Source organism: Paenibacillus sp. LC231 (genome assembly GCF_001860525.1).
GTDB lineage: Bacteria > Bacillota > Bacilli > Paenibacillales > Paenibacillaceae > Paenibacillus_AQ.
The window spans coordinates 115,343-173,013 of the sequence record NZ_JFOM01000010.1 but is presented as its reverse complement, the minus strand read 5'-3'; the positions used below and the strand labels follow the sequence as shown (position 1 = coordinate 173,013).

The following is a 57,671-nucleotide window of genomic DNA, read 5'->3' as shown; positions in this document are numbered from 1 at the left end:
CGAGACGGTTCTCGTAACGTGCATTTGGAAGGTTATTATAAGGCCGAAAAGTACTTGGACGGCGGCAGGCTTGATAAAATACGCAGCAAAATTACGCCAGACTTGTCCAGAGGCAATTATAAGCAGGCTTTTGAAAAATATATCAAAACTGCTCATCGGTATATGGGCTTTGAGCCCGACGTGAACCCCGATAATATCCTGTTTAACATTTGGTTTCAGCTGGGAGCTGCCGCTGCCATCGGCGCGATCGCCGTGAGTGTCATGGCTTACCGTTCCGGCGGACGGGTGACGGTCGATCGTCGAACTTATGAGGATACCAGCACATCGAGGATACTGAACCAAGAGGACCGTTATATTAGAACAACGGTAACGAAGCAGAAGATCGAGCGCAACACGAGCAGCGGCTCGGGCGGCGGAGGCGGAGGCGGCGTCAGCAGTGGCGGTCATTCGCACAGCAGCAGCAGCGGGAAATTTTAAGGGAAGGGATGAATAACATCGATGGGATTTTTCAAGAACCAATTTTCTAACGTCGTGGAATGGGAAGAGTTTAGGGACGACATGATTTTCTGGAAATGGAGCAACCGGGAGATTAAAAAAGGGAGTAAGCTGGTCATCCGCTCCGGTCAGGACGCGATTTTTGTCAATAACGGCAAGATCGAGGGGATTTTTGAGGATGAAGGCGTATATAACATCGACTCGGATATCATTCCGTTCCTTTCTACTTTAAAGGGATTTAAATTCGGATTTAACAGCGGGATGCGCGTGGAAGTCCTGTTCGTAAACACGAAGGAATTCACCGTCAGATGGGGAACGCAGAATCCGATCCTCATTCCGACGCCACAGCTTCCGGGCGGTATGCCGATCCGTGCCAACGGTACGTTCAATTTTAAAGTGAATGATTATGTGACGCTGATCGACAAAATAGCCGGGATGAAAGAAAGCTACTTAGTTGAGGACGTTAAGATCCGGATCACTTCGGTGCTCGATCAATTGTTGATGAAATGGATCAGCCGCGAAGGCAAGGACATGTTCAATCTGCAGGCGAACGCCTCCGATATCGCGAGAGGGATTCAAGAAGACCTTGACATGGAAGTGATGGACAACGGGATCACGATCACCGGCTTCCAGGTGATGAGCTTCAATTATCCGAAGGAAATTCAGGATATGATCACCAAGACGGCTTCCCATGAAATGATCGGCAATCTGCAAAAATACCAGCAGGTGAGCATGACGGATGGGATCGCATCCGGCAAGGTGCAAGGCGGCGGTGCGGCTTCGGATATGGCCGGCATGATGATGGGGATGAACATGGCTAATGAAATGATGAAAAATATGAATCAGAACCAGAACCAGAACCAAAACAATTCGAATCAAAGCCAACAGCCTCCGGCTGCGAAGGAGCCATCCGCCCCGGCGGCTGCATCCCCTTCTGAAGGAAACAAAAAGCCCAACTTCTGCCCGAACTGCGGCGCAAAGAATGAGGGGGCGAACTTCTGTCCGAATTGTGGGCAGAAGCTGAGTTGAATCAAGCAGCATGAATAGATAAGATGCGCAAATTTGGGATTTGACATCAAATTGATGTCACGGTCACGGTTAAAATGATGCAAATGGTAGGTTTCTTCTATTGAATGTGAATGACCATCAGGACAGCACCCCTCGCTCAAAAAGCGGAGGGTGCTGTTCTGCTATGTGCGCAGTGAGTGGACCGTACTTCAAGGCTCAGTTTGTGAGTACGTTATGCGGGTTGACGGACAACAGGTCCCTCATTCCTTGGGTTGAAAGGTAGGTGCTGCAGCGCGAATCCGGAGAAATAGAACTTGACGGACAAATGAGAACTAGGCAAACGGAAAAGGGGTGCATTATGATAGGACATATTGGTCGTAAGAGAACTCCTAAAGACGAAGGGGGACAAGGGGATACTATGTTCAGATCTACATCCTGGCGCATTTTTGTGATAAGCGGCATCTTTTTTGCAATTACAATCATACCGTTCTCGTTGTTTCTAGCCAACCGATTTTCTCATTTCGCTTACTCCCAGGTGGGGACGTTCAATCAGGACCGCATCGACGAAATGGCAGAGCGGGTCGAGTACATCCTGGCTAAGTTAAAATGGTACAGTCTGACCATGTACGAAGACCGAACCGTGCAGAATTGGATGTATGCTTCCGCCGACAATCTGCTGCAAAATGCTAGCACAATGAGGGTGTTGACGAAATATCTATCTAATGAACCTTATATTGAAACCGCTTACTTATTTAGCTTCCGTAAACATGAGGTGATCGACTCCAAAGTCGGATTGCTTTCGTTCGAGGAATTTGCCGATCAGGCGATGCTGCAGCGGATTGAGCGTACGCCAGGGGCCTTCCTTCGTTATTTTGATCATCAGATAGGAAACCATTCGTATTTGGCGCTTCAGCTTCCTTCGGCTCCTGTGCAGAAAAACCGTGACGGGTATCTTGTCGTCCTGTTCGACAAGAAGGAGCTGCAGAAGCATTTGATTTCAGGCGACGAAAGGGCGGATACGCTGCTTTCGATCGTGGATGATCGAGGAAGATTGATTCTGGGCGAAGGGGATGGTCGGCTCGAGGAGACCATCGATAACATCCAGACGGGGCAGAAGCGGGGATCATTCGAGATGAACAGCGCCGGAGGGAAAGCGTTCGTCAACTATGCGCGGATGGGATCGCCGGAGTGGACCATTATATCTGTCACTGAAATGAAGCAATTTCGCGAAAAGGCCGGGGCGTTCAAAACAGTCATCATCGTCTGCTCGCTCCTGCTGCTCGTGGCGCTGCTCCTGATCGCCTATTGGAATTCGCGCCGTTTCGTCGGGCCATTCCGCCGGCTGGCGGATCAACTGCAGCGGAAGCTGGGCGTGAAGGGGGAGAACGATTACGGCGTTATCGAGCAGGGCGTCGTTATGCTTCGCGATCATTATCCGCTGATCAAGACCGAATATTTGCGGCAATGGCTGCTGCAGGGCAGGCTGAGCGATGGCGCCAGAGCGGCGATTGCGCGCGAATCATGCCTGCTTGACTATGAGTGGCTTCGGTTGGCTGTTATCAAGATCGATTCCTATTACGAGATATCCGAGAGGTATGATTTCTCCTCTCGCAAGCTGCTCAAGTATGCAATCGGCAATATCGCAGAGGAGCTGCTCGGCACAGCTGAACGGCCGATCGAGGTGGTCGATTTTGGGACCGACCATCTGGTCGTCCTGGTTGGCACGGCCAGTTCCCTCCCTGATCCCGAGTTGACCCAAGAGCTCAAGGAGCTCAGCCGTCAGGTCAGCCGTTACGTAAAGCTGGACGTGACGATCGCCGTAAGCGACGCGCGGCGCGTACATGACGATTTACGCAAAGTATACGACGATATGAACGAACTGACATTATTCAAGTTTGTCAGCGGTGATGACAAAATCTACGTCGAACAAGACTTTGAACGGTATGCCGATTTACAGGCGCCGATCGACTCCGCCGTGCATGAAAGCTTGATCCAGACGATTCGAAGCGGCAAAGAGGAGAAGGTGCTGGCCATGCTGGACGAGGTGTTCACGCGCTTGCAGACGATGAAATATACCGAGTGCCAATTCCAACTGAAGCTGCTTCTGTTTGCGATCGTCAAGTCGTTCAGCAAAGTGATGTCGATCCAGAGTGTTGAGGGGATTGAGCGCCACTTGAGGCAATTCGCCACGCTTACCGAGGTCCGCGAATGGCTGAAGGAAGAGACCGGGCGGATGATCCGGCAGCTTAGCGACCAAAAGGGATTCAATCGCAAGGAAAAGCTGATTGGAGAAATCATCGAGTACGTCCGTTATCACACCCATGACCCGATGCTGTCGGTAGACGATATCGCTGACCATATCGCTTTGTCGGCCAAATACGTCCGGCAGCTGTTTCACGAACACTATGGCATGCCTCTATCGAATTTCATTTTGAACGAGCGGCTCGGGAAGGTTAAGGAGCTGCTGGAGCAGACCAGCATGCAGATCACCGAAATTGCAGAGCAGTCCGGTTTTCAGACGAAAAGCCACTTTTTCACTGCATTTAAAAAAGCGACCGGTATGACGCCAAGCCAATACCGCGATAGCAAGGCGAGCGAGCGGATGGAGCGGACGCGGCAGATAGCCGGGAACTCTGCGAATTAGAAAGGTCAACGGGCGATTGAGAACCGGCCAGACCAATAACAACCGGCCGAACGCTTGCGAATCGGCCGAGCGAGAACCGAATCCGGCCAATGAGAACTAGGCAAGCAGCAGGCGTGAATGCTACGATGGCTCCGTTCGAATCCTGCAAGCCGCACAAGAAAGGAGGGACGCTCTTTGGAGCGACGTAGAAGGTTCGGCGGGTCGTTTGTGCACGAGCTGTCGCGGAACCGGTATTTATACTTGCTGGCGCTGCCCGGCATTGCGTTTCTGGTCGTATTTGCGTATATGCCCATGGCTGGGCATCTGCTCGCCTTCCAGGATTACCGGCTATCCGATGGAATATGGGGGAGCGAATGGGTCGGATTTAAAAACTTCGAGTTTTTCTTCAATGGGAAAGATTGGCTGCGGGTGACGCTGAATACCGTTTTCCTGAATGCACTGTTTCTCGTAACCGGTCTCGGCAGCGCGGTCGTGCTGGCTATCTTTCTGAATGAAATCCGTAACAGGCTGTTCAAGCGAATCACGCAATCGTTTATTTTTTTACCGTATTTCATTTCTTGGCTTGTCGTCAGCATGATGACGTTGACGCTATTCAGCACATCCGAGGGGCTCATTAACCGCGCGCTTGCCGCCCTTGGCTACGAAGGAGTGGACTGGTATTTGACGCCTGGCGTATGGCCGTATATCTTAACCGTCATTAGCGCCTGGAAGATTGCTGGCTATAATTCCATTATTTTTTTGGCCGTCATTACGGGCATCTCCTCAGAATATTACGAGAGCGCCCGAATAGAAGGCGCGAGCCGGATGCAGCAGATGCTCTACATAACGCTGCCGTTGATGCGGCCGACCGTGATGATATTGGCGCTGCTTGGCATTGGCCGTATTTTCTACGGTGATTTCGGCATGATTTACGCGATCATCGGAGATAACGGCATACTCTTTCCAACGACAGATGTCATCGATACGTATGCGTTTCGTGCGCTGAGGCAGCTGGGGAATTTCAGCATGTCCGCTGCCGTTGTCGTGTACCAGTCCTGCATGGGGCTTGTCACGATTCTGATCTTCAATGCGATCGCGCGCAAGGTGGACGCGGATTCAAGACTATTCTAAAAGGAAGGTTGGGCGAGTTGGCATGAGGCCGGATTCGGGCTTTTCGATCGCTGTTGTTCCCGAATCGTTATGATCGTATAAGCTCGTTAAGCGGATACGATTCGGGAACAAAGGCGACCACTTGCGTTTCTCCAGTTCCGAACCGGCCCTTTGCTTCAGTCCCAACCAGTTAAGGTGTGATCGAAGTGAGAGAACGGTTGTTTCTTGTTTTGATGTACGCGGTGCTGGGCGCTTTTGCGCTGTTTTGCTTCATTCCGTTCTGGATTGTGTTCATCAACTCGTTCGCCGATGAATCGCTTCTGCAGACGGCGGGGTACCAGTTGCTGCCGAGCAAATTCAGCCTCCATGCGTACAAATTTTTGCTTTCCGGCAAGCAGGTGTTTCTAAGCTACGGCATTACGATTATCGTGACGATCGCCGGCACGGCGCTGGGCGTCCTCTTGACAGCTGCCTATGCGTACACGCTAAGCCACCGGAAAGTGAAGTACCGCCATATTTTATCGTTTTTAACCTTCCTGACGATGTTGTTCGGCGCAGGACTTGTCGGCTTTTACATGCTGATCGCCAACTGGCTGCATCTGAAGGATTCGGTTTGGGCGCTCATTTTGCCCTATCTGCTTAATCCGTTCTATGCCTTCATTCTTGTCTCTTACTACCGGACGCTGCCGTATGAATTGAATGAAGCTGCGACTGTGGACGGCGCCAATGATCTCTATATTTTCTTTCGCATCATCTGGCCGATTGCGCTGCCTGTTATTGCCACGGTGAGCCTGTTTTACGCGCTGCAATATTGGAACGACTGGTACTTGTCATTGCTGTTTATCGACAATCACAAAATGCTGCCGTTGCAGATGATGATCCGCCAGCTTATGTCCAATTTGAATGTTATGGCTTATGTGAGCGGGAGCCAGACGCAGTACAACGTCGTCGTGCCGACCTATGGCATGCAGCTGGCGATCGTCTGCGTTACCATCGGCCCGATCGTGTTCGTCTATCCCTTCATCCAGCGCTTCTTTATTAAAGGTTTGACGCTTGGTTCGGTAAAAGGGTAGAACGACAAGCGGGAAGCGCGTTTGGCCGGTTCGAGCTTTCGAGCGCTGCGGTTTTCGAACCGGCTCATCCGCCTATTTTCTCTATTATTGATTCAGGGGGAAGGAACCATGAAAAGATTATTGTCCATCGCGCTTGTGTTATTGATCGCGCTCGTCGCGATTGCCGGTTGTTCGGGCAAGAACGAAGGGGAAGGGAAGGCGCCTGGGCCGTCGGGTCAAACCGGAGACAGCGCCGGCGGTGATGCCAAACTTGAAGAGGTGACCCTGAAAATCATGATTCCCGGCGATCGGCCGTCGGATATGGATTTGGTCATCGCCGAAGCAGAAAAGCGAATGAAGGATACGATCAACGTCAAACTCGACGTCGTCTTCGTACCCTGGTCCGATCTGGCGCAAAAGACACAGGTGACGCTTGCTTCCGGCGAAAACATCGATCTCATCTTCGATGCGCCATGGCTGCATATCAACCAAATGATCGCTAACGGATTCTATGAACCGCTGGACGACCTGTTGGCCCAGTACGGCCAAACGGTGCTCGAGAAACGGCCGCAGCAAATGTGGGATTACAACAAGTACGGCGGCAAAATTATGGCCGTTCCGCTTGGCGTCAGCTACATGTCCGGCAATTCCTACATGGTGCGCAAAGATATTCGCGAGAAGCTCGGCGTACCGCCGATTAAAACCTATGAAGATTTGATCGCTTTCGCCTACAAGGTGAAAGAGCAGGAGAAAGGCATCATCCCGATGACCGCAGGCTCCGGCACTTATACATTTGTCGCTCACCATGCGCTGAACGATTACGAAACCCATGTCAGACCGACCCACGCCCTGGGCAACAGCCTGATGCTCTATTACAAGAACAATGACGGCAAAGTTTACAATTTGCTGGAGGATCGGGAGCCGATCGAAACGTGGCTGGCGAACACGCACAAATGGTTTAAAGACGGACTGATCTTCAAGGACATTTTGACGACAAAGGATTTTCATCAGCCGATCTCGGCAGGCAAAGTTGCGATCGTCACGAACGGCGCGTTCGGCATCGGCGATTCCCTCAAGAACACGTTAAAGAACAATGTGCCGGACAGCGAGCTGGAGACGGTCACCTTCTTTAATCCGGAGAAGGGCGCGAACATCACCGACTTCAAACAGTGGAACTTTCTGGCCGTTCCGAAGGTAAGCAAGAATAAGGAGCGGGCGATTATGTTCCTGAACTGGGCGAATGAGAAGGAGAACTACGACCTGCTTTCTTACGGAATCGAAGGGAAGCATTGGGAAGCGGTAGGCGACGACAAAATGAAAACCCTGGATACATCCGGCTACTCTGCTTTCGGCTATGTTTGGCTGTGGAATCCCGTCGATGAGCGGAGTGATGTGAAGGGCGAAAATGAGGAGTTGAACGCTGTGCTTAAGGATGCCGACATGTTCACGACCGATATTTTGGCCGGCTTCGAATTTGACAGTACCCCGGTGCAAAACGAGGTCAGCCAGTACAATACAGTCGATGGGCAATACTACACGGCGCTGTTCAACGGGGTTATCGATCCGGACGAGACATTGAAGAAATTTGAAGCGGAAGCCGGCCCTGCCCTCAAAAAAATTCAGCAGGAACTGCAAAAGCAGATTGATGAGTTCCTGGCGGCAAAGGCGAAGTAGACCAGAATCACCTGAACACGGGTAAATCGAAGTTTGCTTATCCATGCCTAAGAATCGCCCGAAGTGCGGAGTGTTTGGCTGCGCTGTACTACTGCTGTTGCCCACTGGAAACTTCGTGCCGCTGGCGGCACTGGATGCGGCGGTGACGGCTTCCTCTTCCGGAGGAAGCCGATCTTATACGCTTTGCTGCTTGCTTATGGCGGAATTCGCGAAAGGGGGGATTAAAATCTAGCGTTCACCCGGAACAGAAATAAGGGTTTAAAGTTTTTGATATTTCTGTACTTGAGAATAAGAAAAAGGAGCTGGCCTTGATGAATTCCAATAAGAAATGGGTAACCGGATTAATGGCAGCCGTATTACTATTGGCTCCGCTCTCTGCGGTTCAGGCGAAGTCGCTTGTTCCGGATGTGACCGTCCTGCAGGCGGCAGGTGCAGACCAGATGGAAGCAGGAAAGGATACAGGTCATCCACAGGTCGAACTAGATCAACTGACGGATGCTGGTGAACCGGCAGCGGAACAGGCACCACAAGCAAAAGACGAAAATCAAGCGGCAGCATCTTCGGCTGTGCAGGAGACGCAATTCCGCAATCTCGCGGCGGGTCTTCCGTATGAATGGTCTGAAGCTCCGGAAGCTTCGCATCCCGATGACGGATACAAGCTTACGGACGGAAAATACGGCGCATTGGATATGAACGACCCGGCATGGGTAGGACATCTGCGCGGAAAGGCTCGCGAAGTCGTGTTCGATCTCGGTGAGGAAAAGTCAATTGGAAAGATCACGGCTAATTTCTTTCAAGATTTTCCTACGAATTCGATTCTCGTGCCGCTGTCGGTATCGATGTATGTCTCCGACGATAAGGAAAATTGGGGGCTGCTTTCCCATAACGCTACGCAGCTTCTGTGGGGAGAAGGACCGCCCAGACAGGAGACCTTTGAATGGGATGGCAGCCGGGATGGAATCAAAGGCGGGAATACGGAAGGCAAGCTGGCTTATGCCCGTTATGTGAAGGTGACCTTTTATATGCATCCTACACAGTGGGAATATATTGACGAAATCGAAATTATGGGTATGGACGGCAAGATTGAAGGGGCGGTAAAGGTTCCTGCCGAGCAGCCTCGTTTTTTGGAGCCGGGGGAAGCTACGGCCGGGATCCGGAATCTGAATCTGTTTTATAACGGACAATATGCGAATGGTTTGGGCGATTGGAATAAGGAACGGATTATCCCTAATATCAGTTATGTGAATAAAGACGGCGAGCCGGTCGATTGGCTTTATGACGGCGTTCTATATCTCGGGATTGCTTCGCCTGCCGGTCGCGATTTCGGTCAGGGACAAACGAACCTGGACGATTGGAAATGGTATTTGGATAAAACATTTGCAGCCACGGGCGATATGCAGCAGTTGAATGAGGCTGCCAAGGAAGTTGGGGCCAAGCTGAAACAGCCCGATCATCAAGTCAAGGTTGTGTTAATGATTCCGAATCCAGGGGAATCCTTAACTGATTTTGGCGACATTGACGGTAGCGGTTCCTTGAATTTCAACGACTCCGTCGTAGGCAAAGAAAAAGCGGCTGAAAACAGAGGAAAAGCGGTGCAGTGGTGGCTGGACCAGGCCCAGCAAAGATGGCAGGCTGCCGACTACTCGAATCTTGAGCTTGTCGGCATGTACTGGATGCCGGAACAAATCGACATATCCGAATCGGGACCGGACATCGCTCGCATGGTGTCGGATAAAGTGCACGCCATGAACATGAAGGTTTTCTGGATTCCCCACTCCTATGCTTACAAAATGTTTATGTGGAAAGACGTAGGGTTCGATGCCGCTGCGCTTCAGCCTAACTATTTCTTTGGCGGAATGGATTCCGACCGTCTGGACGATGCTACGGATACTGCAAAGCGGTACGGAATGGGGAACGAGGTTGAATTTGATGACGGAATGCTGACAGATCCCGTACTTCGTCAGCGTTTTGTCGAATACTTGGACAGCGGCGTCAGATCCGGTCTGATGCAAAATGGCTTCAGAGCTCACTATCAAGGCAATAATGCAGTATACAACTTAGGGGTAAGCAAGGATCCAAGTTTGCGTTTAATGTATGACTGGCTGTATCAGTATTTGAACGGAACGTACGCCATCGATAGCAGCCCGGCGCCGGAGACGATGGCGGAGGTTGTACAGCGTTATGTCGCATCGAACGAAATCAAGCCGGCTTTTGGTAATGATTTGACGTATCGATTGCAGACCATCAAACTTCTTCTGGACGATAACAAGCCGAAGGAAGCCGTGACGTATATGCAGGATCTTCTCGCGCACATTCACGACCCGGCCGTCCAAGCGCAAGGGTTGATTTCGGTCCCGGCCGCAACGGTGCTTGATTCCTACGCCCAAGTTCTCATTCAAACCTGGTCTGACGGAGGGGGACCCAGCAATCTGGTTCTTGGCCGAAGCTATACAATTTCACAGCAGCCTAACAGCAACTATCCCGATTCCGGGAACGAACTTACGGACGGCCGATTCGGCGGGACGGATTACCGCACCGAGCAGTGGCAGGCCCATGCGGGAAGCGACTACCCTGACGAACGAAGCCGCACCATCACGTTTGATTTGGGCGGCAACAAATCGATCGGGGCCATTAGAGCCCATTTTCTTCAGGACAAAGGACCCGGCATCTATTTCCCTCAGAACGTCACTTTTTCCGTTTCATCTGACGGCGAGTCCTGGAGCACGCTGGAAACCGTTACTCCGCCACCGGCACAGGATGCTGCCTCGGCCGAGTTCGTGGGTTGGAGCGGAATAACAGATGATGTGCCGGGGAAAGAGGGAGCCGATAAAGTGTCTGCCCGCTACGTTAAAGTCGAATTCCCGGTTAACGTCTGGGTCTTCCTTGATGAAATCGAAGTTCTCGGCGTTGACGGCCATGCGGGGGGTGGCACTACAATCGACGGCGCAAGAGCCATGGTGGATGCCGCTGCGAAGAAATTGATGATCGACGGTCTGGTCGTGAACGGCAGCCAGTCCCAAGTGAATTTGAAAATAGTCGATTCGAAAGGGAAAGTTCGCTACGAAGGCCAGACGACCAGTACAGAAACGGGAAGTTTCGAATTCATGATCAAGCTTACTGGAAATTTAAAGGGAACTTGCGACGCCTATCTGTCTATGGATGGAATGTCGGATCCTGTTAAGATTTCATTCGAGTACAATAAAAAGGACTGATGAGTTATTCCAGCACGAGCTCAGATTCCGATGGCATATGGCCTGATTTCCAAGATATTGATTTAGGATGAGGGCATTCCATGACCAAATTCTACCGTGCCACATTGATACAAGATAACTAATGTTTCATAAAAAATGCCATGGTCGCAGCGCGAGATTTCCACGTTGTGATCGTGGCTTTTACTTTGAATCGGTATTGATGAGCGCATGAGGAATACGTGACGCATCTCGATGTTAATGAACACGTCTCATATAGTGAAGTAGTTGCAGGCTATCTGAAAAATTCATACTGCGAAAGTCGAGATTAATGTAAACGCATACTTATTCATGGTATAATGCATCTAATAGATTAGGCGATCTTAGTGGTTTGGGGTTCTTATAATGCTGTAAATCTGGCCTGGGGGTGTTGCGAGGATGAGAAGGTATAGCATGTGGCGTCCAATTATGCTAATTGCGGTGGCGCTGCTTACGAACAGCTTGGTTACGAATTTGGCAGGTGTATTTGGCATGACGCCGGAGTCGGCAAGCAGTTTGGGTGTAGTCGCCATGATTATTGCCGGACTAATTACGTATAATCGCATGATGAAATCCCGTCGCAAATGAATAATCATTCATAGCATTCATCGAAATAATCAGCATGTTTGTAAGCACCTTGCCGAGGTGCTTTCTTTCATAAAGCGCTATTATTTTTTTTCAAATGGAAGGGTCTGATCACTTACACGCTTGGCGTATCACACCCGCTGTAACCCCTGTGTTATCTATAAAAACCGTGTTATCAACGCCACGCAATCAGCGGTTTCCTATCTCTACTAGATTTGGAATAAAACATGTCTTAAACGTTTCACCGCGGCACAGATGCAGTTTGACAGATTCACCCAAATTTATGTTGAAAAGGGTCTGTTTTATTAATATATTGTAAATAGCGCGAATCTAGTATTCGGGCATATATACCTAGGAGGGTTATCCTTAATGAAAAAAGGGGTCATATCTTTAATCAGTTTGGCGTTATCTGTCACAATGCTGGCAGGTTGCGGCGACAAACCAGCGTCGGAACCAAGCGGCGGCGCAGGCGGCGACGCACCTAAGGCAAACTTCAAGGTAGGGATGGTTACGGACGCAGGAACCATTGATGACAAGTCGTTTAACCAAGGAACATATGAAGGTATCGTGAAGGCCAACGAGGACTTCAAAATGGAGTATAAATACCTGAAGCCGGCCGGAACGACAGAAGCCGACTATTCAAAAGAGATCGGAAACCTGTATGATGCCGGATTTAAGTTCATTGTAACCCCAGGCTTCAAATTTGAAACAGCCGTGTTTAAAGCACAAGACAAGTATAAAGATGCTAAATTCGTTATTATTGATGGAACGCCTCATTCCGGGGAAGAGGGCGCAACACCGGTAGTTAAGGAAAATACCGTATCCATCTTCTTCGCTGAGCAAGAGTCCGGATTCCTAGCTGGCGTAGCGACTGCGCTTCATGTGAAGGATGGACAAGCTGGATTTATCGGCGGCATGGAAATCCCTCCTGTACAGAAGTTCAACTGGGGCTTCCAGCAGGGTGTAGCTTATGCCAACGAGAATCTCGGCACGAAACTGGTAATTAACAAAGAGAACGTTGTCTACCAAGGATCTTTTGACGATGTTGCAGCAGGCAGCCAATTGGCGGCTCAAATGTATGACCGCGGCGTAAACGTTATCTTCGCAGCAGCAGGCGGCGTGGGCGTTGGTGCGATTAACGAAGCGAAGACTCGCGTACAGAACGGATCTGAAGTATGGATCGTTGGCGTAGACGTTGACCAGTATCAAGATGGCGTTTATGAAGGCGACAAATCCGTTGTCCTGACTTCGGCCGTGAAGAAAATCGACCATGCCGCTTACGATATGATCAAAGCCGAAACCGAAGGCAAGTTCCCGGGCGGACAAACGCTTACGCTGGATGCCACAAATGACGGCGTCGGACTTCCTGAGAAGAACCCGAACTTGAGCGAGGACGTTCTGAAGCAAGTAGACGAGGTGTTTGGCAAGATCAAAGCCGGCGAAATTAAAGTAGCCGCAGAGCAAGGCGATTTGATTAAGTAATTCAAGACACCAAGGCTATCTACGGAGTGGATAGGCTTACTTGAAAAGCAGCGATACCGCATGAAAAAAGACGGATTCCCTCCGTCTTTTTTTAAGGTATTAGAATTTATAAGTTATTTCAGTGAAGCGTAAGCAATTCTGTAATCGCATTTATATGTTTTGGGGCCCCCGCAAAGGATTTGGAACAAGCATCGAAGCATAGGCTCCACTTTGTGGAGCTATTTTAGGTATCAGACCGTATCACCGGCGCAAGCGATTGCATTCTGATATTGAATGTGGAATTCGATCTATGTAACTGCGTTCTGGCTGTTTGGAAGTGAGTCGATCCGCGTTTTTTTAAAACAATTTATGCATAGGAAGATATTCAACACAAAAGAAGGAGAGGACCCAAAACCATGGACTATGTTGTCGAGATGGTGGGCATCCGCAAGGAATTTCCCGGGATCGTAGCCAATGACGATATTACGATTCGGCTGAAGAAGGGTGAGATTCATGCGCTGCTCGGTGAGAACGGGGCGGGCAAGTCCACCCTGATGAGTATCCTGTTTGGCATGTATCAGCCTGACCGTGGCGTAATCAAAGTCAACGGCAAGGACGTGCGGATCTCGAATCCGAATGTCGCGAACAAACTCGGAATCGGGATGGTGCATCAGCATTTTAAATTGGTTGAGCCGTTTACCGTGACCGAGAATATTATTCTGGGCAGCGAGACGCGCAAGTACTTCTTCGGCTTGGATGTGAGATCGGCTGCCAAACGGGTCGAGGAACTGTCCAAGCGATACGGCCTCAACGTAGACCCTTATGCCAAAATCGAGGATATCTCGGTCGGGATGCAGCAGAGAGTGGAAATCCTCAAAATGCTGTACCGCGACGCGGAAGTGCTCATATTCGACGAGCCGACCGCGGTGCTGACCCCTCAGGAAATCGAAGATTTGCAGGGCATTATGAAAAACCTGGTCAATGAAGGCAAATCGATCATTCTGATCACCCATAAATTGAAAGAAATTAAAGCGGTTGCGGACCGCTGCACCGTCATCCGCCGAGGCAAGACGATCGGCACCGTTGAAGTGGCAGACACGAGCCGCGAGGCTATGGCCGAAATGATGGTGGGCCGCAGCGTCTCCTTTAAAGTGGACAAGCAGGAGAGTCGCCCGGGCAACACCGTTCTCGAGATTAAATCACTTACGGTCAAGAACAGCAAGAAAGTCGATGCGCTCAAAGCCTTTAGCCTGGACCTGCATGCCGGGGAGATTGTGGGTATTGCAGGCGTGGATGGGAACGGTCAATCGGAACTGATCGAAGCCATTACCGGACTTCGCGAGGCCGAGAGCGGAACGGTGAGCTTGAATGGTAAAACGCTCAACGGTCTTTCTGTCCGTCAACGGAATGAAAGCGGAATCGGCCACATTCCGGAGGACCGTCAAAAGAGGGGACTCGTGCTGGACTATACCATTGAAGAGAATTTGATCCTCGAGGTGTACAACCGCCCACCGTATTCCAAGAACGGGCTGCTGCAGCCAGCAGCGATCCGCAAGCATGCGGAGCATATCATTCAGAGCTTTGATGTGCGATCCGGAACGGGCGGCCGGTCGATCGTGCGTTCGATGTCCGGCGGTAACCAGCAAAAAGCGATCATCGGCCGTGAGGTAGAGCGCGATCCGGATCTGCTTATTGCCGTTCAGCCGACCCGGGGCCTTGACGTAGGCTCGATTGAATATATTCACCGTCGTCTGATCGAACAGCGGGACAAGGGGAAAGCCGTTCTGCTGGTTTCCCTGGAGCTTGATGAAGTGCTGAATTTATCGGACCGCATTGCCGTTATCAATAACGGTGAACTGGTAGGTATCGTTAAAACCTCCGAAACGAACGAAAGAGAGCTCGGACTGATGATGGCCGGGTATCAAAAAGAGGAGGCACCACATGAATAACAGCGTAAAATCGTTGCTTGCCGTCCTGTTCGGACTTATTGCGGGGGCACTGCTTATGGCGCTGACCGGACATAATCCGGTAGAAGGGTATAAGTATCTTATCCAGGGTGGACTTAAGAACCCCGAGCGGATCGGAAATACGCTGGCGACGGCGACTCCGCTTATTTTGACCGGTTTGTCCGTGGCATTTGCCTTCCGTACCGGACTGTTTAATATCGGTGCCGCGGGCCAGATGCTGTTCGGTGGCTTTTGCGCAACGGCTGTCGGCCTCTCGCTGGACCTGCCGCGGGCGCTTCTCCTGTTGGTCATGGTGCTGGTCGGGTTTATCGGCGGTGCGCTATGGGCGGTTGTCCCAGGGTTCCTGAAGGCTAAATATAACGTACATGAGGTCGTATCCACGATCATGATGAACTGGACCGCCTACTGGACCGTTTATTATGTCATTCCGGGTTACTTCAAAGGGGCGAGTCTGGAGACGGAATCGCGTCAGCTTCCGCCGGAAGCCATGCTGCATCAGCAGTGGCTTAGTGACATGTTCCAAGGTTCTTATGTCAATCTGGGCTTTTTTATCGCGGTCATTGCTGTTCTGGTCGTCGCTTTCCTTATTAACAAAACAACGCTTGGATACGAATTGAAGGCGGTCGGATTCAACCGTCACGCTTCCGAATATGCGGGTATCGCTGTCAAACGCAGCATCGTACTGTCCATGTTCATCTCCGGCGGCCTCGCGGGCCTCGCGGGAGTTGCACAGTATGCGGGGAATGCCTCCAGCATGCAGATCGGCATTCTGCCGAGCCAGGGATTTGACGGGATTGCCGTAGCTCTGCTCGGAATTAACGCACCTATCGGTGTTTTGGTATCGGCACTGTTCTTCGGGATTCTCTACTCGGGCAGAGGGTTTATGAATGCCATGACGGAGATTCCGCCGGAAATCGCCGATTCGATTATCGCCATCATTATCTATTTTGCGGCAACCAGCATCTTGATCGAACGACTATACCGTAAATTGAAGCTGCGTCGCGCGGCTAATAAAAAGCAGGGGGAGTAAGGACATATGTGGACAACGATTGAACAGATTTTTCCGTATGCCATCGCTTACACGATCCCGCTTTTGATTACCGCCCTGGGTGCGCTGTTCAGTGAACGAAGCGGGGTCGTCAATATCGGCCTTGACGGCTTGATGATTGTCGGTTCTTTCATCGGAGCCTTTGTCATATTCAAAATGCAGGCCCAATGGCCCGGCCAATCGTGGGTATTATGGGTAGGACTGTTGGCAGCGGCCGCAGCGAGTGCGCTATTCTCGCTATTGCATGCCTTTGCCAGCATTAATCTCAGTGCCAACCAGATTATAAGCGGTACGGCGATCAATATGATCGCGGGTGCCCTGACGATATTCCTTGCCCGTAACATTACGGGCAGCGGCAAGATCAGCATTACGAATGGTTTTGCACCGTTTGATTTTCCGGGTCTGTCCAAGATTCCGATCATCGGGGATTTATTCTTCACGAAAACCTATGCCACGACGTGGTTGGTTCTGATCTTGCTTTTGGTAAGTGCATTTGTACTGTACAAAACGCCGTTCGGTCTGCGACTCCGGTCCTGCGGCGAGCATCCGCACGCGGCCGAAGCAGCAGGTATTAAGGTACAGTCCATGCGGTATGTCGGCGTCATGATCTCGGGTGCTTTTTCCGGACTCGGGGGAGCTGTCATTCTGTTGACGTATTCCGGCGAATTTACGGGGAACGTGGCAGGACTCGGGTTCCTGGCTCTGGCATCCTTGATCTTCGGACAATGGAAGCCGCTCGGCATCCTGCTGGCCACCTTGTTCTTCGGATTTGCCACGACGGTAGCCAACGTATCACAGGTCATTCCGTCTTTGGCGGTAATCCCGCCGGTCATTCTCAAGATTTTCCCTTATGTTGTTACACTGATCGCGCTCGTGATTTTCTCCAAATCCTCGAATGCGCCGAAAGCCGTAGGGGAGCCGTTCGATTCAGGTAAACGGTAACGTATTGCGCAAGTCGATGTAAGCCAAATAGAACCTCTGATATGCCTATCCAGCTTTGGGTTTAGGTCTATCGGAGGTTTTTTTACATCCAGCATACTTTAGGTTAGAACTCCCAAAACATATCTGGTATATATAGTAAATAAGGTAAGAAAATTTAATAGAATAGAGGAGTGAAAACCTGAATGCGCATTCGATTACATCGGTGCCAAAGACCGTTAAGTGTGCTTTTGGCTATCGTGATGCTTCTGAGTATCATCGTTCCTTTCAGCCCGGTGAAGGTGGCGGAGGCTTCTCCCCGGCATGACCAGGTTGTGATCAGCCAGGTGTACGGTGGCGGCGGGAATAGCGGAGCCGTTTATACGCATGATTTTATCGAATTGTTCAATCCGACCAGCAGTCCGATCGACTTGACAGGCTGGAAGGTACGTTATGCAAGCGCAACAGGCACTTTTAACGGCACGACCTCTTTAACTGGTATTATAGAGCCTTATGCTTATTATTTAATCCAGCAGCAGAGTAACGGCTCGGTAGGTGGTTCTTTGCCGACAGCTGATGCTGCAGGAACACTGAACTTAAGCGGCTCTAACGGAAAAGTTGATCTGGTAAACGCCGCAGGCGATCGTATTGACCTCATTGGCTATGGATCGGCCTCAGAATCTGAGACGAGCCCGACCGCAGTTTTATCCAACAGCACGGCTGCGATCCGCAAGGAATTGACCGTTGGTCAAAATGATCGCGGCCTCGACACGGATAACAATGTCGCTGATTTTACCGTTACCAAGCCGGAGCCTCGGAACAGCTCGAGCCCGAAGACACCGGTCACTCCTAGTACGGGTTTAGGGCCAGTAACCGCCAATCCGGAGCCTAATGCCTGGCCAGCCGGAACGGAGATCACGCTGAATCCTCCTACGGTGGGCGCTTCCGTTTATGCGGATGTGTATCTGTCCGGTGGGAACGGGTCCGGCTTTCAGCTTGTCAACGGCCCGATCACGCTTAACGAGCCTACGCGGGTGGATGCCTATGCAGTCCAGGATGGTTTACCGGATGGACCGGTCTCCTCGTTCCAATATGATATTTTAACGCAAACGTCCGTTGCTGATGCCCGCAGCAAGGCAAAAGGCGAGCATGTCTGGACGGAAGGCATCATTACGCATATCGAAGGCAGAGAAACCTACATTCAAGATGACACGGCCGGTATCGTGCTCTATGACTACCCGCTTAATGCCAGCGTTGGCGACCGGGTGAGCGTGGCCGGCGTGATGGAGATTTACAACAATCTTCAGGAGATCAAACCGCACGCCTTGCTGCCCCATGACGTAACGGGTGCAAATGCAGGAGTGCCGCAGGCTCTTCAAATCACCGGAGCTGATCTATCTGCAGCTTCGGGAGAGACTTATGAAGCGCGACTTGTCTACCTGGACGATGTTACCATCAAGTCCGAAAATAGACCTGGGGAATATACGGCCGAGCAAGGCGGTCATGAATTCATCATCTATTCCGGATTGTCCAAGCTGAAGACGGTGAAGACCTTCAGCCGCGTCACGGGTGTGGTGAAGCAGTTCGGCAACATCTATGAGTTAATTCCTTTAGGCGAGAATGCCTTAATCGAGGACATGTTCTCCGTGATCGCAAGTCCGGGTGCCGGACCGATAATCATTGGAGGGACGGTGACGCTGTCCAGCCCTACGCAAGGGGCAAGCATCTATTATACGCTCGACGGGTCAGTCCCGACGACAGCGAGTACACAGTACAGCTCGCCGATTCAAATAGACCGTGACACGACCATCAAAGCGATTGTTGTCTCGGGGGCGAATGAGAGCAAGGTATACGAATTTGCTTACAAGGCGACACAGCAACCGCGTATCGCGGATATCCAAGGCGAGGAACATACTTCGCCGTATACCGGACAGATAGTAACCGATATTGAAGGTGTTGTAACCCAATACGGTTACACGTTCTCTAACGGCAATATCAAGGGATTCTATATCCAGGATCCGAAGCCGGATTCCAATCCGGATACCTCGGATGCGGTTTTTGTGTATTCCACGGATCCAAACCGGCCTCAAATCGGAGATCTGGTGAGTGTAACCGGAAAAGTGGCCGAGTTTAACGAGGGAAGCTCCAGCAACCTGACCTCCACTCAAATCGAGCTGCAATCCATCAAGAATCAGGGTCAGGGTCAACAACTGCCGGACCCTGTTACCTTAGGTAAAGGCGGGCGCCCGATTCCTGCCGCCATTATCGATAATGACAGCATGGCAACGTTCGATCCAGAGGAGGATGCCATCGACTTCTACGAGTCCCTCGAGGGCATGCTGGTCAGACTTCCGCAGCCAACGATCATTAGTCCGTATTGGACAAGCGGCGGTACCTACAACATTGCGACCCGTGTTGAGAATGATATCGCGGATGTCATTACGCCAGCCGGCGGACTGGTCCTGAAAGAGGAAGGGAATTTCAATCCGCAGCGTCTCCTGATTGCTTACGGCAATCCGGGACAAGAAGTGGGCACCGGCGATACATTTGCCGATGATGTGATCGGCGTAATCGGTTATAACAGTGGCAATTTCAAGGTGATTCCGGCTAAAGGCGAATTGCCTGCAATCCACAGCAGCTCTTTTAAGCAAGAGGTATCCACGATCGACGTGAAAGACGAACAGCTCACAGTAGCGACGTATAATATCGAAAATTTCTATCCGGGCGTAAGTTCCGCCAAAATCAACAAGCTGGCGGAGTCGATCGTAAACAACATCAAGTCTCCGGATATTATTGGTCTTGTCGAAGTACAGGATAACAACGGGGAGCAGAACAACGGAACTACCGCGGCAGATCAAAGCTACCAGACCTTGATTAACGCCATCAAGGCAGCTGGCGGACCAACCTACAGCTTTACCGATATTGATCCGGTGAATAATAACGACGGGGGAGCGCCGGGAGCGAACATTCGGGTCGGATTCCTCTATAACACCGATCGTGTCCAGTTATCGGACAGTGTAAACGGCAAGAAGGGATCACCGATTGAATCGGTGGCTTATGATGGGGCAAAGGATCAGCTGACTCTGAATCCGGGCCGAATCGAACCGCTGAACCCTGCATTCAACGCATCGCGTAAGCCTTTGGCCGCGCAGTTCGAATTCCAAGGGGAAAAAGTGATCGTCATTGCGAATCATTTTAACTCGAAATCCGGAGACCAAGGACCTTTCGGCAATACCCAGCCTCCGGTTCTCTCCAGCGAAACGCAGCGCCATCAGATTGCAGCGGTTGTGAACAGATTCGCGAAAAGCATTGTGTCTGCTAACCCTGACGCTAACGTCGTTGTTCTGGGAGATTTGAATGATTTCCAATTTACCGAGACGGCGAACATTTTGAAAGGCAACGAATTGGATAATCTGATCGATACGCTTCCGCCCGAAGAGAGGTATACCTACACGTATGACGGAAACTCGCAGGTGCTGGATCATATTCTCGTCAGCAAGAATTTGACTCGCTCTACGCAAGCCGATGTCGTGCATCTGAACGCCGACTTCCCGGCTTCCAAGGGCCGCGTATCGGATCATGATCCGGTCGTCGCCCAGATTGACCTGAAGGAAGAAGCCGTGGACGGCTTCCCGCTGACCATTTTGCATATCAATGACACGCATGCCAATCTGGACACCGTGAGCTCGCCGGATAACATTGCGCGCCGGGTTACGGCAATCAAGGAAGCCAAAGCGAATGCGGTCAACCCTCTGCTCGTGGATGCAGGGGATGTATTCTCCGGCACGCTGTATTTCAATCAATATTTGGGACTCGCCGATCTGGAGTTCATGAATTTGGTTCAATATGATGCCATGACTTTCGGTAACCATGAGTTCGATAAAGGATCCGAGGTGCTGAACGATTTCATCGAGCATGCGGAATTCTCGTTTGTTTCCTCGAACGTGAATTTTTCGGCCGATGCTTTATTGACCCAGAAATTCAAGAATGAAGTGACCCGGGATGCCAAGGATGCAACCATCTATCCAGCCATCATCATGGAGGTAGACGGGGAGCAGGTTGGCCTCATCGGAATGACAACCGAAGACACGGCGAACATCGCTTCGCCTGGAGACGTAACATTTGAGAATGCGGTGCAAAAGGCAAAAGACACCGTAGCGATGCTGCAGAATGAAGGTATCAACAAAATCGTCGTACTGTCGCACCTCGGTTATGACGTGGATGTCAACCTTGCGAAGGAAGTCGAGGGCATCGACATCATCGTGGGCGGCCACAGTCATACCAAGCTGGATCAGGCGGTCGTGGACCGTTCGGACAGCGAACCGAAGCTGATCGTGCAGACAGGTGAAAAAGGTCAATTCTTAGGTCAGCTTGAGGTCGTATTTGACGACGAGGGTGTCCTGCAGGAGTGGAACAGTAACCTCATTTCGGTTGACGAGAAAGATAGCGCCGGCCAATATGTGATTCAGCCGGATCAAGAGGCGCTGCAAATTCTGAATACCAAATATAAGCCGGGTGTGGAGCAGTTAAAACAAACGGAGGTTGGTACGACAGAAGTGAAGTTGAACGGCGTTCGCGCCGATGTCCGCACGAAGGAAACGAATCTCGGCAATCTGATTGCCGATGGCATGCTGGATGCGGCGAAAGCCGCTGGAACGAATGCGGTCATCGCCCTGCAGAACGGCGGCGGCATCCGCGAATCCATTGAAGCAGGCAAAATCACGATGGGTGACGTCATGACGGTTCTTCCGTTTAACAATGATCTGGTAACGATCACGCTGACGGGCGCCGAGATTAAAGAAGCCATGGAGAACGGGGTTTCCAAGACGCCTGCTGCGGATGGCCGCTTCCCGCATATCGCGGGCATGAAGTTCTATTATGATTCGACCAAGCCTGTTGGATCACGCGTCCTGCGCATCGAGGTGAAGGGCAAGAACGGATATGAGCCGATCGACATGAACAAATCGTATGAGGTAGCGACGAACGCATTTACCGCTAAGGGCGGCGATTTCTATGCTTCGCTCGAGAAGGCCTATCTGGAAGGGCGCGTGAACCTGCTTTATAAGCCTGACTATGAAGTATTCTCGAATTACGTGAAAAAAGTAGGCACCATCACGGCCAAGACCTCCGCCGTCGAAGGACGGATTACGGACTTGAAGGGAGCGCCGCTTCCAGGTGGTCCGGGTGAGCCTGGGCCGGGCAACCCTGGAAATCCGGGCACGCCTGGGACTCCGGGGCCGACGACGCCTCCCGTAAACCCATCGAACCCTGGCACCACGCCGCCGGCAGAACCGGGCAAGGTAAAGGTTCCGGTTAAGGTGGAGAACGGCGCGGCTGCAGGCAGCGTGACCGGAGCGACCATGAAGGAAGCCCTGAAACAGCCTGTTGGCGGAAAAGTTACCGTAGAGGTAACAAGCACGCAGCCAATCTCTTCTTCATCCATAACCATCGATAATGAAGCACTACGGGCATGGATTGACCAGACAAACGCGCAGGTGCTGGTGGTAGCAACGCCTTACGGAAGCTATGAGCTTCCGAAGACGGAGATCGATCTTCAAGCGCTGGCAGCCCAAGCCGGCTCGGACATGAACAGCCTTCAATTGGTCATTCAGCTTGCTATCGATAATGATGCCCTTAAATCAGCGGCGTCCAAAGGATATAATGCAATACAAGCTGTGAGCTATACCGTGACGGTGAAGTCCGGTAATGGCAAGACTGCCACGTTGGACGCATTCCAATCGTATGTAAAGCGGTCCCTGAATGTCGACAAGTCGCATGCGTTGACGGATATCGCGGTCGTCCGAGTGGATGGAAACGGCGAATACACGCCAGTACCATTCAAGGTGAACGGCCAACGTATCGATATTTATAGCCGCACGAACAGCACGTACCTGGTGTTGCAGAACCCGGTAACGTTCCAGGACATCGCGTCCCACTGGTCCAAGGGTGAGGTTGAATCGCTTGCGGCCAAAATGATCGTAACCGGGCGCACGGAGCAGACCTTTGTTCCGAACGCACCGGTCACTCGGGCCGAGTTCGCAGCGCTTGTTGTCCGGGCACTGGGACTTTCTGCAGACGCTGCGTCAGGCAGCTTCCAGGATGTGGCTTCATCCGACTGGTACGCCGGAGCAATCCAGGCAGCAGTCGATGCCGATATCATTAACGGCTACACGGACGGCACCTTTAAGCCGAATCGGACGATCACGCGCGAAGAGATGGCCGTGATGGCCTACAACGCACTGGAGTATGCCGGATACAACCCCGTGGACGCGGCAAAAGCTCATTTTGCCGATGCGTCCTCGATCGGTGCTTGGTCTCAGGTGGCGGTGTATGAATTGGCGAAACTTGATATTCTGAACGGAGATCCGAAGCAGCGCTTCCACCCTAAATCGAATGCCACCCGCGGCGAAAGCGCCGCTGTGCTCCATCGTTTGATGCAGGATTTGACGTACGTGAAATAAACAGGTTCTATAGCGGCTGGATGCATATTGAACTAGCAATCTGCGTGAAATAGGCCGAAATATGATTAAGAGGGGGCTTACCTTTAGGGGGAGCCCTTTTTTTACTGTTAATAGTTTCTCTTGGTTGAAGGTATCAATCTTTCTGTAGGAAATTTAACTGCTTTGTATTGAATAAGGATTTTATTGTTTTTGTTATGGAGTTATAGCTTGCTATTAAAAAGTATGTCAGAGTTATGCTGTCATCTACTTGCAATGAACTGTTACCACGTATTTCTAATTAATTATTATTGGTTATTTTGTCGATAAGTAGATGAGGAGCAAACATCTTTGTAATTGAAAGATTTGAAATAAATAACACAGGCTAAAGTTATAGGACTAACAAGGCATTAAAAATCGAGTAGGGAAGTGAACAGTATGAAAGTTGTCATCTTGGCAGGCGGAAGAGGAACACGAATAAGTGAAGAGTCTCATCTTAAGCCTAAACCTATGATTGAAATCGGAGACGCACCAGTATTGTGGCATATCATGAAGACATACTCTCACTATGGATATCATGAATTCATTATTTGTCTTGGTTATAAAGGCTATATCATCAAGGAGTACTTCGCTAATTATTACCGACATATGTCCGAAGCGGTAACCTACGATTTTACTTCTGGCAATACTGTCGAGGTGCATCAGAACACGGTAGAACCATGGAAGGTTACTTTGGTAGAGACGGGTCTAAACACCATGACGGGTAGCCGTATTAAGCGAATTGAGCCTTATGTGGGTAACAATCCTTTTATGCTTACGTATGGGGATGGTTTGGCAGATATAAATATTGATCAGCTTGTTCGCTGCCATAAAGAAAGCAGTAAACTTGCGACCATTACAGCCGTGCAACCGGACGGCCGATTTGGGCGGCTGGAACTGGATGGCGATACGGTTACTGGATTTACTGAAAAGGTTAGAGGTGATGGGGGTTGGATTAATGGAGGGTTCATGGTGTGTGAACCCCAAGTATTCAACTATATCAAAGATAGGGATACAACGATCTTAGAACAGGAGCCTTTGCAAAATTTGGCACGAGATGGTGAGTTAAATGTCTACAGGCATGATAGTTTCTGGCAGCCAATGGATACTCTGCGTGAAAAGATTGTCCTTGATGGGCTTTGGGAAAGTCAAAAGGCACCTTGGAAAATATGGAATACCTAGTATAACCAAAAGTCGAAAATGAGTTGGAAATATTACTATTCTAGGAGTTTATTATGTTTAAACTGACTCTTTCAAAGGAAGATTTGCAAAATTATGTGTTTCATCAGGTGAGTCATTTTTTTCCGGATAATCGTTTGTCTCCCAAGGACACATTATTTAACCGGTCATTTAATCTAGCCTTGGAGCGCTCGGAGTTTTGTTTTCAACATATCGCTTTAAGGTCGTTTCATCATGAAGGAACTACCTATTTTTCACATCTCCATTCCGATCAATACACATTATTCCTGTGGTTTTTGTCTAATTCGACATGGAGGGAGTTTGAGACTGAGGAGATCGCGTCCAAATTCTTTTACTTAAATAAGGCGTTAAACGGTGTTGTATGTATGTATGATGCGGGAATGCCTGATATCTTTCTTGTTGTACATGGTGGTGGTGTAGTGTTAGGTAAGGCGGTTTATAGTGATTTTTTTGTATGTTATCAGGGATGCACCGTAGGCGCAATAAATGGTGTTTATCCTGTTATCGGCAAGGGGGTGGCCATGGCCCCGCAATCAGCAATCGTTGGTGACTGCTGTATCGGCGACCATGTGACGATCGGAAATCAAGCCTTATTACGTAACACCAACTTGAACAACGGATCATTATACTATCGTCATACAGATACTGGTCAGCATATAACACAGCAAACGGATAAACCCTGGGCACAGTCTTTTTTTAATGTACCCATTCTGCAAAATGGAGGAAGTTCATGAAATCAAAAACCATATTGATTAGCGGTGCTAATGGTTATATAGGGCTTCATATGGCCCAGTATTTAAGAACGCATCATTATAATGTTATGACTGCTACGAGAGATGGAGAAGGAGATCTTAGAATGGACTTCTCCAAACCGAATGAAGTGGCATCGTTGATTAGTAATGGAATCGATACAATGATCCATACGGTTTCACTAAACGAAATGCTTTATAAAACAGATCCTTACCGAGCTTTGTCTGAAAATGTAACTGGAATCCGAGCAGCTCTTGATTTCTGTAAAAATAATAATATTAAGAATTTTATATATTTTTCGAGTTTTCATGTTTTTGGTGTACAGGAAGGGAAATTGACAGAGAGCACTCCTGTCGCTCCAAGTAACGACTATGGATTGGCACATTATACAGCTGAACAAACTGTTAGGATGTACGATAGAACTAATCTGCTAAATGCATGGATAGTCAGGCCCTCTAATCTATTTGGAGTCCCCGTAAACCTTAATACATTTAAACGTTGGAATTTGATTCCGTTTTTATTTTGCAGGGAAGCTGTAGAGAATAACACGATAACGCTTTTGACTCCAGGGAGCCAACTTCGTAATTTTGTAGGTGTGTCGGATGTATGTAAGAAAGTGATGTGGATATTGGAACAAAGACCAAAAGAGCGGTTATTTCATGCTTACGGAAATGAGACGATGAGTGTTTTACAGTTCGCCTTATTAGTTCAAAAGGTCGCATTAGAGACTTTCGGAATGCCCGTACGAATCATTCGCCCCGAGGGAAACAACCAAGTTGCTGACTTTGACTTTACTAGTGTAAACGAACAAAAGGGCTTGGAACCAAATGATAAGGTGGAGACTTTTGTCATCGAACTATTCAAAGCCCTTCTCACCAGGTAACGAAAGGATTGATTAACATCATCTGTAATATTTGTGGTCAAACATGTGCTTTTGAGGAGAGATATACTCGAGCACCTCATAGTTTAATGAGTGTATATAACTCGAATAAACTGATTTTACGCGATCTGGAGATTTATCACTGTGATTCATGCGGGCATACTCAGATTCCGGTGCACATTGCTGAAGAGTATTACCAAGATTATTCCATGGGCTCCTTTTGGGGAGCTAGCTTCAAGCGCATCCGGGAACGTCAACTTGAGCGCATAGCGATGCTGGCGCCGGCACGTGGACGATTCTTAGATATTGGCTGTGGTGTCGGACATTATTTAACACTAGCTAGGAACCATTTTGAAGAACTATTTGGGGTTGAGCCATCCATTACTAGTGCTATGAAAGCACGGCAACAAGGATTTACAGTCATAAACGACTATTTCCATGAAAAGTTAACCTTTGAGTCGGGATTTGATGCAATAAGTATAATTGAAGTGCTTGAGCACCTTGAGCAGCCTGCAGTTCTGTTTGCTCAAGCAGCCCAACTATTGAATGAAAATGGCATTCTTCTAGTGGAGGTTCCCAATGGACAACGTATCGTGGAAAAGCGCCTATATTATAATTTATGTACCGACCACATCCAATATTTCTCTGTTACTAGCCTGACAGCAATGGCACATAGAGCAGGATTGACAGTAGTTTGCGTGCAAGAGTCAGCAGACCCGAATTTGCTAGAATTATATGTGAAAAAGGCCCCCAAACCCCGCTTCACTTTTAGTAGTAAACGACAATTAGGGCTCGATCAGCTTGTTTCAAAACTTTCAGCAAATGCGAGAGTAGCGGCATGGGGTGCAGGAGCGGAGTCGACTTGTTTTCTTGCAATGCTGGAGGAGAAAGTTCATATTGAATGCCTGTTTGACAGCGACCTTACTAAACAGGGACACCATATTGCGGGTATTCCCATCATTAAGCCAACTTCCGAATATGTTTGTTTATTTGACACCATTATTCTTTTTGCAAATGCACATAAACAGCAAATCCAAGATCAACTTATACAGCTAGGGTTCACTGGAACACTATCAACTTTTGATGTAGGTTAATTTTGGCTACCTATAAAAATGTTTAAAAGTTCAGGCGGAATTTCAGGTTATAAGGGGGAGCAGCATGTTAGTTCATACTACACCGCTTAAAAAAGCGGCAGTAATCGAAATGGAGCCCATTCAGGACAGTCGTGGTTTTTTTGCTAGAAGTTTTTGTAAAAAAACGTTGGCTGAGCATGGAGTTTCTTTTGAAGGAGTTCAATCGAATGTGGCGTTTAACCATCAAGCAGGGACGCTAAGGGGGATGCATTTCCAGGTACCTCCTTTTTGTGAGCAAAAGATCATCTCTTGCCATCAAGGAGCCATCTATGATGTTATCATTGACCTAAATCGGGATAGTCCTACATTTGGGAAATGGTTCGGGCTTACGTTATCTGCCGAGAACCATTTATCTCTATATGTACCCAAGGGATTTGCCCATGGATACCAAACGCTGACCGAAAATGCGAGCATTCATTATATGGTCAGTGAGTACTACGCTCCTACTCATGAATCTGGAGTTCGTTGGAACGATCCTGCTTTTGAGATAGAGTGGCCTCATGTGGAAGATCTCATTATTTCACAGAAAGACAAGCAGTGGAGAGACTTTGATTTTAATACAGATGGCATGATTTTGTCTGAAGGAGAAGGACATGGATAATAATATAGCAGCGCACATTCTTGGTAATTTAGAGGTTGGACATGAAGGTATCTGTTATTTAGAAAATTGCATCCAACAAGGTGAGCTAAGCCTATCCGATTTAGCCGTGTTGGATACAATGGTTGAGCTGCTGGATGTAATTGAAAACGTGACAATGGAAGTGTCTGTTCCTAATCGGATAAAAGATATCAATGCTAATATTCTATTTTATATAGAACAGCTCAAACAGAATGCAATAGATGAAAATATCGAATCTTTTTTATATGATTTTCGTTTTCACTTTCGCTCTCTTTTTCGGATATTGGAGTTCGAAATTGCCTATATCTTGGAGAATTTTGTCTCTAAGAAGGACTATCCGCGTTTTTATCCAGAGGTAGGCATCATCGATCATGATGATATCAGGGCAAAGGGCGAAAAGGCACATTGCAAAGTAAGTGTCATTCTGCTCGCTTACAATAATTTGGTTTATACACGGGATTGTGTTGAAAGCATTTTGAGGAATACGGATGATGTGGAATACGAATTGATATTGGTAGATAACGGCTCTACGGACGGAACAAAGGAATATTTTGATTCCGTACCTGGCGCAAAGGTTATTCATCTGAAGTATAACATCCATCTTGTGAAGGGCTTCAATATTGGTTTGATGGCGGCGGAAGGAAAGTATTGCGCTGCTGTATGTAACGATTTTATTTTTACGCCGAATTGGTTGAGAAATCTGATGATCTGCATTGAATCGGATCCTGGTATTGGGTTTGTGTCCCCGGGGGCTACCTCCATTTCTAATATGCAGCAAATTTCAATTCCATTTAACTCAAAAGATGATTTTCAGGAAAAGGCCAGAGAATACAATGTAAGTGACCCTTCAAAATGGGAAGAACGTGTGGTGTTGCTGCCCAATGTTTTATGTTGCCCCACGGCATTATTGGATCGGATCGGATATTATGACACCCGCTTTTTTCGTGGCGAATTTTTAGATGACGACATTAGCTTCCGAATTAGACGAGCAGGATACAAGCTTGTTTATTGTGCGGATACGGTGACTCATCATTACGGTAGCCTAACAACCGCCAGTGATCATCAGACGAATTCTATGGAAGAAGGAAGGAAAACTTTTGCGGAGAAATACGGTTTGGATGCATGGATGGATGCGCGAATGAATCTTGCTCATCTGAGGATAGATTTCAGTCAGCTATCAGCTGTTGAAACAATACTTGGAATTGATGTAAAATGCGGTGCTACTCTGCTTCAAATTAAGAACCGCATTTGGTCCAATCATGGTATTAAGCCACGTGTATCTGTCTGTGCAACGGAACACCAATATGAAATGGATGTACGTTCTATTGCGGAAAAGGTATTTCTGCTTGATCATATCTATCAGTTACCGGAAGAATTGAATGGGACAATCGATTTGGTTTATATTGAGAAACCCTTGGATTGTTACTCTGAAGATTTGGATTCCATCTTCAGCGCTATTTCAAAGGTCATGAGTGTTAACGGAAAAGTAATTTTTATGGTTAACAATAGTGCGAGTATAGAAACATTATATGAAATGCTTTCTTCTTCGCATACCGTACACAATCGCAAAATCTATATACGTGACGTACTTTGTTTGCAGGCAAAAGCACACGGGTTTGAGCAATCTTCAATTATTAGTTTCGTACCGGAGCGGAGCTCGCAAAGCAAACAGGTTATTAAGGACTTCGCAATGTTTCTTGCTGGAGGACGGCAAGCGGATATGAATTATTTGGAGTCGTTATTGGAATCCAATGTTGGAATGTACCAAATGAACTACCAGCCGGCGGAGCAATCGGTTTAATTCTTGCAGAAACTAAATTTAAATCAGGAGTGCCTATATGATGAAATTAGGTATGGTGGAGCATACTTTCTGGGCGGGCAAGAAGGTGTTCCTTACAGGACATACTGGCTTTAAAGGAAGTTGGCTTAGCATTTGGCTTCATAGTATGGGAGCCGAGGTGACAGGGTATTCATTATCAGCCCCTACCTCCCCGTCTTTGTTTGAATTGGGAAATGTTGAGGAAGTTTTAGTAGAGTCAGTTATTGGTGATGTTACTAATTTAGAGATGCTGAGGCGTTCCATGCAAAAGGCAGACCCGGAAATCGTTATACATATGGCCGCGCAGCCACTAGTAAGGAAATCTTATGAAGATCCTGTCCAGACTTATCAAACGAATGTGATGGGCACAGTAAATCTAATGGAGGCCGCGCGTACTTGTAGTTCGGTGCGTGTAATCCTCAACGTAACAACGGATAAATGTTATGAGAACCATGAGTGGCATTGGGGGTACCGTGAGAACGAGCAGCTGGGAGGGTATGATCCATATTCAAGTAGTAAAGCATGCTCAGAACTAATAACCTCAGCGTACCGTCGTTCTTTTTTGGAATCAACAATGGTCAGGGTGGCCACTGCAAGAGCCGGCAATGTAATAGGAGGGGGCGACTGGGCAGAAGATCGGTTGATTCCTGACCTGATAAGAGCATTGACAAACGGAGAGCTCATCCAAATCCGGAATCCCGAGGCGGTTCGACCTTGGCAACATGTACTTGAACCGTTATCTGGATATCTAATGCTTTGCCAGCAGCTGTACTTGGATGGTGAGGAGTATGCGCAGGCTTGGAATTTTGGACCTCAGGATCGTGATGCCAGGTCTGTTCAATGGATTGTCACTCAAATGTTAAGTAAGTGGCCGCATCAACATCCTGGCTATCAGGTGGTTAATCTGAATTCTAAACATGAAGCAAATTTGCTTAAGTTGGACTGTTCAAAAGCATCACATGAGCTCAATTGGAACCCTAGGTGGACATTGGATCGGGCATTGGATGCTACTATCCAATGGTTTGAGGAATATTTGCAAGGTAAGGATGTAAGAGAACTGTGTAAGCGTCAGATTACTGAATACGAGCGTGAGGGTTTATCCTAGACTTTAGGACTTTATAGAGGGCTTATAAAAACACTCAATGAGCGAGAAGGGCTCCCCCTTGGGGTAGCCCTTTTAAATTCGAAAAAATCCGTAAACAAAATGTGACCGATCCACGTCCATAACTGTGTTAAGGGTAAAAGGAGGTCTAGGCGATGCAGATCGATTCGCTCCGGCCGGGCGGAGATATTACGGAAACTTATGAATTATATGGCGATATGCTTTTTAAAATAGCGATGGTGTACCTTGGGAACAAACAGGATGTCGAAGAAGCCATTCAAGAGACGTTCATTAAACTGATATATAAAGCGCCTGACTTCAGCGACCAGGAGCATAAGAAAGCCTGGCTCATTCGGGTGATTACGAACCACTGCAAGAATATGCAAGGGAGCCTGTGGCGCAAGCGGGTAACCAAGATGGAGCATATGAACGATTATTTTGTCGAACCGTCGGAACGGACGCTGATGGATAACGTCATGAGTTTGCCGTTCAAGTATAAGTCGGTCATCCATCTGTTTTATTACGAGGATTATTCCGTTAAGGAAATCGCCGGGATTTTGCAGATTAACGAGTCTGCGGTCAAGATGCGTCTTCAGCGCGGCAGGAAGCTGCTGCGCATGGACTTGGAAGGAGAGGACGATTGATGAATCGGAAGGACTACAAATCATTGATAGATCGAATCGGACCTGACAAAGGATTGGAGGAGCGGATTATGAAAGGAATGAAACAAAATCAGCGTCAAACGACCAGAATGAGCCGAATGGGGGTCGCCGGCGTCACTGCGGCCGTTATGTTGGGGCTGGTGGTAGTAGCTTCGCTAGTATTGAATCTTGAGAACGAGCCAGCGAACAGCGATATCCCGGTGGTTCAACAAGGGACTGGGGAGAATACCCCGCCGACCGCGAAGGTTGGTCATGATCCGGTAACCATTCCGAAAATCGAGCTTCCGGACGAGAGCAACGTCAAAGCCGACATGATCGGTTTGGTTGTATACCAGGGCAATATCTACACCCAAACCGGTACGCAAATCACGCCGGACATCGCCAAACAGCTGCGGGGCGACAAGCTCGGACGGTCGAAGTCGGGGATTACGGAATGGAGCTCCTCTGATGATTACACGGAGTTTGCTTCGACGATCGGCGAAATGGATATTTTCACGGTTAAGGGATATGACGCCGATTTTAGAATCATGTCCTACATGGAGCACGACGGGGAAGTCTACGCCGAATTGTATGAGCACCTCAACGGGATTACGGTGGCCAAGGGCGAGGATATCATCGGCAAGCTGAATTTAATGGGGAACATGACTTCGGTTAAATGGCAGGATTTCGACAGCTGGAACATGGGCGAGAGTAAGCTGCGCGAGCTTGCCGACGATACGGCGGTGCAAGCCTTCGTTGAGGCTTTAAATGAGGCAAAGCCGGTAGCGGCGGACGCTTTGTTTGAGCAAGGGATCTACGAGACCGGGCCTAGCCAGCAGAAATTTCTGTATATCCAGCTGCAGGACGGGACGGAAGTCCAGTTAAGACTGTTCAAAGGCGGCCAATATGTGCGATATGCCAATACGCCTGTGTTCTTTCAATTGGAAGGCGAGGCCTTTACCACGCTGTGGGGGCTGATGGAGGAATAGGTTGTCCTGACGTTTGTAGCAACGAAAAAAGATAATGTAAAAAGACCAGAGGCTATCCCTAACGGATGGCCTCTTTTCGTTGCTGTAGGATCGATAACGGCGATCCCTTTATCGTATGGCGGTTCCTTGTTATTCGCTTGTTCTCGAAGATGGGCGGTTCGCTTTCACGAATGCGCTCGGCGTCATTCCGAAATACCGGGTAAAGGCGCGGGAGAACGTAAACAAATCCGAATAACCCAGGGATAAAGCGGTCTGCGTGATGCTGGTTCCCTCGGCGGATAACAAACGGGTCGCTTTCTCCATGATCAACTGCTGCATGTAGCGGGACGGAGAAATGCCGTATCGGCGGGTAAACGCGCGGGTGAAGTGACTTCGATGCACGCCGGCCCAGGCGGCAAGTTCCTCCACGGACAGGTTCTCCGTGCAGTGAAGTCCCATATATCCGGGGACGGACTCGAGCCAGTCCGAAGCAGCCGAAGCAGCGGGAAGGTGCTGGTCCCGGTTGGGATCGATGCTGTGGATCAACTGGAATCCCAGCGACATCAGCTGAAGGCTATGGTCCTGCTGGGGCTGTCGGAGCAATCGCTGAATGTCCTTGATGACAGCCAAGGCATCGTCCCTGAAGGCATTTTGACGATAAGGCCGTTCCGGACATAAATCGACATGCTTCAATATGGACGGCATCAACTCGCCCATAAAGGCCGTCCAGGTGATCATGGTAGACGGCTCGTCGCAGTCCTTGACATACGTATAGACCGAGCCGGGGAAGAGGCAGAAGAGATCGCCTTCCGAGAGGGAGACGCTGCTGCCGTCCCATCCGAACCGCACCTTGCCGCTGGCAACGAAATGTATACTATAAAATTCGACGGACCGGGGACCGACTTTTTCGGTGAAAAAGGGGTGGGATCCGGATTTGAATATCCATAATCCCAGTTGTGTCTCAAAGTGAGCCGGGTTGTTAAAGTATTCTTCTCGGGATGGCCGCTGATTCACTGTTAAACTCATGTGTCCTCCTTCCACATATACCGATCAATTCTTTTGTTACTACTATGATGCAACATATTGTATAACGATTGCAAAGATGGAGCATTCCGTATTCGTCCGCCAAAAGGTACGATGATGAGGAACAAGTCGAGCATAGTAGAGGTGAATGGAGATATGAAACAACCGAATTTTATCGTGATTTATTGCGATGACTTAGGGTATGGAGATCTTGGATGCTACGGTTCGGACACCGTGATAACCCCGCATTTGGACGGGTTGGCTGACGAAGGCATTCGTTTTACGAATTGGTATTCGAATTCCCCGGTCTGCTCTCCGTCACGAGCCTCATTATTGACGGGCAAGTACCCGGCCCGAGCGGGAGTCGGCGAGATTCTGGGGGCGAAGCGCGGTTCGCATGGACTGCCTGCCGACGAGGTGACGTTGGCCAAGGCGCTCAAGCCTGCCGGGTACAGGACGGCGCTGTATGGAAAATGGCATTTGGGCTTGTCTGAGGAAACCAGCCCGAATGCGCATGGATTTGATGAGTTTTTCGGATTCAAGGCAGGCTGCGTCGATTTTTACTCGCACATTTTTTACTGGGGCCAAGCCCATGGCGTCAACCCCCTGCATGACCTATGGGAGAACGAAACGGAGGTTTGGGAGAACGGCCGGTACATGACCGAGCTGATCACGGAACGATCGGTTGATTTCATTCAGCGGTCGCGGGAGCAGGAGGCTCCGTTCTTCTTGTTTGCGTCGTACAATGCGCCGCACTACCCGATGCATGCACCGCAGGAATATATGGACCGGTTTGCGCATTTGCCTTGGGATCGGCAGGTCATGGCCGCCATGATTGCCGCGGTGGACGACGGCGTCGGGGAGATCGTGAAGGCCTTGAAGGAAACCGGCTGTTACGAGGATACGGTCATTTTCTTCTCCAGCGATAACGGACCGTCCTCCGAGAGCCGGAACTGGCTGGATGGAACGGAGGACGTGTATTACGGGGGAAGCGCGGGGATATTCCGGGGGCATAAAGCAAGCCTGTTCGAAGGCGGAATCCGCGAGCCTGCCATATTGAGCTGGCCGAACGGATGGGAAGGCGGGCAAGTGCGGGATGAAGTGGCGGCTATGATGGACATCGCACCGACCTTTTTGGAACTGGCCGGCGTCGATCCGGCGGCAGGACGGCTTCAAGGCGTTGCGCTGGACGGAAGCAGCCTGAAGGAGATGCTGCAAATGCGCGAGCCGTCGCCGCATAAGCAATTGTTCTGGGAGTATCAAGGCCAACTGGCTGTCCGGGAAGGGGATTGGAAGCTGGTGCTGAACGGAAAGCTCGATTTTGACCGCGTGGTTCCGGATCAGGTTCACCTGTCCGATCTGTCCAGGGATCCCGGGGAGCGCTCCAACCTGGCGGACCGTTACCCGGAGATCGTGGAACGGCTTAGCCGGCATGTGCGAGACTGGTATGAGGAAGTGCAGCGGCACGGATCCTGAGCGTGAATAGAGCATACCATTTAAGCCTCACGATATATGCAAAAAGCCCCGGCAACCGGGGCTTTTTATTATGCTTTTGTGATTGGTATGAGCTGATAAAGGCCAGCCGAAACCCTTAAAAAGGATTCAGCACATGGTAGAACACGTTTGGCGAAGCCATGCGGTAATAATGGCTGCACCAGCCGACGCCCTTATGATTGTCGCGGTTGGTTGTGCTGAACACCAGCCGTTCCTGCTCAAGTTCCTCGATCCGTGCCGTCCGTCCCTCCACGTATTCCAGAATGCGGAACGCTGCGGTGTCCAGGCGGGTGATGACGCCGCCATAGCGGATGTCGATGACCTCCCAGCCAAAGGGCTTGAACATCCGGTGCCACTGCGTGCGGTGGGCAATGCGTAGCTCTTGCACGGCTTTGGAGATGGCAGGGAGCACGTTTTTGGCCATATGCCTTAAGGTATCGACGTCCTTGGCATCATAGGCTTGCTTCAGCAGAATGCCGATTTCGCTCTTGCGTTTGAGGACGGCGCTCAGCTTCTCCGGCATCTCGAACAGATAGTCCAGCTCGGCCGTGCTATCGCGCTTCGCGCGCAGGTTTTGCTCCAGCTCGGCATAGTGGTTCGAGAGGTCCAGGCCTTCGATCTGTTTGTCGAACATCCCGAGGAGCACATCCTGATACAGCAAAAATTTCGACGGGTTGCTCTGCTTGGCGTTGTTTGGCTCCTGGCCGGGAATCTCGTCCAGATCCTTCAGCAGGAGGAACGCCTCCATGTCGATGCCCGTACAGAATTTCACCCGTTCCGCCAACTGAGCCGGGGAAGGCTTCTGTTCCGAGTAGGCATGCTCAGCATAAAGCTGCAGACCGAGCAGCGCCGCGAACGGATTTCCTTCGTTGCCGTCATCGCCCCACATCGTGGCGTATACCTCGCGGATTCCTTCCTGCTTGCACACTTGAAGCGCAACATTCGAAGCGTTCAGGGACAACCCGTAGTTGACGCCGAATGTGTTAAAGATCCAGACGGCTCCGGCAAACACGAGGTTACAGCCCAGCGGGCGGTGATTGGCGATCAGCTTCTCATAGTCCTCCGGCTCCATGTGGGTATAGTCCCAGTACACCATGTCCACATCCTTCGGGATGCGGCGGGCCATATCCTCGGGAATCGAGGTGTCCTTGTCGTAATACGCCGCATCGCCGCCTCCGCCGGCAGCAAGCTTAAGGAACATGTCGCTCCACATCATCGGCTTCAGGCCGCGCTTGCGGACGGCAGCCAGGACTTTGTCCAGATGGGCGATCATAATGTCGAAACGGCTCACATAACCGTTGTGATCCAAATATTTACCTCGTCCGAGCTCCTCCGCTTCGTCCATCCCGATATGAATCTTGTTGCTGCGGAACGGAGCGCTGGCAGCCTCGATCATCCGTTCAATCAGGGAGTCGGTCTGCTCGCTGCCGACCAGCAGGGCACCCTTCGTATCGCGGTAATGCTTGATGGGCTCCCACTTCAGAAACTCTTCCAGGTGCGCCAAGGTTTGGATGCTTGGAAAAGCCTCGATGCCGAATTGATCGGCATAATCGTCCATCTCTTTCAGCTCCGCCTGCGTGTAGCGACCGCGCATATAACCGAAATACGGCTCGTCTTTGATCTCATAAGTGTCCTCCATGTACAGCATCACGCTGTTCATGCCCATCAGGGCCATTTTGTTCAGCATGAGCTTGAAGCTGTCCACGGTCAGCACGGCGTTGCGGGACAGGTCGAACATCGGGCCGATCTGGTCAAATTGCTGGCGTTCGTGAAGGTGGAACGAATCGCTTTGTCGGCTGTGTTGAACCAGTAGGCCGAGTCCCCGGAAAAATTGATGTTTTCGTCCGAAACGAATATAGGCGTGGTCTCGGTCCCTGCCGACCTCCAGATCGCCATCGGACAAGGCTACCTCAACGGAGATGCCGTTATCCCCAAGCTCGACGCCAAGCTCATCCAGCAGCAGCTGAATGCCTGGCATAACATCCGTAACAGCGCCCTCGAAACGAAATTCCATATGAATTCCCCCTGCATCCATGATTTTGCGAACATTAAACATTATATCATTATAATGTTTAATGTTATGGGAATCGCCGCTGGAAATCAATCCTTTGTTTGCAAAGTTAGGGGAGTTATCTCAACCTATTTTAAATGTACACCGGTTCCTGGACGAGCTATTCATTTACGAATTCATTAAAAAAAGAACAGAAAACAGGATTGACACTGCCGATAACCCGGTGTATTTTATATACAAATCGTTTTTGCAAAAACGTTTTGTATCATGAGTACATCAATCATTGCGTCATTCGATGATTCTTTCTTCAACGCGATAGCGCCGTAATCGGCTAATATCTGATAGCGTTTACATATGGTGATTTGAACTCTGCAGTTTTACAGCCCCTGCATTTATAGTCTAATCAAATGTTTTCCTATAATTTTGGATAAGGATGATCATGATGGCAGCAACCATAAAAGACGTCGCCCGGGAGGCCGGCGTAGCGGTTTGTACCGTGTCGTTTGCGGTCAATGGCTCCGCGCATGTAGCGGAAGCGACCAAGAAGCGGATATTCGATGCAATCGAGAAGCTGAATTACCGGCCGAACCAATCCGCGCGCGGATTGGTTACGAAGAAAACGAACAACATCGGCTTGGTGGTCGAGGATACGGTGGACGGATTGGAGAATACCATTCTCCTCGACGTCGTCAAGGGGCTTGGGGAGGCGACGGGAGACAACAATTACGATTTGCTGTTGTCCTTTCAGAAGCCGAGTACGAATAAATTGGCGGATCACCTGCTGGACGTCTACCGCAAGCAATCGGCGGATGGACTGATTCTGATGGGAGCTGCAATTAACCAGCCGTATGGGGAGCTGATCAAGAACCGGTTTCCTTTTGTCCTGCTCGGGAGGCCGGCGATGCCCGGCGTGTGTCACAGCGTCAATGCGGATAACGAGCAGGGCGCCTATGAAGCCGTTAAATATCTGATCGGCAAAGGTCATCGCCGGATTGCGCTCATCACCCCATGCTCGCTGGAAGTGGATGCCTCGCTGGACCGGTATAACGGCTACCGCCAGGCCATGGAGGAATTAGGCGACGGGTTCGATGAGCGGCTGGTGGAGATCGGTTCCTTCGAAGAAGACAGCGGGTATACGGAAACGGAGAAGCTGCTGAACGGAGTCGAGCGTCCTACCGCCATCATCGCCGGACGCGACGTGATCGCTTCCCGCGTCGTCGAGAAGGCTCAGGAGCTGGGTTACAAGGTGCCGGAGGACCTGGCGGTGATCGGATTCGATAACACGGCCGTGTCCCAGTTGGCCCGGCCATCCATTACATCGATCGAGCTGCCGATGCGGCAGATGGGCCTGGAAGCAGCGAAGCTGTTAATGCAGCTGATTGACGGCGAAATTCGTTTTGACGATATTCAGACGATCGTTTTGCCGTGTACCGTCATTGAAAGAGAATCGACCTGAAAACGGATATTTTCGTTGGACGATTCTTTTTTTTGAAGGGTGCAAAAACGTTTTTGCACCCTGTTATCCTTGAAGGGAGTGATGCGGGTCCAATTTAGACATCTAAGACTTCACATAAATGTAAGCGAATTCATTAAACGCTTAGGGGAGTGAACGTCATGATCCATTTTAGAAAAATCGTAAGCCTCATTTTGATTTCCTCACTAATGATCATCATCGCAGCGGGCTGTACCAGCAGCGGCCCCAATACCGCCAGCCCGTCACCATCCGAACAGCCTACCCCAACGGATAACAAAACACCAGCCGAACCAGCCGGAGAAGATACGGAAAAACCTAAAAGCGGCACGATCCAAATATCCTTGCGCGGTGCCTCAGCCGAGGTTTGGGGCAAGGTAGCCGACGCTTACATGGCTAAGCATCCGGACGTGAAGGTCGTCGTGGATATCAAGCCGGCCGAGGGTTACCGCGAATGGCTGCAGGCTCAGTTTGCCGCCGGAGAGCCGGAGGCCGATTTTGTGAACACGAATGAAAACAGCGACCTGAACGAAGACCAGAAATTCGTGGACTTCAAGCCTTGGCTGGAGACGGAGAACCCCTACACCGGAAAGCTCTGGAAGGAAAGCTTCAACCTGGACGGCATGGGCGTCAATCTGGATGACCCTAACCTGCAAACTTTGCAAGCGCTTAACTTTGAATCGGTACAAATCCTCTGGATGTACAACAAAGAGTTGTTCGAGAAAGCGGGGATTACCGATACCCCTAAAACGTTCGATGAACTCATCGCGACCTACGACAAACTGAAGGCGGCGGGTCATATCCCGTTCACGATCGGCGGCAACGCGCTCTCCCTGTGGAGCGGTCAGGCGGGCTGGCTCATGCGCATTTATCCGGACCAGTACTTCCGCGATTACGTGGAGCTGATCAAATCAAAGCCGGAAGATTATACGTACATGCCAAACATCGACGATAACTGGAAGTTCGACCTGAGCGACCCGTACAACGATTCCCGTTCCAAAGTATCGACGAACGAGCTGCGGATGTACCAGGCTATTAAGAACAAAGTCGGCCCGTATAAAGTCGAGGGCAATCCGGCCTGGCGCGAAGTCATGACAAATCTGAAAACCTTGTTCAGTTACGCGCCGGACGGTTTCATGGGCATGTCCGAGGAGCAGGCCTACAAGCTCTTCCTGACAGGCAAGGCCGCAACCATGGTCGCGCTTCCGTCCTCCTATTGGCAGCTTCCGAAGGATTTTGCCGATGCGGAAAAAACGGGAGAGAGCGGCGGCGTGAAATCCTTCGACTTCGGATTCTTCAACATGCCCTCCATGGAAGGGGAGCTGGTCCAGGCTCCGGCGAGAACGATTCATATCTACACCGGCTTCTACGGCTTCGTGAAGAAGAATGCGGAGCAAACTGCCCTGAACGTCGATTTCATGATGTATTTGACCAGCCCGGAAGGGTATAAGGTGTACCTGGAAGCCGTCCAGAATTCCAAAGACGCCTCCCTGAACGGCGCGCCGCTGCTTAACGACATCGAGCTGCCGGAAGAAATGAAGAAGACGTTCGAATCGTTTGACGCGATCGGGAACACGGAAGGGCTGAACAGCCCGGGCAACGTGTTGGCCCGCGGTCTCCATGACTATCAGCCGTCCGTGCAGAGCTATATCGGACTGATCTCCAAATACTTCAACGATGAAATCGATGTGGATCAGCTGCTGAAGCAGTACCAGGCGGATATTGACGCCAAATTCGAAGCCATGCTCAAGGAACGCAAAAAAGAACTCTCCGATATCGAGAATCCGGAGCGTCAGCCGCCTGTCAGACAGTAGCATTAGAAGGCTGTAAATGGCTGTAAATGGCTGTAAGGCGCAGGGCTTCGCCCTCATCGGTGGAGTTCTGCGGGTTCACTTGGCATGGAAGGGAGTGTGAACACGAAGGTGATGAGAACAATATATTCCTGCCTGCTGGCTTCGCTGCTGCTTTTTCTATATGCCCAGCCGATCCATGCCTCTGAGCCGATCTGGACGATGGAGCAGGGCCTTACGATCAAAGCTTTGTCCATATCGGAAGACGGCGAGCTGGTGGCGGTCGGTACGCAGAATGCGAGTGCCATTCTTCTTCAGCGCGACGGCACCCAGCGATTCGAATTCATGGCAAACAACGTCGTGACCGGTGTCGCCCTCCTGAATGACGGCCGCATGCTCGTCACTTCCGATGACCGGCATCTTTATATGCTGAGTGCTGACGGCAAAGAGCTGTGGAAGCGGGATTTTAAGAAAATGATCAAGAATCTGTCGGCAACGCCCGACGGCAAGCTGGTTATCGTGACGCTGCATAACGAAAGTTTGGTGCATGTGCTGGACGAAAAAGGACAGACGCTGCGTGAAATTCCGATCAGCATCGCCGTGAAGAGCGCGGCGGTATCCCCGAACGGGCAATGGCTGGCAGCCGGAGCCGCGAACCAGTACGCCTATTTGTTCAATCCTGCCGGCGAGCTGCAATTCCAGACGCCGCTGGAGGGTGACATTCTTCATGCTTCCGTTGCGGATAACGGAACGATGGTGGTCGGAACGTCCAGCAATAAAGCGGTCCTCTATTCGGCGGAGGGCAGCAGGCTTGGCGAATTGTTGACCAAGGATAAAGTGACCTCCGTTCATGTCACCCATGACGGGGAGTATATCGCGGTAGCGGATTACTCGGGCAATTATTACGTGGCCAATCAAGGCGGCGAATTGTTGTGGAGCACGAAGGAGGCCGGAGCCGGCCAGCAAATCCGGTTCAGCAAAGACGGTACGCGGCTCTTCGCAGGCTCGGACAAAGGAGCCGTCTTCCAATATGAAGTCGGGGCCGTGCTGGAGCAAGGCAAACAGGCAGCGATGGTCAAAACCGTGGTACAGATTGCGGCCGTGATCGTATTCGTTCTGTTGGCGGCACTGTTATTTTTCTGGTTATGGCGTAAAAAGCCCTACATTCTTCACCGGTTGTGGAAGAGCAAACTGGCGTATGCCATGCTGCTCCCCAGCTTTACGCTCATAATTATATTCCTGTATATCCCGGCGTTCTCCGGCTTGATTCATTCCTTGTACGACTGGAATCCCGGGGCAAGAAGCGAGTTTATCGGGCTGGACAATTTCAGGCGCATGGCGAATGATCCGTACGTCACAAAAGGCGTGGGCAATCTGCTCATCCTCATCGTCACCGGATTGTTCAAGGCTCTTATTCCGCCGCTGATCGTGGCGGAGCTGATCTATCATCTGAGAAGCAAAAGGTCCCAGTATGTATTCCGCACGTTTTTCGTCATTTCCATGGTCATTCCATCCGTCGGCATGCTGCTGGTCTGGCAGGACATGTACGATCCGAACATCGGCCTCGTGAACCAGCTGCTGCGCATGATCGGACTCGGCTCGCTAAGCCATCCTTGGCTGGGAGACCCGAATACGGCGCTGTGGGCCATCATTATGATGGGCTTCCCGTTCGTCGGCATCCTGCAGCTGCTGGTGATGTACTCGGGGCTGATTGCCATTCCGGAAGAAGTGATCGAAGCGGCGAGAATCGACGGCGCCAAATCCTTCCGCATTATCCGGGCGATTCACCTGCCGCTGCTGGCAGGGCAATTCAAGCTGCTGATCGTGCTCGCGCTGATCGGCATCATTCAGGACTTCGGCTCCATCCTGATCGTGACCGGCGGGGGGCCTGCCGATTCGACCTATGTGCCGGTGCTGCAGATGTATTTTGCCGCAACGAAATTCAATGACCTGGGCTATGCGTCGGCGCTTGGCGTCAGCATGTTCGCCATCATCATGGTGATTACGGTCATCAATATGAAATTCATCAAAACCAATACGGATTAGGAGGGGAACGGCATGAATGCTAAGGTTAGACTCGTTCAGCAGTCGGCGCTTTATGTGCTGCTTATCGTTTTTGTTGCGTTGACCCTCGCCCCCATCGCCTTCACCCTGATTTCATCCTTCAAAAATAACGCGCAGATTCTCGGAGGCATCTGGACGATGCCCATCCCGGCGCAGACCGCGAATTATGCGGAAGCCTTCGCGGCGATCTGGCGGTACACCTTGAATACGGTGCTCTATGCGGCGGTGGGCGGCACGCTGGTCGTGGCTCTGTCCGCTGTTGCGGGCTATACCTTTGCCAAGAAGGACTTTCTCGGCAAGGAGGTGCTGTTCATGCTGATGCTGGCCATCATGATGATACCGGGCGTCATGACGCTGATCCCTTCTTACGTGCTGTATGCGAATCTGGGGCTGGTGAATACGCCGTGGGTCATCATTATCAGCGCGGCCGCGGGCGGACAGATTTTCGGCACATTTTTGTGCAGGAGCTTCATGGCGGGCATTTCCAACGAGCTGTTTGATGCCGCCAAAATCGACGGTGCGGGAGAGTTCGTGGTGTTCACGAGAATGGTGCTGCCTCTGTCCGTTCCCGTTCTCATGACCTTAATGATCATGCAGTCCGTCGGGATCTATAACGATTACATCTGGCCGCTTTTGACCATTAAATCGAACAGCATCCAGATGATTGGCGTCGGGCTTACGCAATTCACGAACCAGTTCGGCATCTCCAACATGGGCGTGGAATTCGCGGCGTACATCATATCGGCGATTCCGCTGGTGCTGCTGTTCAGCTTCGGGATGAAGTATTACATCCAGGGCGTTACGCAAGGGGCTTTAAAAATATAAAACGACGGACCAAATGGAGAGAGATGGATGAATATACACAGACAAGCGGAGAAGATACCCAGCTGGATCTGGCACAGGGAACGCGAGGGCCGGCGGCATGTCGTACTGGAAAAATCCTTTGTTCTGCATGCCGCGGTTGAGCAGCTTGAGATGAGAATCGCCTGTACGGGAGAAGCCGAGATCAGGCTGAACGACGCCGTGATCGGCCATTTCCCGGAGCATGCCAGGCACACGTCCACATTTTATCCGGTAGCGGGGCTCCCCGGCGGTTTGGAGCCTGGAGCCTATACGCTCCGAATCGAGCTCCGAAATACGGAGCCGATGCCGATGCATCCCATCAATATGCATCTGCATGACCGCTCGGTGGGATGCATCGCCTACTTGAGCGGAAGCGAAGGCTTATGGCTGGCAACGGATGATACCTGGGAGGCCGGGGACGGCCCGGCGGAGGTGGTATGCGTTTGGGGCGAGGAGCCTTTTGGAGACCTGGATCATGCGCCTCTTTGGTTTATTGCCGGAGGATACGGCGATATCGCGGTCGAGCCTGTCCAAGGCATAAGAGTCATTTCTGCAGCCGGAGTGGAAGCGGTCAGCGGCATAGATGGTGTAATTCAGATGAATGGAACGGCCGGAGGGCGAATCGTCCTGGACGAAGTGGAGTCCAGGAATGAACGGCATATTTTTTATCATCTTCTGAAGCAGGGGGAATGGAAGGAACGCAGGACTCAGCAGAAAGAGCTGGATTTGAGCCGGATGCCGGAGCTGCTGCTGGAATTGCCCCATGAGCTCAATGTGCGGATGCAGGTGACCAACCACGGCGATTCCGAGATCGGTTTGCTGTGGAATGGCGCTGAATCCTTGCAGGAGCTGCGGCATTATGACGGATGCATGACCGAGTGGTTGGCGATTCCGCCGGGGAGCCTGTCGGCAACGAATCCCCAGGGCATGCGGTACGTGCAAATTTACGTAAGCGGGGACGATGGAGGAACATTCCATATCGAGCTCCGATTGGAGGCAGCCGGCGCTGCGCTGAACCAGGTGGGGCAACTGCAGACGGACAACGACCTTATGCAGCGCATCTATGACGTGTCGGTGCATACCAGCCGGGTCTGCCATCAAATCGGATTGTGGGACGGCATCAAGCGGGACCGCCTGAATTGGGCTTACGATATTTACCTGGCCGCCAAAACCGAATACTCGCTCTGGGACGATTATTCGGTATTGAAGCGGTCGCTCCGGGAGCTGGGGCGGACCCCTTACGGCTATTGGATGAACAATCTCCCCTCCTATACGCTGTGGTGGCTCAGCAGCATATGGGATTACTACTTCGAGACGGGAGACCGCGAATTCGTATGGGAAATCCGGGAGGAGCTGCAGCGGCATATCGCTTGGGTGAAGGCGAATGCGGATCCGTGCAGCGGGATTTTCATGCCGGATGCCAGAGAGGCGCATTCCTTTATCGAATGGTCGCCCATGGGGACGTCTGAATCGTGGGCGTGCCTGAACGCGATTTACGGCATGACGAAGAGCCAAATGAAACAGCTGGCGGATCACATGCCGGAGCTCGGGCTCCAGTGGGATGAACCGCAAGCGGAGCTTAAGGAGGAGCAGTTCATCGGGCCGTCATACGCGCTGCTCACCTCGGTCATCGGCATTAAGAGCGGGTATGTGGGAGAGGACAGCGCACGCAGATTTCTCCTCGACTATCGGCTGGGGGACCCGCTCACGCCATTGTCCGCCTACTGGCTGGCGGAATGCTACTCGGAGTACGGCATGCACGAACGGGCGTGGGCGGTTATCGCTACGGTCTGGGGAACGATGCTGGATGCGGGAGCAACCACTTTCTGGGAGGGGATCAGGCTCGCGCCGAGCAGCGATATTCACCATGCCCTGACCACGTATACCGCGTACGATTCCTACCGGATGAGCCTGTGCCACAGCTGGTCGAGCACGCCGGTGGTATGGTTTGCCAGATATGTCCTGGGGATTCGCGCGCTGGAGCCCGGTTATGCCCGCATCGCTTTCGAACCTCATGCGATCGGAGGGCTAACGGCTGCACGAGGCGTGATTCCAAGTCCCAAGGGCTTGATCAAGGTGGAATGGAAGCTGGAGGATGGACGCATGATCAAATCAGCTCGCATCGGGGAAGCCGAGCTGGCAGGGAGGGCATGATGAAGGAGCACTGGCAAGCGAGCTGGATTTGGGGAGATTTCCCCCCGAATACGGCCAACGTGTATCTGGGAGCGAGAAGGAACTTTGACTTGCAGGAAGCGCCGATGGCGGGCCGATTGTACGTGTCAGCCAACCAGGAGTACTTGCTATATGTCAATGGCGCAGTGGTCGGGAGGGGCCCCTCGCCTGCCGATCAGCAGTGGAAATATTACGACGAGATCGATGTAACCCCGCTGTTGACGGTGGGTAGGAATGTGCTGGCCATCGTCGCCTACAATTTCGGTTCGACCGATATCGTGACAGGCCAGATGCAAGGGCCGGGGGGATTGATTGCCGAGCTTGAGATCGAGCGCGAGAACGGAGTGTTCTCCGTGGCAGCCACGGATGCGGATTGGAAGGTCCGGCGATCGCCAAGATGGATGGCCCAGGTGTCGCGCCAGCATCAGTGGAACGGATTCCGCGAAATTTATCTCGCGGAGCAGGAGGACGGATGGGAGGAATCCGCCTACGACGATTCCTCCTGGAGCGGGGCGGTGGTTATCGCCAAAGCATTGGATCCGGATTCGCCATGGCCGCGACTGCTTCCGCGGGAGATTCCTCCGCTGCACAGGGAATGGGTTAGTCCGGCCGCGATCGTACGGACCGAAGCCAATTTCGGCGTCAGCCTGGGGGAGTCCGGCATGCTTCGGAATCGTGGGGGCAGCACGGAGGCGTTCGGTTCGCCGGAGCGTGCCCCTCGGGGTCATGAGGCGCTTGGCTTGCAAGAGGACTCGGCGGAAACAGAAAGAGATCCAGGTCGGTTAGCGGCAGGCACAACAGGCTGGACGCTTGATGCCAGCATGCCCGGCTCGCTGCCGGGTGTTGTATATGACTTTGCTAGCGAAATCGTGGGGTATCCCGAGCTGGAGCTGGACGCGCCCGCGGGCGGCGTGATCCAGCTGTCGTACGGAGAATCGCTGGAGCTGCAATTGTACGATACCTTCATCCTGCGCAAAGGGCGAAATCGGCTAAAGCCCTTTGGCCGCCGGGCTTTCCGTTTCCTTCAGGTTACGGCACAGGCGACGCCGGCCGCGCTGACGATATCGCGCTTCGGCATCGAATCCGTCCACTATCCGTTTGACGAATCCGGCTTTTTTCGCTGCAGCGATGATCGTCTGAACCGGATTTGGGAGGTCGGGGCGTATACGACGCTGGTGAACAGCCAGGACCATTTGGAGGATTGCCCGCTGCGCGAGAAGGCGCTCTGGGTAGCCGATGCCGTGGTCATGGGCAAAGTCATCTACCACGCGTTCGGAGACGATCGGCTGCTGCGCAAATGTCTCTTGCAAGGGGCGCGGATTCAGAATGACGACGGCTCCATACCCGGTACCGGCCCGGAACGAAACTCGTTCCTGCTGCCCGATTTCTGCGCGCATTGGTTGTTTGGCGTGCATTCCCACTGGATGTATACGAAGGACCGCGATTTCCTGGAAGAAATCTGGCCGGCCATTACACGGTTGATGGCGTGGTTCGCGCTGCAGGAGGATCGGGATGGCCTGTTTGCCGGCGCCGACCGGCCTGGCTGGTGGTGCTTTATCGACTGGGCCGATTACATCGACCGGCGCGACCGGGTGACGGCCGTCTCCTGCTTCTATTACAAGGCGCTCGGGTTGGCGGCGGAGCTGGCGCAAGAGACCGGACGCGACGAGCTGGCAGGGCAGTGGAAGGACCAGGCGGTCCGGCTTCGCACTGCCATAAGGGAGCAGATGCGGCCCCCCGGCGAGATCGTGTTTGCGGATTGCATCGGATCGGACGGATTATCGAAGCAGATCACGGCTCAGACCAACTTTGCGGCGATATGGTCCGGCCTGATGGACCCGGCGGAAGAGGACCGCTTCCTGGACGAATGGTACGACGGCGGAAAGCTGCCGCCGTTAAAAGGCGCTTTTTTCTATCATGTGGTTCTGGAGACGCTGATGAGCAAAGGACGCGTAGACCGCGCTCTGGAAATCATAAGAAGCTATTGGGGCGGCATGCTGGACCGGGGAGCGACGACCTGGTGGGAGACGTATGATCCGTCAACGCCGGCCTGTACCGTGCCGAGCGCTTATCAAGGCAATACGCCAACTTATTTAGTTGATCATATTCCCGTGAGCTTTAGTCACGGCTGGGGCGCATCGCCGAGTTATATTTTGACGCAATCCGTGTTGGGCCTTGATTTAAGCAGACTCGGCGATCAGGAGGTATATCTTGCCCCGCATGCCGGTGATCTCGATTGGGCGGAAGGCGCTGTGCCGACGCGCTTTGGCATGATGGAAGCAAGCTGGAAGAGACAGAAGGGAGGGAAGCTGAAATACGAGCTCACGATTCCGGAGGGAATTACCGTGAAAGCGATCGACGGGACGGAGCTTGTGCTTAGAATCAGAGATTAAGGCGATCGGCTTGGAGACGAGCGAATAGGGGGTTGGAAGGGGGGTGAATGGCGTCAAACTTCGGTAATCGTATCAACAGAATCCATTTTGAGGAGGAACAAGCGTAATGAAGTTGAAGGGGTTTAAAAGGCTGCTGCTGTATTCCGTCCTGCTGGCGCTCACCCTGCAAGCGTATCCCGCCGGGATCGTGTTTGCGGGCACGTATGATCCGGATTTAAAGGCATCTCCCCATGTGCTGAACGTGACGGGTTACACGCCTTCGATTGTCATTGACGATTTTAACGAGCCCGATGCGGTAAACCAGCCGGGAAAATGGACCAGCGGAGCGGGGGCGGAGAAAGTCACCTACGCCGACCGTTATGCCAACGGCCCGAATTCTCCATATGAGGGAAGCCACGTGCTCGAGGTATGGTCGGATGAAGTCAAGGCTTATGAATGGAGAACGGTATCCAGGGATTTCGATCAGCCGCTCGACTTGTCGGACGTGAACTATCTGACGTTTGCGGCCAATTGCTATGGGTGGCAGACGGAGGACTATCTGATCAAGGTTACCCTGTTCAGCGGCGAAGATTCCTATGAGAGCATTGCCCAAATCAATCCGAACAGCTGGAGCAAAGTGGCGGTGTCCGTCAAGGATTGGGCCCAGCGGGACCACGTCACCAAGATCGAATTCGCGTTCATGCTCAACTTCGATCACGGCGGACTGAAGCCGGGCGATCCGGGATACGAATTCTGGGGCGGCAATTACCAGATCGATTATCTCAGCGGATCCAACGCCATCGGCATGGATTTTAACGTGGACGGGGAAACGGAAGGGTTTACCGCTCAAGGCGCCGAGGTAGGCGCAGCCGGCGGAGAGCTCCGATTGGCACTGACAAGTGCCGCTCCCGTATTGCAATCTCCGGTGATCATCCAGGATATCGATCATTACAATACATTAAGCGTCAAATGGAGGAACGAGTCGCCATTCAACAAAGTGAAGGTCGAATGGATTACGGAGGAAAGCCCCGATTGGGATGACACGAAGTCGGAGGTGTTCGACATCGAAGCGAATAACAGCCAATCTGTTGAACAGGAATTTAATCTGTCGCTGTATCCGGAGTGGGGCGGCAGCCTGAAGCAGTTCCGGTTGACGTTCTTGAGCGACGGAGGGGCAAGCACGGGAGAAGTTGGCATCGATCAGATCCGATTCAAACAGCTGGTTCCGATCGAGGTTTTCCCCGGGGAGCTCACGAGGCATGAGATCTCGCCTTCCAGGGATCGGATCGTGATTGAGGGCGCATTAAAGCCCGGGGAAGCGGAGCTTTATGAAGGCGGAGAGCTCCAATTGTTTGAACTGCAGCCCTATGAATCCGAAAGGGATCTGGCGAATCGAGAGGCGATTGCCGAGCAAGGGATTCAAGAACAATTTAGGTTTGAGCTGGACCTGGCAGGAGAAGAGGGACGTACCCGCCTGCAATCCAAATTTGCGGTCGCGGCCATGCTTCCGGACGGATCGCTGGAGCTCGTGGATCGCGCCAAATACGTGAGCAACCCCGAGATACTTGCGCCGAATACGTATCCGTTCCCTGTGGCGAAGAGCAAGAAGGGGCTGCAGGTGCAGATGGTCGGCGATGCGGAGGACCTCGGCATCAGCCATGCCGCACTGAACGTGGATTACAATAGTGCCCTGTACATGAACGGGGCCGTCAATCCGGCCAATACGTTCGAATATTCCTACGAAGGGGAGACTTTCTACTTCAAGAAGGATTGGATCGAGGAGCGGGATAATTCCATCAAGAGTTTGTCCGATAACGGAGTGACGGTATCCCTGATCCTTCTCATGTATAAGGGGGGAATGGACGATACCACGCCTAACCGGTATTTGCTCCATCCGGATGCCACGGAAGGCATTGTCTATGCATTTAATACAACGGATGAGCTAGGGACGAAGTATTATAAAGCCATCACCGCCTTCCTGGCGGAGCGCTACTCGCGCGAGGACGAAAAATACGGCAGAGCCGTCAATTACATCGTTGGCAACGAGGTGGACGCCGGGGAGACCTGGTACAATATGGGCAACGATAAAACGGTCAGGGAATTCGTTCAGGACTATGCCCGGACCGTGAGAATAACGAATACCGTCGTAAAAAGCTTTTACAGCAACGCCAGAGTGTATATTTCGCTGACGCATAACTGGGATCAGCAGCTGCCGTCCACGCAGATCGGCTCGTTCGACGGCCGATCGATCATCGATACGCTTCAGGCGGAGATCGCCGCAGCGGGCGACATTCCGTGGCATATCGCTTATCATCCTTATCCGGAAAACCTGTTCGATCCGAGAGCCTGGATTGCGCCGCAGTCGCTCGAGCAGTTCGATACGCCGAAAATCACGTTTAAAAACCTGCACGTCCTCGTGGATTACATGAAGCAGCCGAAGTTCATGTACGGCGATGAGGCGCGCCGGATTATCCTGTCGGAGCAGGGCTTCCACAGCGGCGACAATTCGCCGGAAGGCCAGCAGCTGCAGGCGGCAGCCTATGCGTATGCCTATTACATTACGGACTTCCTGGACGGCATCGACTCCTTCATTCTGCACCGGCATGTGGACCATGCCGAAGAGTATGGCCTGAATCTCGGATTGTGGACGCATGATCCGGATACGAGCCGGGGCGCCAGCATCCCTGCGGAGCACAAGCTGGTATATGATGTCTTTAAGTATATCGATACGGAACGTTCGCTGGAGGTGACGGAATTCGCGAAGCCGATCATTGGCATTAACGACTGGCGGGATATCGCGCCTTCCTTTGATGCAAGCAAGCTTGCGCGTCGGGAGATACCGGATACAGCGCAGGCAGCCGTGATACCTGTAGAGCAGCTGGTGGGCGCGGAAATGCTGTTTGATTTTGAGAACGGCGATGAGGGCTGGACCCATGCAGAGTATGTATCCGGCGTCGAAACCGATGCTTCCCTCGCCTGGACCGGCAGTCAAACGCTCAAGGCTACCGTGATGACCAGAGAGCAGCTGGGCGACAGCAAAGGCATCGCCAAGCGGTTCGACGAGCCGCTGAATGCCGAGGGCAAACCCTACCTGTTCTTTGGCATCAATCCTTCGAACGGACCTGCGGCCGAATCCTATACCGTTCGGGTAAAGGTGTACAGCGATCAGCATGTGCTGGAAGCAGAGGGGAATGTTCCGCCGAAACAGTGGAGCAACCTGGCGGTTAACCTTGGGGATTGGGCCTTTAAGGACCGGATCACCAAAATTAAAATCGGGCTTGTGCCGGCAAGCCGGGTGCATTGGCAAGGAGGATATTTCCATGTGGACGGCATCGGTTTGGCCGACAGCATGGAGGCGGCAGAGCTTACCGCCGCTTCGACGCCGGAGCAGCCGGATGGCAACGACGGCTGGTACCGAAGCCCGGTAACCGTCAAGCTCGGGGCAGCGAATGGCCTGCCGGACGGCTACGGCATTCAGTTTCGCGTGAATGACGGAGAATGGCAGACGTACGGTTCCGAAATGATCATGGATACGGACGGGATTCATGAACTGGACTATCGCACGATGAGTCCAGCCGGAGAACCGGGTTCCATCAAGTCGTTGACCTTGAAGATCGACCAGACCGCGCCCGTGGCGACCGTAACGGCGGACCCGGTCAAGTTGTGGCCGCCTAACCAGAGACTGGTCCAGGTCACGGCTTCCGTTGACGCCAGCGATTCGGGCTCGGATATCGGTTCCGTGGTGCTGTCCTCCATTACAAGTAATGAGGAGCTGCAGGCGGAGGATATTCAGGGTGCAGAGCTGGGCACGATGGATACCTCATTCAGCTTGCGCGCGGCAAGATCGGGTGCAGGCTCCGGCAGGATCTACACGATCACGTATACGGTCACGGATCAAGCCGGCAATGAAACCGCGGCCGTGACCCAGGTGAACGTGCCGCATGATCAATCGAATCCATGATGGATGGATTCTAACGCCGAATAGACAGTCTGGAAGGGGAGAAGCAGCGTGCTTACGATACAAAAACCGCTTGTGCATGGTCTGGAGAATCCATTGGGGCTGGATGTGTCTTCTCCCCGTTTTTCCTGGCTGCTGGAGAGCGATCGGCGCGGAGAGTCGTGCGCGGCGTACAGGGTGAGGGTGTGGGTGTCCCTTTCCGCGGAGGGTCTCTCTAACAGAGACGAAGATTTGGTGTGGGACAGCGGCAGGCGGAGTGGCCAAAGCCTAAGCCTTCTGTATGACGGTCCGCCGCTGCAGAGCAATACGCGTTACTGGTGGCGGGTTACGGTCTGGGACCGTCAGGGTAAGGAAAGCGAAAGCGTACCGGCATATTGGGAAACGGGCTTGTTTCCCGGCGATTGGAGTGCTGAATGGATATGGCGGTCCGAGGAGATGAAGCTTAATGATTTTGCCTATTTCCGCAAATCCTTTGATCTCCGGGGAACCATTGCGCGAGCCAAAATATTCGTATCCGCCCACCATGTATTCCAACTGTTCGTTAACGGACAACGCGTTGGAGGCTATGGTTCACCCGCACCGACGGGGGTGCCTCACCGCAAATATTATTTGGCTTATGATGTGGCCCCCCTCTTGTCGACCGGTGCCAACTGCATCGGCGTTGCCGCTCATTATTTGGGCGGAAGCGGCCAGAACTATGTGAACGGCGTCCCGGGCATGCTGCTCCAGCTGCACGTGGAGCATGAGGACGGGACGGAGCAGCTGGTTGTATCGGATCTGACATGGCAGGCCTTAAGGCAGATTCCGCATCGCATCGGGTCTCCTTATCAGCAGAACCGCCGCTTATCGTCCATAGAGGACTATGATGCGGCTCTTCTGGAACCGAACTGGCTGCAGCCCGATGTTGGAGAGGAACACTGCAGTTCGGTCGTTCTTGCTCATCCATCCGCACAGCCATGGTCACTCCATTGGCAGGAGCTCCCCGAGGCGGAAGCGCTGGAGTCTATCATTCCATCCGTGGTAGCGGAGCCGTCGTTCGTAAACGGGGAAGAGGGGCTCATTCAGGTATTCGACGCTGGCAAAATCATATCGGGCTGGCCACAATTGGCCTTGCCCGGTATGGCAGGTGTCACGGTACGGCTGCGGTACGCCGAAACGCTCGATGGCGACGGGCGGGTCGTTCATCAAGTGTGCAACGAGACTGCGCATCATTATTACGACCTGTATACGGTGCATGGACGCGGAGGGATCGAATATTGGCAGCCGGATTTCAGCTTTAAAGCCTTTCGTTATGTGGAGGTTACCGGCTATCCGCTGCCAATTGAGGAAGGGCAGCTGCGAATTTGCTCAGCGGGTACGGCCATGGCACGGACGGGGCATTTTCGGTGTTCGTCTGACTTCTTAAACAAGCTGTACGACGTTTGCCTGCAGACGCAGCGCAACAATGTGCTGGGCCAGGTGGTCGATTGCCCGCATCGGGAACAGGCGCAGTATCTCGCGGATACCGATCTCCAAGCCGAGACGCTGCTCTATAACTTCGATGCCTATCCGGTATTGGATAAGACGCTGCAGGACTTTGCGGACGGCAAATTGGAAGACGGCTCCTTCCCTTTTGTGTTCCCATCGAACTACGAGCACCCGGACTTTTTCATTCAAATCCCGGAATGGGACCTGCATTATGCGACCTTGCTGTGGAAGCTTTACCAGTTTAGCGGAGATACGGAGCTGCTCTCGCGATATTATGAACCGCTCCGGGTCATGATTGAGGGTTATCTATCGTTGATATCGCCGGCAACAGGCCTGATTCCGGTCGGCCGCGGATGGCATATTAGCGATTGGCCCTACCCGACGGTTGAGCATGAAGGCGAATTTCTGTCCGTGCAGCAGATCAAGGCATGGCAGGCGTTGCGCATTCTGTCCGAAGCCGCTGCCTTGCTGAACCGGGCAGATGACAGTGCAGCGTATGCTGCCCATGCCCAGAAGCTGCAAGTCAGCGTCCTGAATGGGCTGTACGATGGCTCCGGCAAGCTGCTGCATGACAGCTCGGGATCGATTGCCACCCATCAAGGCGTTAATGCGTTGGCATTATATGCGGGGCTGCTGCCGACGAAAGACCGGGAGGCTGCATTGAAGGCCGTGGCAGGCAAACCGTGGGAGAGCAAGACGGTCTTGTCGCTCCCGCTGCTCCGTCTTTTGTTCGAGGAGGGATTGCAGGATCAGGCCTACCATTTGCTGAGTAAACCGGATTATCCGGGGTGGGGCTACATGATTGCACAAGGAGCCGAGACCATGTGGGAAGGCTGGGATGATATCGAGTCCCATTGCCATGCATGGAACGGTTATCCCGCCCGCTTGCTGCAGGAGTATGTCTGCGGGATTCAGAGCGGAGCTCCCGGATTCGCGACGGCACGAATTCGCCCCTTTTTCGCGCCGGATCTGGACTTTGCCGAGGCTTCCGTTTCCACCGTAAGAGGCAAGATCGCCGTACGTTGGGAGCGGGTCAGCGAAGCCGGCATTCGGATGCGGCTTGAGCTGCCCTGCACGATGAGCGCTACCGCTGCATTGGCATCACCGAGCTCCCGCCCCATTACCGGTCTCTTGATCGATGGTGTTGAGATATGGGGAGGAGCAGCTTCAAGCTGCATGCCGGACGGCATCGTCCGCTGCGGACTGGACCATAGCATGCTTGAACTTGAGCTGCTGTCCGGACGTTATGAGTTAACGGTTCTCTATTAGGCAGCGTTGTGCTTGCGGCCGACCAGCTTCAGCAATTCCAAGCCCTATTTGCAGGCAACGGCCATACCATACATGTAAAACTTAGTAGGGGAATCAGTCATCTGTACGACTGATTCCCTTTATTTGTTAGAGCTAGATGCTGCTGGAGAAAACCCGCTTGAGCCGCAAAATTCATGATGAAAACAGGTCAAAATGTGGTTGACGAGAAGGAGACTCGATACTACAATAAATGATGCAAACGTTTCCATTGTAATCGCTTTCATCTATATTTGTTTCATTCTATATTTCGAACATATTCTCTAACTCTTGTCAGTAATTGTCGTACTTTACTTGATGGAAGCTCAAACCTGTTTATGCAAGCGTTTGCGCAGTGATTGGCATCAACATCGTATCAGTTGTACCTAATCCAAGAACAGAAGGAGGCTATTTGTTTCATGAGAATGACGGTTTCAAGCAAACGAACCTGGTCCATCATCATGATTGTTTCGCTGATTTTCTCCATGCTCGGCATTCCGCCATCAACGGCCGATGCCAATAGCGCGCCAAGCCAGGTTACGCTGGTGGGGACTCTGCAATCCGAATTAGGCCATAGCGCGGATTGGGATCCGGCTGCCGCCGCGACAACCATGAACGATATGGGGAACGGAGAATACAGGTTTACCGGCAGCTTGCCAGCGGGATCGTACGAATACAAGATCGCGATCGACGGCAAGTGGGACGAGAATTACGGCTCCGCCCATTATTCCAATCCGAGCGGAGCAAACAAGGATGGCAACATCCTCATATCGCTCGCTCAAGATTCCCAAGTTACCTTTTATTACAATCATGGGACGCACCGGATCGCGGATTCTACATACTACGCTCCGATCGAGGCGGATCAGCTTCCCCGAGTGATCGGCAGCTTCCAATCGGGCAACGGCGAAGCGGCCGACTGGTCGCCTGCGGATGCGAGATTAATCATGCAGGATTCCGATTATGACCATGTATACACGGTGACGGCCGACGTGTACGAAGGGGATCATGAGTACCAAATCGCTTTGGGCAGCGACGCGGCAAGCCCGGTTCACCCCGCTAATCGGGAGTCGCTTCAGCTGCCGCAGGACGTGAAGGTTACGTTCAGCTACGATGCGGACAATCACGGCGTTGCCGCTCATTTTACGGTACCCACTGATCCGGGAACGCCGGTGCCGGCTAACCATCTGCGCGTCCATTACAACCGGGCTGACGCGAATTACGGCAGCATCGGACTATGGATATTCGATGACGTCGCATCCCCGTCCGCCAATTGGCCGGCAGGCGCAACGCCATTCCCTGGCGGGCAGCAGGACGCCTACGGGGCCTTCGTTGACATTCCGCTCAAGGACGGCGCCCAAAAAGTCGGCATCGTCGTTGTCGATCGTTTCAGCGGCAATAAAGACGGCGGCGACAAGAAATTCACCCTAGCCTCGCCGGACATGAACGAAGTATGGCTCAAGGAAGGCTCCGATACGGTATACAGCTTTGAACCTGTTGACCTGCCGGCGGATACCGTGCGCATCCACTATCAACGGCAGGATCAGAACTATGATCCGTACGGTTTGTGGATATGGGGCGACGATGTCGCTGCGCCTTCGAAAGACTGGCCGACGGGGGCTACCATGTTCCCTTCAGGCCAAACCGACCGATATGGCGCTTATGTGGACATTCCAATGAAGCCGGGAGCCCAGAAGATTAACTTCCTCGTGCTCGATCCGGCCAAGGGAGACGCCGGCAAAGACGGAGGCGACAAGGGCTTCTCCCTGGTGGATCGATACCAGCATCTGTTCATTCAAGAAGGCGACAACACTGTCTACACATCCCCGTATGGGGAAGTGCCTACCGGGTTGGTCTCGGCCGAGGTACTGGCTCCCGGAAAGCTCCAGCTCGGATTTACCATGACTGATGGTTTGGAAGCGGATACGCTGAAGAATGAGCTGCAGATTAAGGATAAGGACGGCCATCCGGTTGCCATTCAAAGCGTAAAGATTACCGGAAACACGACCATCGAAGTGTCGGCATCATTTCAGCTGGACCAGAAACCGCTAAGCGTAACTTACGCCGGAAAAACCGTATCCGCCTCCACCGGTTGGAGAATGCTGGATGAGATGTACGCTTACGACGGCGATGACCTCGGGGCGACTTATCAGGCTGGAGGAGTCGAGCTTAAGCTGTGGGCACCGACAGCGACCGAAGTCACCGCAAATGTGTACAGCAAGAATGATGCCACGCAGTTTATCGGCAACGTCACCCTCCAAAAGGGTGATAAAGGGGTATGGTCGGTTCAGTTGAAGCCGGGAGACCTCGGTATCCAAGATTTTAGAGGATATTTTTATCAATACGAAGTGACCAACAACGGCGTGACGAAAACCGTGCTGGATCCATATGCCAAATCCATGGCGCAATTCAGAGTGAACACCAAGGGCGAAGTTGGACCGGACGGCGATACCGTCGGCAAAGCCGCGATCGTCGATTTGAGTAAAACGGATCCCGCCGGCTTGGATTTTGCGGACATTCCGGGCTACGAGCAGCGGGAAGACGCCATCATCTGGGAGATTCACGTCCGGGATTTCACGTCGGATCCGACGATTGAGAATGACCTGCATAACGCGACTTGGGGATCCTACGACGCGTTCAAAGAGAAGCTCGAATACATCAAGTCCCTGGGCGTCACCCATGTTCAGCTGCTGCCCGTGATGGCTTGGTATTACGGGGACGAAGCGGCCATGAAGAACAGGGAACTGGATTATTCGGCCAAAGACAATGAGTACAACTGGGGGTATGACCCGCACGGCTATTTCTCACCTGACGGTGCTTACTCCGAGGATCCAACGGATCCCGAGCTTCGCATCAAAGAATTAAAGGCGATGATCAACGCCATTCACGAGGCGGACATGGGCGTCGTATTGGACGTGGTCTACACTCATATGGCCAAGGCCGATTTCTTGAATGATATCGTGCCGAAC

Annotated in this window: 35 protein-coding genes (2 of these 35 running past the window's edge); 33 read left to right on the top strand and 2 right to left on the bottom strand. The window is 51.7% G+C overall.

What is annotated here, in order from left to right; all coding sequences use genetic code 11:
• The 23 genes from AK95_RS06840 to AK95_RS06735 all read left to right on the top strand — a co-directional run.
• Nucleotides 1-477, top strand: partial view of a TPM domain-containing protein gene (locus tag AK95_RS06840; protein WP_071219229.1) — the 3' portion only. Its footprint begins 324 nt before the window's first position; the window shows 477 of its 801 coding nt (coding positions 325-801); the start codon falls outside the window, past its left edge; its stop codon occupies nt 475-477.
• A gap of 21 nt (nt 478-498) precedes the next feature.
• A complete protein-coding gene (locus tag AK95_RS06835; RefSeq protein WP_071219228.1) occupies nt 499-1,524 on the top strand; it encodes an SPFH domain-containing protein in 1,026 nt (341 codons plus the stop codon).
• A 397-nt stretch (nt 1,525-1,921) separates the two neighbouring features.
• Nucleotides 1,922-4,147 carry an AraC family transcriptional regulator gene (locus tag AK95_RS06830; protein WP_071219227.1) on the top strand — a complete coding sequence of 742 codons (2,226 nt, stop codon included), beginning with the start codon at nt 1,922-1,924 and terminating at the stop codon, nt 4,145-4,147.
• Between the two features lie 174 nt (nt 4,148-4,321).
• Entirely contained in the window at nt 4,322-5,257 is a 936-nt protein-coding gene (locus AK95_RS06825) for an ABC transporter permease (RefSeq protein WP_071219226.1), read from the top strand.
• 185 nt (nt 5,258-5,442) lie between these two features.
• The gene (locus AK95_RS06820) at nt 5,443-6,309 is read left to right on the top strand and encodes a carbohydrate ABC transporter permease (protein ID WP_083397545.1); all 867 of its coding nucleotides are present in this window, start codon (nt 5,443-5,445) and stop codon (nt 6,307-6,309) included.
• 108 nt (nt 6,310-6,417) lie between these two features.
• Nucleotides 6,418-7,962, top strand: a complete 1,545-nt coding sequence (locus AK95_RS06815) for an extracellular solute-binding protein (protein WP_071219225.1) — start codon at nt 6,418-6,420, stop codon at nt 7,960-7,962.
• A gap of 43 nt (nt 7,963-8,005) precedes the next feature.
• Entirely contained in the window at nt 8,006-8,194 is a 189-nt protein-coding gene (locus AK95_RS34075) for a hypothetical protein (protein ID WP_162487547.1), read from the top strand.
• Between the two features lie 79 nt (nt 8,195-8,273).
• A complete protein-coding gene (locus AK95_RS06810; protein ID WP_071219224.1) occupies nt 8,274-11,174 on the top strand; it encodes a DUF4855 domain-containing protein in 2,901 nt (966 codons plus the stop codon).
• A gap of 429 nt (nt 11,175-11,603) precedes the next feature.
• Complete coding sequence (locus tag AK95_RS06805) at nt 11,604-11,777, top strand: hypothetical protein (protein WP_481855817.1); 174 nt, start codon at nt 11,604-11,606, stop codon at nt 11,775-11,777.
• 366 nt (nt 11,778-12,143) lie between these two features.
• Nucleotides 12,144-13,256 (top strand): BMP family lipoprotein, encoded by a 1,113-nt coding sequence (locus tag AK95_RS06800; RefSeq protein WP_071219222.1) that lies wholly within the window; start codon nt 12,144-12,146, stop codon nt 13,254-13,256.
• A gap of 395 nt (nt 13,257-13,651) precedes the next feature.
• Nucleotides 13,652-15,184 (top strand): ABC transporter ATP-binding protein, encoded by a 1,533-nt coding sequence (locus tag AK95_RS06795; RefSeq protein ID WP_071219221.1) that lies wholly within the window; start codon nt 13,652-13,654, stop codon nt 15,182-15,184.
• Nucleotides 15,177-16,232: an ABC transporter permease gene (locus AK95_RS06790; RefSeq protein ID WP_071219220.1), complete on the top strand. Its 1,056-nt coding sequence runs from the start codon at nt 15,177-15,179 to the stop codon at nt 16,230-16,232. The genes AK95_RS06795 and AK95_RS06790 overlap by 8 nt, the downstream gene beginning before the upstream one ends.
• A gap of 6 nt (nt 16,233-16,238) precedes the next feature.
• Nucleotides 16,239-17,192 (top strand): ABC transporter permease, encoded by a 954-nt coding sequence (locus AK95_RS06785; RefSeq protein WP_071219219.1) that lies wholly within the window; start codon nt 16,239-16,241, stop codon nt 17,190-17,192.
• Between the two features lie 182 nt (nt 17,193-17,374).
• Nucleotides 17,375-23,629, top strand: a complete 6,255-nt coding sequence (locus AK95_RS06780) for a 5'-nucleotidase C-terminal domain-containing protein (RefSeq protein WP_071219218.1) — start codon at nt 17,375-17,377, stop codon at nt 23,627-23,629.
• A gap of 414 nt (nt 23,630-24,043) precedes the next feature.
• Nucleotides 24,044-24,826: a glucose-1-phosphate cytidylyltransferase gene (gene rfbF / locus AK95_RS06775; RefSeq protein WP_071219217.1), complete on the top strand. Its 783-nt coding sequence runs from the start codon at nt 24,044-24,046 to the stop codon at nt 24,824-24,826.
• A 53-nt stretch (nt 24,827-24,879) separates the two neighbouring features.
• Entirely contained in the window at nt 24,880-25,578 is a 699-nt protein-coding gene (locus AK95_RS06770; protein WP_071219216.1) for an LbetaH domain-containing protein, read from the top strand.
• On the top strand, nt 25,575-26,477 hold the full coding sequence (locus AK95_RS06765; protein WP_071219215.1) for an NAD-dependent epimerase/dehydratase family protein: 903 nt from the start codon (nt 25,575-25,577) through the stop codon (nt 26,475-26,477). The genes AK95_RS06770 and AK95_RS06765 overlap by 4 nt, the downstream gene beginning before the upstream one ends.
• An 8-nt stretch (nt 26,478-26,485) precedes the next feature.
• Nucleotides 26,486-27,568, top strand: a complete 1,083-nt coding sequence (locus AK95_RS06760) for a class I SAM-dependent methyltransferase (protein WP_162487546.1) — start codon at nt 26,486-26,488, stop codon at nt 27,566-27,568.
• A gap of 64 nt (nt 27,569-27,632) precedes the next feature.
• Complete coding sequence (rfbC, locus tag AK95_RS06755) at nt 27,633-28,208, top strand: dTDP-4-dehydrorhamnose 3,5-epimerase (RefSeq protein ID WP_071219213.1); 576 nt, start codon at nt 27,633-27,635, stop codon at nt 28,206-28,208.
• Nucleotides 28,201-30,027: a glycosyltransferase family 2 protein gene (locus AK95_RS06750; protein ID WP_071219212.1), complete on the top strand. Its 1,827-nt coding sequence runs from the start codon at nt 28,201-28,203 to the stop codon at nt 30,025-30,027. Before rfbC ends, AK95_RS06750 begins: the two co-directional genes overlap by 8 nt.
• 37 nt (nt 30,028-30,064) lie before the next feature.
• Nucleotides 30,065-31,150 (top strand): CDP-glucose 4,6-dehydratase, encoded by a 1,086-nt coding sequence (gene rfbG, locus AK95_RS06745; protein ID WP_235613033.1) that lies wholly within the window; start codon nt 30,065-30,067, stop codon nt 31,148-31,150.
• 152 nt (nt 31,151-31,302) lie between these two features.
• Complete coding sequence (locus tag AK95_RS06740) at nt 31,303-31,791, top strand: RNA polymerase sigma factor (RefSeq protein WP_071219211.1); 489 nt, start codon at nt 31,303-31,305, stop codon at nt 31,789-31,791.
• On the top strand, nt 31,791-32,777 hold the full coding sequence (locus AK95_RS06735; RefSeq protein ID WP_071219210.1) for a hypothetical protein: 987 nt from the start codon (nt 31,791-31,793) through the stop codon (nt 32,775-32,777). The genes AK95_RS06740 and AK95_RS06735 overlap by 1 nt, the downstream gene beginning before the upstream one ends.
• Before the next feature lie 129 nt (nt 32,778-32,906).
• Here the strand turns inward: AK95_RS06735 and AK95_RS06730 are convergent, their stop codons facing one another.
• Nucleotides 32,907-33,782 carry an AraC family transcriptional regulator gene (locus tag AK95_RS06730; RefSeq protein ID WP_071219209.1) on the bottom strand — a complete coding sequence of 292 codons (876 nt, stop codon included), beginning with the start codon at nt 33,780-33,782 and terminating at the stop codon, nt 32,907-32,909.
• 153 nt (nt 33,783-33,935) lie between these two features.
• On the opposite strand from AK95_RS06730, the gene AK95_RS06725 reads away from it, so the two are divergent.
• Nucleotides 33,936-35,255 carry a sulfatase-like hydrolase/transferase gene (locus AK95_RS06725; RefSeq protein WP_071219208.1) on the top strand — a complete coding sequence of 440 codons (1,320 nt, stop codon included), beginning with the start codon at nt 33,936-33,938 and terminating at the stop codon, nt 35,253-35,255.
• 115 nt (nt 35,256-35,370) lie between these two features.
• Here the strand turns inward: AK95_RS06725 and AK95_RS06720 are convergent, their stop codons facing one another.
• A complete protein-coding gene (locus AK95_RS06720) occupies nt 35,371-37,287 on the bottom strand; it encodes a beta-N-acetylhexosaminidase (RefSeq protein ID WP_071219207.1) in 1,917 nt (638 codons plus the stop codon).
• A 439-nt stretch (nt 37,288-37,726) separates the two neighbouring features.
• On the opposite strand from AK95_RS06720, the gene AK95_RS06715 reads away from it, so the two are divergent.
• From AK95_RS06715 to AK95_RS06675, 9 genes are all read left to right on the top strand, one after another.
• Nucleotides 37,727-38,740: a LacI family DNA-binding transcriptional regulator gene (locus tag AK95_RS06715; RefSeq protein ID WP_071219206.1), complete on the top strand. Its 1,014-nt coding sequence runs from the start codon at nt 37,727-37,729 to the stop codon at nt 38,738-38,740.
• Between the two features lie 158 nt (nt 38,741-38,898).
• Nucleotides 38,899-40,569: an ABC transporter substrate-binding protein gene (locus AK95_RS06710; RefSeq protein ID WP_071219205.1), complete on the top strand. Its 1,671-nt coding sequence runs from the start codon at nt 38,899-38,901 to the stop codon at nt 40,567-40,569.
• 111 nt (nt 40,570-40,680) lie between these two features.
• Nucleotides 40,681-42,591: an ABC transporter permease subunit gene (locus tag AK95_RS06705; protein WP_235613041.1), complete on the top strand. Its 1,911-nt coding sequence runs from the start codon at nt 40,681-40,683 to the stop codon at nt 42,589-42,591.
• Between the two features lie 12 nt (nt 42,592-42,603).
• Complete coding sequence (locus AK95_RS06700) at nt 42,604-43,434, top strand: carbohydrate ABC transporter permease (RefSeq protein WP_071219203.1); 831 nt, start codon at nt 42,604-42,606, stop codon at nt 43,432-43,434.
• Between the two features lie 27 nt (nt 43,435-43,461).
• Complete coding sequence (locus AK95_RS06695) at nt 43,462-45,606, top strand: alpha-L-rhamnosidase C-terminal domain-containing protein (RefSeq protein ID WP_071219202.1); 2,145 nt, start codon at nt 43,462-43,464, stop codon at nt 45,604-45,606.
• Complete coding sequence (locus AK95_RS06690; protein WP_235613030.1) at nt 45,534-48,017, top strand: alpha-L-rhamnosidase-related protein; 2,484 nt, start codon at nt 45,534-45,536, stop codon at nt 48,015-48,017. Before AK95_RS06695 ends, AK95_RS06690 begins: the two co-directional genes overlap by 73 nt.
• A 106-nt stretch (nt 48,018-48,123) precedes the next feature.
• On the top strand, nt 48,124-51,957 hold the full coding sequence (locus AK95_RS06685) for a DUF5722 domain-containing protein (protein ID WP_071219200.1): 3,834 nt from the start codon (nt 48,124-48,126) through the stop codon (nt 51,955-51,957).
• 48 nt (nt 51,958-52,005) lie between these two features.
• Nucleotides 52,006-54,690 carry an alpha-L-rhamnosidase gene (locus AK95_RS06680; RefSeq protein WP_071219199.1) on the top strand — a complete coding sequence of 895 codons (2,685 nt, stop codon included), beginning with the start codon at nt 52,006-52,008 and terminating at the stop codon, nt 54,688-54,690.
• Between the two features lie 434 nt (nt 54,691-55,124).
• Nucleotides 55,125-57,671: the 5' portion of a pullulanase gene (locus tag AK95_RS06675; protein ID WP_071219198.1), read on the top strand. Its footprint extends 2,406 nt past the window's final position; the window shows 2,547 of its 4,953 coding nt (coding positions 1-2,547); its start codon is at nt 55,125-55,127; its stop codon lies off the right edge, out of view.

Excerpts from the sequence above, each read along its gene's own strand:
- AK95_RS06790 (WP_071219220.1), top strand. The coding sequence starts at position 15,177 with ATGAATAACAGCGTAAAATCGTTGCTTGCCGTCCTGTTCGGACTTATT.
- AK95_RS06800 (WP_071219222.1), top strand. The coding sequence starts at position 12,144 with ATGAAAAAAGGGGTCATATCTTTAATCAGTTTGGCGTTATCTGTCACA.
- AK95_RS06750 (WP_071219212.1), top strand. The coding sequence starts at position 28,201 with ATGGATAATAATATAGCAGCGCACATTCTTGGTAATTTAGAGGTTGGA.
- AK95_RS06740 (WP_071219211.1), top strand. The coding sequence starts at position 31,303 with ATGCAGATCGATTCGCTCCGGCCGGGCGGAGATATTACGGAAACTTAT.
- AK95_RS06805 (WP_481855817.1), top strand. The coding sequence starts at position 11,604 with ATGTGGCGTCCAATTATGCTAATTGCGGTGGCGCTGCTTACGAACAGC.
- AK95_RS06725 (WP_071219208.1), top strand. The coding sequence starts at position 33,936 with ATGAAACAACCGAATTTTATCGTGATTTATTGCGATGACTTAGGGTAT.
- AK95_RS06700 (WP_071219203.1), top strand. The coding sequence starts at position 42,604 with ATGAATGCTAAGGTTAGACTCGTTCAGCAGTCGGCGCTTTATGTGCTG.
- AK95_RS06720 (WP_071219207.1), bottom strand. The coding sequence starts at position 37,287 with ATGGAATTTCGTTTCGAGGGCGCTGTTACGGATGTTATGCCAGGCATT.
- AK95_RS06730 (WP_071219209.1), bottom strand. The coding sequence starts at position 33,782 with ATGAGTTTAACAGTGAATCAGCGGCCATCCCGAGAAGAATACTTTAAC.
- AK95_RS06810 (WP_071219224.1), top strand. The coding sequence starts at position 8,274 with ATGAATTCCAATAAGAAATGGGTAACCGGATTAATGGCAGCCGTATTA.
- AK95_RS06765 (WP_071219215.1), top strand. The coding sequence starts at position 25,575 with ATGAAATCAAAAACCATATTGATTAGCGGTGCTAATGGTTATATAGGG.
- AK95_RS06690 (WP_235613030.1), top strand. The coding sequence starts at position 45,534 with ATGGAAGCTGGAGGATGGACGCATGATCAAATCAGCTCGCATCGGGGA.
- AK95_RS06715 (WP_071219206.1), top strand. The coding sequence starts at position 37,727 with ATGGCAGCAACCATAAAAGACGTCGCCCGGGAGGCCGGCGTAGCGGTT.
- AK95_RS06815 (WP_071219225.1), top strand. The coding sequence starts at position 6,418 with ATGAAAAGATTATTGTCCATCGCGCTTGTGTTATTGATCGCGCTCGTC.
- AK95_RS06780 (WP_071219218.1), top strand. The coding sequence starts at position 17,375 with ATGCGCATTCGATTACATCGGTGCCAAAGACCGTTAAGTGTGCTTTTG.
- AK95_RS06795 (WP_071219221.1), top strand. The coding sequence starts at position 13,652 with ATGGACTATGTTGTCGAGATGGTGGGCATCCGCAAGGAATTTCCCGGG.
- rfbF (WP_071219217.1), top strand. The coding sequence starts at position 24,044 with ATGAAAGTTGTCATCTTGGCAGGCGGAAGAGGAACACGAATAAGTGAA.
- AK95_RS06705 (WP_235613041.1), top strand. The coding sequence starts at position 40,681 with ATGAGAACAATATATTCCTGCCTGCTGGCTTCGCTGCTGCTTTTTCTA.
- AK95_RS06835 (WP_071219228.1), top strand. The coding sequence starts at position 499 with ATGGGATTTTTCAAGAACCAATTTTCTAACGTCGTGGAATGGGAAGAG.
- rfbG (WP_235613033.1), top strand. The coding sequence starts at position 30,065 with ATGATGAAATTAGGTATGGTGGAGCATACTTTCTGGGCGGGCAAGAAG.
- AK95_RS06685 (WP_071219200.1), top strand. The coding sequence starts at position 48,124 with ATGAAGTTGAAGGGGTTTAAAAGGCTGCTGCTGTATTCCGTCCTGCTG.
- rfbC (WP_071219213.1), top strand. The coding sequence starts at position 27,633 with ATGTTAGTTCATACTACACCGCTTAAAAAAGCGGCAGTAATCGAAATG.
- AK95_RS06830 (WP_071219227.1), top strand. The coding sequence starts at position 1,922 with ATGTTCAGATCTACATCCTGGCGCATTTTTGTGATAAGCGGCATCTTT.
- AK95_RS34075 (WP_162487547.1), top strand. The coding sequence starts at position 8,006 with ATGCCTAAGAATCGCCCGAAGTGCGGAGTGTTTGGCTGCGCTGTACTA.
- AK95_RS06695 (WP_071219202.1), top strand. The coding sequence starts at position 43,462 with ATGAATATACACAGACAAGCGGAGAAGATACCCAGCTGGATCTGGCAC.
- AK95_RS06785 (WP_071219219.1), top strand. The coding sequence starts at position 16,239 with ATGTGGACAACGATTGAACAGATTTTTCCGTATGCCATCGCTTACACG.
- AK95_RS06735 (WP_071219210.1), top strand. The coding sequence starts at position 31,791 with ATGAATCGGAAGGACTACAAATCATTGATAGATCGAATCGGACCTGAC.
- AK95_RS06710 (WP_071219205.1), top strand. The coding sequence starts at position 38,899 with ATGATCCATTTTAGAAAAATCGTAAGCCTCATTTTGATTTCCTCACTA.
- AK95_RS06770 (WP_071219216.1), top strand. The coding sequence starts at position 24,880 with ATGTTTAAACTGACTCTTTCAAAGGAAGATTTGCAAAATTATGTGTTT.